Genomic DNA, 44061 nt, shown 5'->3' with positions numbered 1-44061 from the left:
AACACGCTCTCCGCAGTCTTGAAGCCAAGCATCCGCACCGCTGCAGTTGAGTGCCCCCAACCGACAACCCAAAACTAACCCAGGCCTACTCGCCAAGCGCCCCTCAATACAAATCCACCGGATCCACATCCAGCGACCAGCGCACTTTGCGTGCTTCCAGTAGTGCCGGGATCCGGGGCAGGGCTTCATCGAGGCGGCGATGCAGGTCGCGGCGCTGGGGGGCGCTGAGTAGTAGTTGGGCGCGGTGGAAGCCGGCGCGGCGGGGCATGGGGGCGGGCAGGGGGCCCTGGATTTCCAGGGTGGTGTCGGACTGGCCCAGTGCATGGCGCGCGGCCTGCAGGAATTCGCGGGCGGTGTCGATATGTTTGGCTTCGGCGCGCATCAGTGCCAGGTGTCCGAACGGCGGAAAACCCGCCAGCTCGCGTTGCTGCTTTTCCTGCCGTGCAAAGGCGTGATAACCACCGTTGATCAGCGTTGTCAGCAACGGGTGATCCGGGTGGTGGGTCTGCAGCCAGACCTGGCCGGGTTTGAGTGCGCGACCGGCGCGACCGGCGACCTGGATCAATAATTGCGCGAGTTTCTCGCCGGCACGGAAATCGGCGGAAAACAATCCTTCATCGACACCGACCACCACCACCAGTGTCAGCTGTGGCAGGTCGTGGCCTTTGGCCAGTATCTGGGTACCGATCAGAATACCGGGCTGATCACCGATCGCCTGCAATTGTTTGGCCAACGCATCGCGACGCTGGGTGGTACTGCGGTCGATGCGGAAAATCGGTATGTCGCTGAATTTCTCGCCCAGCACTTCTTCCAGCCGTTCGGTGCCGATGCCCTGCGGTTGCAGCGCCAGGCCACCGCAATCCGGGCAGGCCGGCGGGGTCGGCTGGCGGGCGCCGCAATGGTGGCATTGCAGGCGTCGGCCGCCGGCATGCACGGTCATCGGGGTCAGCTGCTGCTCGGTGCTGCAGCGCTTGCAGTGCGCGCTCCAGCCGCAGTCATGGCACAGCAGCACCGGCGCGTAGCCGCGGCGGTTCTTGAACACCAGCACCTGGCCGCCGGCATCGACGGTGCGGCGGATCTGCTGCAGGGTTTCCGGCAGCAGGCCGCCTTCCAGCAGCCGCTTGCGCGCATCGATCACACGCACGCTGGGCGGCTGTGCGTTGCCGGCCCGCTGCGGCAGGCGCAGGGTCAGGTAACGGCCGCTGTCGGCGTTGTGCAGGGTTTCCAGCGACGGTGTGGCGCTGCCCAGCAGCACCGGGATGTCCAGGGCCTTGGCGCGGACCAGGGCGAAATCGCGGGCGTGGTAGCGGATGCCGTCCTGCTGCTTGTAGCTGCCGTCATGTTCTTCGTCGACGACAATCAGACCCGGCTCAGGCAATGGGCAGAAGATCGCCGAGCGGGTGCCGACCACCACCCGCGCCTCGCCGCGCAGGCATGCGGCCCAGGTGCGCGCACGTTCGCCGTCGTTGAGGCCCGAATGCAAGGCATGCACCGGCACCCCCAGGCGCGCGCTGAAGCGGCCCAGCGTCTGCGGTGTCAGGCCGATTTCCGGCACCAGCACCAGCGCCTGTTTGCCGCGTTGCAGGCAGTCGGCGATCAGTTGCAGGTAGACCTCGGTCTTGCCGCTGCCGGTTACCCCGTCGAGCAGGAACGGGGAGAAGCCGTCGCTGGCCAGCACCGCATCGACGGCGCGGCGCTGGTCCTCGTTCAATGCCGGTCCCGGCTGCGGCGCCGGCACGCTGGCGTCGGCGGCCAGTTCGATGCGCTCGGCCAGATCGCGCTTGGCCAGGCTGCGGGCGGCGCTCCGCCAGCCCGGATGCAGGACGTCCAGCAGCTCCTCGTCAACCGCGTCGGCCTGCAGCGCATCGGCCAGCTGCCGCGGCTTGCTGCCTTCACGCAGTCGGCTGCGCTGCTGCTGGCCCAGCTCGGTCAGCCGCCAGCCCCAGCTGGCGGTGGATGGCAACGGCTCGCCCTGTCGCAGCAGGGTCGGCAGCGCGGTGGCGATGACCTCGCCCAGCGGCGCGTGGGTGTAGCGGGCCAGCCAGCGCAGCGAGGCCAGCAGCTCGCCCTGCAACAGCGGCGTCTGGTCCAGCCAGGCGTGGGCATGGCGCAGCGCGCTGCTGTCGACCGCGTCGGCCGCATCCGCGGCGTCGGCAACCGCGACCACCACCCCGACCAGGTCCCGCGGGCCGAACGGCACCCGCAGCCGGCGGCCGACGTCGGCGGCGACCGGCGTCGGCGTACCCGGCGGCGGGGCGTAGTCGAAGGCCTGCGGCAGCGGCACGGGGAGGGCGACTTTCAGGCGCAAGGGGCGATCGCGGCAGACAAAGTGGGGTGCAGTTTAGCGGGCCGGGCAAGCGGCGTCGGCGCCCGCCCAAGTTGCGCACTGTTGCTAGCGGGGGCCGTGACGAAGATCACGCAAATGGTTGTGCCACAAAGGGATTCGGGTTTATCCACACTTGCTGTGGATAAATCTGTGCATGGCGGTCGTGCTTCACGGCATATGCACACCAATACAAGCCTCCGAGTCAGGTTGGCGAAAAAAACGCCACGCTGATATTTGTCAGCAATATCAACAAGATAAGCGTGAAACACGATTGCAACAGAGACCCCGGCGGGGGTGTTGCCTGAAGACATGACGATCCGGTGACCGCTGTGCACAACATATTTTGGCGTAAACCCTTGTGGCGATTGGGAGAGCAGATTTGACGGCGCTGTCAAGCTGCTAAAGGTGACTCCGGGAAGGCTATGATTTGGGCCATGAGCAGTAAATTCCATGGCTGAAAAGTCCACCGGTTCGCCACCGGCCGTCAGTGCGTTCCTGCGCGGGGTCGAACGCCGCGCCAGCCTGCTTGCCGGGCTGCAGGTGGGCAACCAGGCTGGCGGTGACCAGGCCGTGTCGGCGGCCATGCGTGCCTTCAGCCGCCAGGCTGGCGAGCAACCGCTGGCCGACTGGCCGCAGCGCTTCTGGCGGCTGCTGGCGGCGGTGCCGGGCCTGCGCCAGGAGGTGCCGGCCAAGCCGCCCGCCCCGTTGTGGACCCAGCCACCGGCCACCCATCTGGCCGGGCTGCACGCCAGCGACCGGCTGGCGCTGTTGCTGCGGCTGGTGGCCGGACTGGACGAAGCACAGGCGGCGCAGGCACTGGGGCTCGCTGCCGCTGACTACCAGCAGGCGCTGGCCGCGGCGTGTCCGCGTCTGCCGGACGGGCAACCGGATGCGAGCGGCTGGCGGCAACTGGCCGAAACCCTGCAACAGCAACTGCGCGAGCTGCCGCCCGAGCGGCTGGCGGCGCTGGCACGGCTGCGCGAGAGCGCACTGGCCGGCCAGCCGGTCGAACGTGGCCCGGCGTTGAAGGCGCGGGCCGATGAGCGCCGGCGACCTGCCGCCGCTACTGCTCGCGGTCATCGCCGGCGCTGGTGGGCGGCGGCGGTGTTGCTGCTGTGCGCGGCCGGTCTGGTCGCTACCTTTTACTGGCCATCGCGATCGGCGCCGCCAGCGCCGCCGCCACCGGCGCTGGCCGATGCCTGGGAAAACGGCACCGCCGCGCTGGCGCCGACCCCGGCAATCGACATCGAAGATCTGCCCCCGGCGGACGAGCCGGCAGTGCGCGCAGCGACCGCCGCCGGCGCGGCCGACGACGGCGACTGGCGGCTGCCGCCGGATCAGGCGGCACTGGCCCGCCAGGCCGACTTCCTGGCCTGGTATCGGTCCACGCATGGGCAGCAGCCATCGGACCCCAACCATCAGGAGCAGGCCAATGCGGCGCGTTGATGCCCGTCTGGGCGCCTTGCTGTGCGTGATCGCCGGCAGCGTCGCCGCGTTGATGCTGTCGAGCATGGTCGGCGCGCAGTCCTCCAGTGCGCCGTCGGGCACCGTGCCGGCGATGCCGGCGGCGCTGGACGAATCGACGCCGGCACCGGCGGCCGGTACCGGCGTCGCCCAGAGCGACGGCGCCTGGTCGGCGCTGCCGCTGGCCGAGCGCGAAGACCTGCGTGCGCGTTACCGCGCCTGGCAGCAACTGAGCGCGAGCGAACGCAGCCAGTTGGCCGAAGCCGCCAATGAGGTCGCGGCACTGCCGACGGAAGAACAGATGGCGCTGCGAACGCAGTTCCAGATGCAGGATCAGATGCACAAGCGTGGCTGGCGGCTGGGGCCGACGCTGGGCGCGGATTATCCGCGCCTGCATGCCCTGTTCGGCTACGTGCCGGCGGCGCAACGCGAGGCCTGTTTGACCCTGTTGCGGCAACTGGGGCCGGAAGCGCGCGATGACCTGGCGGTGTTGGCGCAGCGGATTCCGCCGCAGCAACGCGATGCTTTCCGCACGGAACTGTTGCAGGTGGCGCCGGCCAACCGCGCCGCCTGGTTGCAGCAGCGGCGCCAGCAGTGATCAGCGGGCGCCATTCCAACGCGCATTGAGCGAGCGCCGCTCAACCGGCGCCGCGTCGCCGGTGCCGGCAGTGGATCAGAAGTGCGAGCCCAGGGTGTTGATCATCACCAGCGACACCACCAGCATCAGCAGCACGCAGTAGATGTAGCCGACGATGAGGTATTTGACCAGCGTCATCGGCCAGCCCTGCTGGTAGACCCGCTTCTGCATCAGCAGCAGATAGACCGGAATCCATAGCGACAGGCCGATGATCACGAGCGTCGACAGCGTGCTGACCCACGGCGCATGCACGGCCAGCAGCGAGCCCAGCCCGGCGGTCGCGAATATCAGCGCCAGCACCATCAATATGTAGCAATGGCTGTACAGCGCGATGACCAGGTGTTCCAGGTAACCGCGGCGCTTGAACACATACGCCAGCTTCAGCAACAGCGCGAACACCGGCACCAGCACGAACAACGCAGTCGGGATCGAGGTCATGATCCACTTCACCAGCATCGCCGGATCGTTCTGCATGCGCTGCAGATTCTCGTGGCCGACGCGCGTCTTGTCCTTCAGCCACTGGTTGATGAAGCCCGGTGCGCCGTCAATCTTCGGCGCGGAGGTCTCGGGATCCCAGACCTGCGAATCGGTGGAGAACAGCTGCCCGCGCGTGGCGACCGGATCGGTGGCATGGCTTTCCGCACTACCGGCAGCTGCCTCACCACCACGCGCCTTGCGCAGTTCGGTGATGCGATTGTTGGCTTCGCCGCGTATCCGCACCTGCGCCGCGATCAATGCTGGATCCACGCCGGGCACGGCGGTACCGCTGCGCGCGTCCTCGCGGGCCTTGTCCAGTTCGGCCAGCAGGCGGTCACGCTCGCGCTCGACCTGCTCGATGGTCTGCATGTTGCCGAACGTGTTCTGCGCATTGCCCGGCAGCGTGCTGTCAGCGTGCACGCCCAGCTTGCCGATGAAGAACGTCAACAGGCTGAGGATCACGAACATCCGCAACGGTGGGATGTAACGCACGCGATGGCCGGCGAGGTAATTGATGGCGGCACGTCCGGGCGACAGCAGATCGCGCAGGGTGCGGAATACCCGCCCATCCAGATGCCAGAACGATTCGAACACTTCTTCCAGCGCATGGCCGGTGTGGCGCAGCGGATTGTGCGCGGATTGTCCGCAGCGGTAGCAGTAATCGCCTTGCAATGGGGTCTGGCAGTTTTCGCAAGCAACGGGATGGTCGGCGTGGGTGCGGGTCATCTGCGGTTGGGGCTCGGGCCAATGTGAACGGGTAAGATACCCGCCTGCTTAGACCCGGTGCCAGCGCGAATCCGCGCGACCGTAGTCCGCATCGTGAAATCCATGTCTTCCATCCTGTCGTCGCCCCCGCGCTTCGTCGACGAAGTGCGCGCCACGGGCACGCTGGCATTGCCGTTGGTGCTGGGCCATGTCTCGGCCGGCCTGATCGGCTTTGTCGACAATGTCATCGCCGGTCACCACAGCACCCAGACGCTGGCCTCGGTCACCGTTGGCACCGCGTTGTTGTGGTTGCCGATGATGGTGCCGATCGGCACCCTGATCTCGCTGACCGCCTCGGTGTCGCAGCTCGATGGCGCGCGCCGCCAAAGCGAAATCGCGCCACTGTTCCGGCAGGCGCTGTGGCTGTCGCTGGGCATCGGTGCGTTGATGTTCCTGTTCCTGACGCTGGCGCCGTATCTGTTGCCGTCTTTCGGCGTGGCCGCCGACATCATTCCCGGCGCGCGCGAGTTCCTGCATGCGATCCGCTGGGGCGTACCGGCGCTGACGTTGTACTTCTGCATGCGCTACCTGAGCGAAGGTACGCACTGGACGCTGCCGGCGATGGTGCTGGGCTTCGGCGGCCTGCTGGTGCTGGCACCGGTCGGCTATGTACTGACCTTCGGCAAGCTGGGCTTCCCGGAAATGGGCGCGGCCGGACTGGGCGTGGCCTCGGCGATCACCATGTGGCTGCAGGCGCTGAGCTTTGCGCTGTATCTGTGGCGGGCCAGGCGCTTTGCCGCGCTCGGCCTGTTTTCGCATTTCGAGCCGCCGCGCTGGGCGCCGATCAGGCAGCTGCTGAAGACCGGCCTGCCGATCGGCATCACCGTGTTCATGGAAGGCAGTCTGTTCATCGTCACCGCGTTGCTGATTTCGCGGCTCGGCGTGGTGCCGGCGGCCGCCCACCAGATTGCGGTCAACGTGTCGGCGCTGTGCTTCATGGTGCCGATGGGGATGGCCGAAGCGACCACCGTGCGTGTCGGCCGCGCGGTCGGCCAGCGCGATACCCAGGCAATCCGCCGGGCCGCCTATGCCGGTTACCTGATCGTACTCGGCACCCAACTGGTGTCGGCCACCGCGCTGGTGCTGGGCCACGAGGCGGTGGTGTCGTTGTATACCGATGATGTCGCGGTGGCGACGCTGGCCGGCAGCCTGCTGTTGTTCGCGGCGGTGTTCCAGTTGCCCGACGGCATCCAGGTGCTTTCCGCCGGCGCGCTGCGCGGGCTGAAGGACACGCGGGTGCCGATGTGGCTGGCGGCGCTGTCCTACTGGGGCCTGGGCATGCCGCTGGGCGCCGGTCTCGGACTGGGCCTGGGCTGGGGACCGAAAGGCATGTGGATGGGGCTGATCCTGGGCCTGACCACCGCCTCGATCCTGCTGGCGATCCGCTTCCAGCGCAGCAGCCGGCGCTGGCAGCAGTTCGCCCCGGACGACACCCGCGTCGCCGAACTGGCGGCCGACATCCCACGATAAAAACCCGGCGCAATGACTTAAGGGGCATGAAAATGTGCTCCACGGCCGCTAAGCTGGGCGCAGACTTGGAGGTCACCCATGAATCAACCTGTACGTCGCGGCCCGATTGCCGCTTTTTTCGTCGGCCTTTGGGACGTGATGAATTTCACGCGCAGGCTGATCCTCAATATCCTGTTTTTCGGCCTGTTGCTGGTCGCGCTGCTGATCCTGGTGGCGGTGGTCGGCAGCAGTGGCGCCGGCACCAAGCCGCTGCTGGATCGGACCACGCTGGTGATCGCGCCGGAAGCGCGCCTGGTCGAACAGTACACATCGGATCCGGCGCTGCGTTCGCTGGCCAAGGCGGTGGGTGACCGCAGTGCCGCCGAACTGCAATTGCGGGACCTGCTGCGCGCGCTGGATGCGGCCGGCAAGGACAAGCACGTCGAACGCGTGCTGCTGCGCCTGGACCGCCTGCAACCCAGTGGCTACGCCTCGCTGCGCGAAATCGGCGCGGCCATCGCCAAACTGCGCGCCTCCGGCAAGCAGGTGGTCGCGTTTGGTGAAAACCTCAACCAGAGCCAGTACCTGATGGCCTCGCAGGCCAACGAGGTGTATCTGGATCCGATGGGCAGCCTGGTCCTGGAAGGCCTCGGCCGTTACCACCAGTTCTTCCGCGAAGGCCTGCAGGACAAGCTCGGCGTCGACGTGCACGTGTTCAAGGTCGGCGAGTACAAGTCGGCGGTCGAACCATACGTGCTCGACGCCGCCTCGCCGGAAGCCAAGGAAGCCGACCTGTACTGGATGGGTGATGTCTGGCAGCGCTTCCTGGCCGACATCGCCAAGGCCCGCAAGCTGAGCCCGGAACAACTGGCTGCCGGCATCGACACCATGCCCGAAGGCGTGGCCGCCGCCGGTGGCGATCTGGCCAAGTACGCCCTGCAGCAGAAGCTGGTCGACGGGCTGAAGACCGAAGAACAGGTCGACCAGCTGCTGGCCGAACGCGGGGTCAAGGACGAGGATTCGGATTACGGTTTCCGCGCCATCTCGCTGGATGACTACCTGCTGCACCTGGACAGCAAGTTGCTGCCGATCGACAACCGTCCGCAGGTCGCGGTGGTGGTGGCCGAAGGCGAGATCACCGATGGCGAACAGCCGCCTGGCAAGATTGGTGGCGTGTCGACCGCGGCGCTGTTGCGCGAAGCGCGCGACGACGACGACGTCAAGGCCGTGGTGCTGCGGGTGGATTCACCCGGCGGCGCGGTGTTTGCGTCCGAGCAGATCCGCCGCGAAGTCGCCGCGCTCAAGCAGGCCGGCAAGCCGGTGGTGGTGTCGATGGGCGATCTGGCGGCCTCCGGTGGTTACTGGATTTCGATGAATGCGGATCGGATCTACGCCGACCCGTCGACCATCACGGGTTCGATTGGCATCTTCGGCATGATTCCGACCATCGATCGCACCCTGGACAAGATCGGCGTGCATACCGATGGCGTCGGCACCACCCGTTTTGCCGGTGCCTTCGACATCACCCGGCCGCTGGATCCGGCGGTGGGCCAGATCATCCAGTCGGTGATCAACAAAGGCTATGCCGATTTCACCGGCAAGGTCGCGCAGGCGCGCAACAAGTCGGTCGAAGCGATCGATGAAGTCGCCCGTGGCCGGGTCTGGAGCGGTGCCCAGGCCAAGGACCGCGGTCTGGTCGATGAGCTGGGCGGCATGCAGGAGGCGCTGGCCGATGCGGCCCGCCGGGCCAAGCTGGGCAGCCCGGACAAATACCGGGTGCGTTATGTCGAACCGGTGGTGTCACCGTTCGAGCAGTTCATGCGTGGCTTTGCCAGCAGTCGCGTCGGCAGCCTGATGCTGAAGGACTCGGATCTGGCGCGGGCGCTGGTCGCGCAGCGCCTGCCGCAGGTCGAGCAGCAGCTGAAGTTCGTCGAGGACGCGACCAGGACCGGCAACGGCGCCCCGGTCAAGACCCTGGCCTACTGCATGTGCGGTTGGTAAACACGGCAGCCGGTCACCGCGCTGTCGCTGGATGAGCAAAGCCACCTCGGCGACGAGGTGGCTTTTTCATGCCGGGTGTTCGCCCCCCGGCGCTGGGCGCGCGCGGCACCAAAGGCTCTGGCTTACAGCTGCTGTTCCTGTTGATCGATGGCGGCGCGCTGCTGATCGGCGCTTTCCTGCAGCGTGGTCTGCACCGCGCGTGCCTTGTCCAGCGGTGCCTGGATCGCATCGCGCATCTGGGTGTTGGCCTGCGTGGTGCTGGCTGGCTGCGCGGCGGCGGCGCTGGCCTGTGGTTCGGGCGGCTGTTCGGTCGGTGGTGGCTTCGGCTGGCAGGCACTGGCGGCCAACAGCAACGGCAGGGACAGGCGCGGCAACAGATTCATCGGATCCACCTCATGCACGGGTTGCGGCTATCCTAAACGTTACAGGAAGGAGGCAGTGACGTGAGCAACCAACGTTGGCGACTGGACGGACAGGTGGCGCTGGTGACCGGCGCCAGTGCCGGCATCGGCCTGGCCATCGCCCGCGAGCTGCTCGGGCTGGGCGCCGATACCCTGCTGGTGGCGCGCGGCGCCGATGCGCTGGAGCAGGCCAGCGAGGAACTGCGCGAGCAGTTCCCGGATCGCGAAGTCGCCACCCTGGCTGCCGATGTCGCCAGCGACGAGGACCGGCGCGCGATCCTCGACTGGGCCGAGGATCATGCCGACGGGCTCAACATCCTGGTCAACAACGCCGGTGGCAACATCACCCGCGCCGCCATCGAATATGCCGAAGCCGAGTGGCGCGATATTTTCGAGACCAATCTGTTTTCGGCCTTCGAACTGTCGCGCTACGCGTATCCGCTGTTGACCCGGCATGCAGCGTCCAGCGTGGTCAACGTTGGCAGCGTGTCCGGGCTGACCGCGGTGCGCAGTGGCGCGCCGTATGGCATGACCAAGGCGGCGCTGCACCAGCTGACCCGCAACCTGGCGGCCGAATGGGCCGAGGACGGGATCCGGGTCAATTCGGTGGCGCCGTGGTACATCCGCACCCGCCGCACCTCGGGCCCGTTGTCGGATCCGGACTACTACGATGAAGTGATCGCGCGCACGCCGATGGGCCGCATCGGCGAGCCGGAAGAAGTCGCCGGCGCGGTCGCTTTCCTGTGCCTGCCGGCGGCCAGTTACGTCACCGGCGAATGCATCGCCGTTGACGGCGGGTTCCTGCGTTACGGCTTCTGATCACGGTCGCGCCGTGGCGCAAGGCGTCGCTCAGGGCGTAGCGGGTGCGGCCATGCCGCAGGTGCTCAGGGTGACGATGCGGTTGACCCGGTCGAACTCTTCCTGGTTCTTCTGCTTGTGCTCGGGGCGGGCGAAACGCCAGGCCACTTCAGTCTCGTCACGGCGCTTTTTCCAGGCATCGCACAACGCGCCGTCGGGTACCCGTGCGCAGGTATCGCGGCGGACTTCGCAGGCCTGGCCGGCGCCGCCCTGCGGATTGCCATCCAGGCCGACGGTCTGCAACGGCACGCAGCGCGATGCCGGCTCGCCATCCTCGCTGAGGTAGCTGTCGCGGTCGTAAGTGGTGCACTGGTACAGCAGCGGCGGCGGCAGGCGATCGGCATCGGCGATCGCGGGCAGTGCCGGTTGCGCTGGCGTGGTCGGCGCGCTTGCCGCCGCCGCCGGCGGCACGGGGTCAGGCGAGGCTGCGGCCACCGTGGCGGGCGCTGCGGGAGCGCTGGGGGTGCTCGCCATCGGTACCGTCATCACTCCTTCCATGACCCGCTTTTCCTCGCGCGCGCCTTTCGGGCACGGCATGTTCTGCAGGGTCAGCGCGCCACTGGCGTCGGTACAGCGATAGAACACCACGTCTTCGGCCACTGCCTGGGCCGACAGGCACAGCAGGCAGGGCAGCAACATCCGGGCCAGCGTCATCAGGGTCCACCACAATCGTTGTTCATGCGGGCGTCGATGCCGCGTTGTTCCAGCTCAAGCTGGCGTCGTTCGCTGGGCATCACGCTGTTGTACCGGCGCAGGATTTCGTAACGCCGGTCGGCCAGCCGCGCGCACACTTCGGCTTGCGGCAGGGCATGGCATTCGTCGCGCACCCAGCTGCCACCGGTCGGCACCACCAGCCCGGCCGTGCCGCCGCTGTACCCGCCGTGGCCGCCGCCCGGTGCGGGTGGCCGGCCACCGCCGCCGCCACGTCCGCCGCCGCCACCGCGCCAGCCGTAGGGGTAGCCGAGGGTCCACAGGGGCACCCAGCGCGGATTGCCTTCGCCGCTGTCACTGGTATACAGCTCGCCGTCGGGGGTGGCGCATTCGTACATCGGTCGCGGCGGGGTGGCCTGGACCACCCGCACCGCCGGCGCCGGTGCCGGCGGCGCGGTGGTTGCCGCTGGCTCGATGGGGGCGATGACGGGGGGTGGGTCCTGCGGTCGCTGCATCGCCCGCGCCTGTTGTCGCTGGCCGGGATCGCAGGGCGCGTCCTGCAGGCTGATGCGGCCCTCGGAGCCGATGCAGCGGTAGATGGTGACCTGATCACTGTCAGGCGCCTGCGCCGCCAGCGGCCATGACGACAGCGCTGCGCACGCCAGCAGCGCGCATGGGAGCAGCGCGGATGACAGCAGGCAGGGCCGTGACAAACGTGACATGGCTGCATGATGCGCGGGATCGGCCGGGCAGACAATGCCCGCTCCCGCGCCGGCGCCGATCAGCGGATGCGGGTGAACTCGATGCGCATGACGTGGACCTCCTTGCCGGCGCGGGTTTCATGCATGTCCAACACGTGGTGGTCGGCATCGACGACGCGCAGGGTTTCGCGCACCTGGACCAGCGTGCCGGCCTGCAGCGGGTCCGGCCACTGGCCGCGGTACTGATAGCTGCGGCTGGCCGGGTCGTAGTCGCCCTCGGTCAGGTAGCTGCCGGTCGACATGTTGTCCTGCCAGACGGATGTGTACTGGCGGCTGACGTTGTCATAGCCGCTCAGGCTGATGCCTTCGAACGGCGCGCCCATCATGCTGCCGGTGTAGACGGTACGGATCTGGCGGCCGCCGAGAATGGCCTCGCCGGTGGCGTTGAGGGTGGCCTGCCATTGGCCGACGAAGTGTTCGGCCAGTTGCCGGTGCTGCGCACCCGCTGTCGCCGCGGCCTGCCAGGCGTCCATCGCCGCCTGGCGGGCGGGGTCGGCGGGTGAGGGCAGGGCCTGGGCCTGGCCGGCCTTCGCCAGCAGCAGGCTGGCGGTCACCGCAGACAACAGGGAATACAGCACGACGGCGCGCAGGCGCCGCATCGTAATGCGTTTCATGATGCCTCCAGTTGGTCGAACCACGGCAGGCGGGGGTAGCGCGATGCTATGCCTGTGGCGGCCGCGATGCACGCGAAACGTTTACTCGCGCAGTTGCAGTCCGCTGAGCGCGTCGCGGATCGGCGTCGGCCGGGTCAGTTCGCCGGTGTGGCCGGGCACGATGCCATCCAGCAATGACTGCAGTTGCGGATCCAGCAGCTCGCGCGAGGCCACCGCCGGCTGGCCGCTGAGGTTGGCGCTGGTCGAAACCAGGGGCGCGCCAAAGGCCTGGCACAGGGCCACCACGGTCGGATGGGCGCTGACCCGGACCGCGACGCTGGCATGCTGGCCGGTGATCCAGCCGGGGGTCTGGCGGCTGGCCGGCACCACCCAGGTGTGCGGCCCCGGCCAGCTGGCGCGCACTTCGCTCAGGCGCGGCGCCGGCAGGGCGTCAAAATCGACCAGTTCACGCAGTTGGCTGTGGCTGGCGGCAATCAGGATCAGGCCTTTTTCCACCGGCCGTTGCTTGATTGCCAGCAGACGCTCGACCGAGCGTTGGTTGAGCGGGTCGCAACCCAGTCCCCAGACCGCTTCGGTCGGGTAGGCCAGCACGCCGCCGCCGTGCAGCAGGGCGGCGGCGGAGGCGATGTCCAGTTCGGTTTTCATCGCATCCCCCTGTCCGGATCACTCAGAACGGTGCGTCGTCACCGTCAGCCGACTTCTTGGCCACCCGCTTCTTGCCGAGCTGGGCATTGGGCTTGGGGGTCAGCAGCGACTGCGCGGGTTCGGCGACGGTGGCCGTGGTTTTAGTGCTGGTCTTCTTGACTGCTTTTTTGGCGACCTTCTTGCTGGCTTTCTTCGCGGTCTTCTTGGCGGCTTTCCTGGCCGCGGTTTTCTTCGGCGCCGCTTCCTTCTTGACCGTGCTGCTCTTGGCAGTGGTTTTCTTGGCTGCCTTCTTGCCAAAGCCCTTGCGCACCGGCTTGCCGGTTTCTTCCAGCAGCTGGGTCACTTCGGCCAGGGTCAGCGAGGCCGGTTCGCGATCCTTGGGAATCTTGCCGTTGAGCTTGCCATCGCTGATGTAGGGACCGAAGCGGCCGTTCAACACCTGGATGTCGCTGCCGTCGAATTCCTTGATGATGCGGTTGCGGGCGATTTCTTCCTTTTCCTCGATCAGGAACACCGCCCGCGCCAGATCAATCTTGTACGGGTCGTCTTCTTTCTTCAGGCTGGCGTAGGTGCTGCCACGCTTGGCGAACGGGCCAAAACGGCCGATGCCGACACTGACGTCCTCGCCCTTGTCCTGACCCAGCGCACGCGGCATCAGGAACAGCTCCAGCGCGTCTTCCAGGCTGATCGTGTGCATGCTCTGGCCCGGTCGCAGCGAGGCGAACTTGGGCTTGTCCTCGGCGTCCTCGGCGGTGCTGCCGATGGCCGCGTAGGGCCCGAACCGGCCTAGTCGCACGCTGACCGGCTTGCCGGTCTTGGGGTCGGTACCGAGTTCGCGCGCGCCGGTGGCTTCGGAGCGATCGACCGATTCCTTCTTGTCCTCGACCAGTTCCTTGAACGGGCCCCAGAACTTCTCCATCAACGGCACCCATTCCTCTTCGCCACGGCTGACCGCATCCAGCTCGTCTTCCATCCGGGCGGTGAAGTCGTAATCGACGTACTGGGTGAAGTGGCTGGACAGGAACTTGGACACCGCGCGGCCGACATCGCTGGGCTTGAATGCGCGGCCTTCCATTTCCACGTATTTGCGGAACAGCAGGGTCTGGATGATCGAGGCGTAGGTCGACGGCCGGCCGATGCCATATTCTTCCAGCGCCTTGACCAGTGCCGCTTCGGTAAAGCGCGGTGGCGGCTGGGTGAAGTGCTGGTCGGCGTGGACGCGGTCCAGCGGGATGCGGTCGCCGACCTTCATCGCCGGCAGCTTGCGGCCTTCGTCTTCGTCATCGGCGGTCTTGGTGTCCTTGCCTTCCTCGTAGACCGCCAGGAAGCCGGCGAACACCACCGTGGTGCCGCTGGCGCGGAAGCTGTGCTCGCTGCCGGCGGCCAGATCGACGCTGACCGTGTTGAGCGTGGCCGGCACCATCTGGCTGGCCACGGCGCGCTTCCAGATCAGGTCGTACAGCTTGCGGCTGTCGTCTTCCAGGTACCTGGCGACCTGCGCCGGCGTGCGCAGCGCACTGGTCGGGCGCACTGCTTCGTGGGCTTCCTGGGCGTTCTTGGACTTGGTCTGGTAGACATTGGGCTTGTCAGGCACCGATGCGGTGCCGTAGTCGCGGGCGATCACGTCACGGATTTCACCCAGCGCATCCTGCGACAGGCTGACCGAGTCGGTACGCATGTAGGTGATCAGGCCGACCGTGCCTTCGTCGCCGATGGCCACGCCTTCATACAGTTTCTGCGCCAGCTGCATGGTCTTGCGGGTGGTGAAGCCGAGCTTGCGCGAGGCTTCCTGCTGCAGCGTGGAGGTGGTGAACGGTGGCGCGGGGCGGCGCTTGCGTTCCTTGCTGGCGACGTCGGTGACATGCAGGCTGCCCTGCGCGGCCTGCTGGATGCGCAGGCGCGCGGCCTCGGCGGACTCGCCGTCGGTGATGGTGAACTGTTCGAACTTGGCCCCGTCCAGCTTGTTGAGCTTGGCCGCGAACGGCTGCGAGGGATGCGCCACGGCGGCGCCGATGGACCAGTATTCGCGGGCGATGAAGGCTTCGATTTCTTCCTCGCGCTCGACGATCATGCGCAGTGCCGGTGACTGCACGCGGCCGGCCGACAGCCCGCGCTGGACCTTGCGCCACAACACCGGCGACAGATTGAAGCCGACCAGGTAATCCAGTGCCCGTCGCGCCTGCTGGGCGTCGACCAGGTCGCCGGCAATCTGCCGCGGCTGGGTCATTGCCTCCTTGATCGCACGCGGGGTGATTTCGGTGAACACCACCCGGTGCAGCGGTTTGTCCTTCAGCAGTCCACGTTCGCGCAGGATTTCCGCAATATGCCAGCTGATCGCCTCGCCTTCGCGATCCGGGTCGGTGGCCAGGAAGATGTCATCGGAGGCCTTGGCCGCCTTGGCGATGGCTTCGACGTGCTTTTCGTTCTTCTCGATCAGCGCGTAGGACATGGCAAAACCCTGCTCGGGGTCGACCGCGCCTTCCTTGGGTATCAAATCACGGACATGGCCATAGGAAGCCAGGACGTGGAAATCCTTGCCGAGGTATTTATTGATCGTCTTGGCCTTGGCGGGCGACTCGACGATAAGCAGGTGCTTGGGCATGTCAGATTCTGAAAGGGCGACAACGCGGCCCGGGGGCCGGCTAGGGTGACGCAAAAGGCAATGGCAGAGAAGCCGACGCCCAGGGTCGCGGCCCCGGGCGTTCAGCTTTGCTATTTATAGTGGAATCACGCCGCTGCCCCGCTGTCAAGCGCCGGCGGCGGCGGCGAGGGCTAACTGTAGGCGCCGAGCAGGGCGAAAATCACCGCGCCGAACAGGATAATCGAGCCCACCACCAGCAGCGCGCCCAGTACCAGAATTACCACCGTCACCGTGCCCAGCTCGTGGCGCTGGCGCTCCGGATAGCGCGTGAAGGCCCATTTATCGACCACCACCGTGTCGCACAGCATGTCGTGCAGGGCACGCTTGCGCTCGGTCAGCCCGGCCATGATCACGCCGATGTAGAACACCAGGCAGCTGAGCAGATAACCGAAGTAGCGACCGATGCCACGCAGGAAACTGATCGGTTCGCCATTGCTGCGCACCACCTTGATGCCGATCGCCATCTTGCCCAGGGTGGCCAGGTTGGCCGAGGAGTGGAACCAGGCGTAGTACAGCGCCGCCATGCTGATCGATACCAGGTTGGAGACGATCTGGATGATGCCGATGCCGGTACTGCCGAGGCCGCCATTGAAGCCGAAGCCGGCGCCGATCAGGCCACCAATGATGGCGCCGACAACCCCGCCGGCGACTGTGATGACGATCGAGTCGATCAGGCAGGCCGCCACCCGCTTCCAGAAGCCGGCATAGACGACTTCACCATCGCTGACCACTGCCGTGGTGGCGGCGATCGACGCACGCGGCGGCGCGTATGGGGTATCCAGTGTGGCCGCGGCATCGACCAGGGTCGGTGGCACGTATTGCTGGCTGGGTTCGCGGGCGGTGAACACCGCGCGACCGTGGCCGCTGGCCGCCGCGACCGGGGCCGGAGCGGGAGCGTGGGCCGGTTCGCCTGACCGGCTGGCCGTTGCCTCGGCCGCCGCGGTGAGCGCCGGCTCCAGCGCCAGCGCGGTCTCCACTTCGGATTCTATTGCGGTCACCGATTCGGCTGCCGGTGCTGCCGGCTGCACCGGCGGCGCCGGGGTCAGGATCGCCGCGGCCGGCAAGCCGCTGGCGTCGGCGCTGCCGAGCAGATCCAGTTCGTCGGCGAAATCACCCAGCCGCTGCCATTGCGGCATGCCATCGCGCCACACCAGCGTGTCCAGCGTTACCCGTCCGTCGCGGAAATGCCGCGGCAACACCGATTGATCGATCGGGCCTTGCCGCTGGCGTAGTTCGTCTGCAAAAAACCATTGCGTCATGTCGGGCTTCCTTGATTATCTGAAGGATGAAAGCGTGGCGGCGGCGATGATCAGGCCGATGTAGCCGAGCGCCATCAGCACGCAGAGGGCGATCATCGCGATGGTGACCTTGTCCAGCGACCGCTGTTGCCGTTCCGGATGCGGGCTGAACGCCCATTTGTCCACCACCAGGGTGTCGACGATCATGTCGTGCACGCCCTGCTTGCGCGTGCTGAGGCCGGCACTGAATGCCGATACCAGGCTGGTGATGCCGCAGCTGGCCAGGTTGAGGAAAAAATAGGCGCTCCAGCGGCCGATGCTGCGCCCCAGGGTCATCGCCTGGCCGTCGCTGCGGCAGACTTTGATGCCGACCGCCATCTTGCCCAGGGTGGCCTGCCGCGGCCCGGCCTGCATCCAGCTGAAGTAGGCGAACTGGAGGATGATCGGCAGCACGTAGAAGGTCAGCAGGAACACTCCGAGCATCCCGGCCCTCATGCTCTCCAGCGCCTGTGGCCGCAGCGCGGCGCTACCGCCGATCACCAGCAGGGCGACCAGTACCACCGCCAGCATCAGTGCCGACATCAGCAGGCCATCAATGCTGGCGGCGGCAAAGCGGCGCCAGAAGCCGGCCATCACCACGTCGCCGCTGATGACCAGCGGCTGGCTGACGGCCGAGGACAGCGGTGGCGCGTAGGGCGAACCCGGTTCGCTGGCCACTTCCGCGCTGGCAATCGCCTGTGCCGACGGCGGTGACGACAGGTCCAGCTCGTGCAGGCACTGCTGCAACGGCAGCCATTCGGCCATGCCATCGCGCCAGACCAGGGTGTCGGCCAGCAACTGCCGCAGCTGGAAGGCACTGGCCAGCTCGCCGCCGTCGAGCGGACCGTTCTGCTGGCCACGTGCATCAACGTAATACCAAAGCGACATTCAAATCCCCATTGAGCGTGGTGGTTGCCGGGTCATCGCGACAGCGGCGGATGCGATCACGGCGTGCGGCACCTGGCAGGCAGATAGCGGTTCTCGATTTCCGAACTACAGGTCCACTGGCCGCTGGCATGATCAAGGTCGAACCACAGCGCCTTGCCATCCAGGTGCTCGCTGCGCTGCTCGCCAAGCCGCAGTTCGAAACCGCAATGGCCGTTGTCGAAGCGACCGATCTGGACACTGGCGACCGATCCGAGCGCGGTATCCGCTGCCGGGAAGCCGGGCGACTCGTTGCCGGGGCAGCGCTGGTGCTGGCGGTAGTAGGATTCGACCCGGCTCTGCAGTGCCGGTGCCACGGTGATGGCGGCGGCGGTCCTGGCGCGCAGGGTGTACTCCTGGTACGCCGGCAGTGCAATTGCGGCCAGGATGCCGAGCAGCATCAACAGTCCCAGCGCACAGGCGATGCCGACGATCACCCAGAGCAGGGTCCGGTTTTCGGCATGCATGGCGGGGTGGTGGCCGGCGGCGGCCGGTCGGGTAGGCGGGGCGGCGCGCAGCTGCGCCGATGCGCGGGCACCGATACCTGACGGCAACGGCGGCGGCGTGCCGGGTAGCGGCGGCGGCCGGTTGGCCACGGCCTCGGGCAGGCCCAGTTCGCCCAGGCGTTGGCGCAGTGGCTGCCAGTGCGGCATGCCGTCGCGCCAGACCGGGCTGTCCAGGTTCAGTGCGCGGGCATGGAACTCGCGCACAAGCGCCAGCGCGGTGACGGGACCGCACTGGCGTTGTTGTTGATCAAGGTAGTACCACTCGGTCGCGCTTGCCGACGACATGCTCCCCCCTGGAGCGTCCATGCATGCGCGTTAGTGTACCGACTCCGGCTCGTCGGAAAACATCTGGGTTTCCATCCAGGCGTAGGCCGCCTCGGAACCGGGTTGGTTGAACAGGACCATCAGCACAACCCATTTCAGGTCGTCCAGATCCAGTTCTTCCTGGTCCAGGGCCATGGTCCGATCGACAACCACTTCGCGCTGGTCCGCATCGAGGATGCCGTGCTGTTCCAGGAACAGCAGGAAGCCACGGCATTCCACGTCCAGCTTTTCCAGCTCCGGGCCGTGGTAGACGCGGATGGCGCCGCCCACGCGCGGCGATTCGGCGCTGGGCCGTTTTTCGGCAAGCGCGTCCAGCCAATCGAAGGCCTTGCTGATTTCCGCTGGGCTGAAACCGGCCTGGATCAGGCCGTTCTGGAGGGAATCGCGGTCGCGGACCGGGTCCGCATCTTCGGTGAAATAGTGTTCAAACAGGTAAAGCAGTACGTCCAGGATGCTCTCTTTCATTGCCCCTCGGCCTGCGTGCGTGACGCTGTGGAGGAAAGAAACTTGGTGTTGCGTGAGTAGCGTCCGTGTTCGACCGCAATGCGTCCATCCAGTTCCATCGCGAGCAGCATGGAGGACAGTTGGGCAGCCGTCAATCCGGTGCGTGGCACCAGTTCATCCATACAGGTGGGGTCGTGACCCAGTGCCAGCCACAACTTCTGGTAGTCAGGGTCGGTTGCCGGGACGTTCGCAGGTTGCGCTGCGATTGCCCCCTGTTCAGTTTCGTCGATGCGCTGCCGCAGGGCGTGGCCCAGCTCCCATGCCAGCGGTTTGACCGCGGCGATGACTTCGGCGGCCGATTCGATCAGCCCGGCGCCCTCGCGGATCAGCCGGTGGCAGCCACGCGCCATCGGGTTGTGGATGGAGCCGGGCACCGCGAACACCTCCCGGCCCAGGTCGCCGGCCAGGCGCGCGGTGATCAGGGCGCCGGAGCGCTCGGCGGCTTCCACCACCAGCGTGGCCAGCGCCAGCCCGGCCAGGATCCGGTTGCGGCTGGGGAAATGACTGCGCAGCGGCCGCGTGCCCGGTGGGTGTTCGCTGACGATGGCGCCGCGGGCGGCGATGCGATCACGCAGTTCGGCATGCTGGCGCGGATAGGCGATGTCCGGGCCGGTGCCAACCACCGCCACGGTGATGCCGCCGTCGAGCTGCAACGCGGCCAAATGCGCACGGGCGTCGATGCCGGCGGCCATGCCACTGATGACTGCAATCCCGGCCCGGGCCAGCGCGCTGGCGAAGTCGCGCGCATTGTCGCCGCCGCCGGCACTGGGCGAGCGGCTGCCGACCACCGCCACCCCGGGATGCCAGAGCGATTGCGGACAGCCATCGACGTACAACGCCAGCGGCGCACTCGGACTGCGCCTGAGTAGCGGCGGATAGTCGGCATCGTGCAGGCCGAGCAGGTGGTGCTGATCCTGATCCAGCCAGGCCCACACCGGCCGCAGGATCGCCTCATCCGGCCGCGCCAGCCATTGCTGCTGGGCTTCGTCCAGGCCGGCCCGGCGCCACATCGGCCGGCCGCCAGCCAGCACCGCCAGCGGACAGCGGCAGTGTTCCAGCAATGCCCGCCGCGGGCCCAGCCGGCCCGGCGCCATCGCCAGTAGCGCCAGTGCATGGGAAGGCGTGTCGGGACAGGGCCGTTGCATCGGCTCAGCCTAGACAGCAAACAACAACGGCGCCCTAGGGCGCCGTCGCAGGTGCGGGTAGGAAAATCCCGCGTTCGATGCTGGCCAGGCTCAGTAGGTGGCGTCCGGATGCTTCAGCTCGTAACCGACCCGGGCCGGCTTGACCGCTTCCATCACCAGACCGTAGCTGACCTTCTCGAAGGTGCGGAACACCATCACGTGGCCGGCGTACTCGTCGGGCAACGCGACCCGGCCGGCGCCATCACGCTTGGCATCGTCGATGCGCGAGGAGTTGGGCCAGCGCACGTCGTTGTTGGGATAGCTGCCCGGGCGCCAGATCGACAGCACGGTGCCGTTGTCGATGCCTTCGCGGCTGCCACCGGAGATGGCGACCACGTCGCGCGGACCACCGGAAGTGAACGCGTTGGCGACCGAGGCAATCTGCAGCTTGCCTTCCGGCGCCGGCACCGCCGGTGCGTGCGGGAAGAACTGCAGGTCATACGGTTGCGCTTCCACCGGCACGATGCGGTCGCCGATGCGGACTTCGTTGCCGCCCAGTTCCAGCTTCAGGCTGATGGTGTCGCTGCCCGGGGTACGCCCCTGGACCACGGTACCGACCGCCATCTGCTGCAGTTCGTTGCCGAGCAGCTCGACCGGACCCTTGCCGGTGAGTTCGGAGGTCGACCACATCCGATCCCAGTCGGCGGTGGCGCCCTTGACCCGGTCACCACGGAAATCGAGGTTTTCCTGGAAGGTCGGGTACTGGCCACTGGAGACGACCCGGGTCTGGGTGTAGCGCATGCTCGGCCGGACCACCGCGTAGCGTTGCCCCGGTTGCGCGTTGTCCAGGCCCAGCACGTAGGCGCGCTGGCCGGACACCGCATGCATGCGATCGTCTTCCAGGCCGGCCACGTAGGGCAGGTCCTCGAAGTCCTCGGTGATGCGCAGGTCCTTCAGGAACGGCTCGACATCGGCCAGCGGAATGGCGTTGATCGGCGCTTCCTGGCGCGGGCCCTGCTCGACCGCCACGCGATCCAGGTAGGCCAGGCTGATGACATCGCCCGGGTAAATCAGGTGAGGATTGCGGATCTGCGGGTTGGCCTGCCAGATTTCCGGCCACAGCCACGGCTTCTTCAGGAAGCGTGCCGAGATGTCCCACAGCGTATCGCCACGTTTCACGACGTAGGTGTCCGGATGCCCCTCGGCCATTTCGGCCGCCGCGGCATAGGTCCCAACAGTCATGATCGCGACGGCCAAAACCGTACGAAAACTTTTAAACATGGCGATATGTACCTGATTCCCCGACAGGTGGTCGGCACTATAGTCCAGAAATCCCGGCGCAAAGCAAGCGCCCTTGTTAGAATTCGTGAGGCCTTGCCGGATTCCACTGGCGCCCATACGTGAGACATCATGGCTCTACTCCCCATTCTCGAATTCCCAGACCCCCGTCTGCGCACCAAGGCCGTGCCGCTGGCCGCCGAGCAGATTGCGCAGCCGGCCTTCCAGCAGCTGCTGGATGACATGTTCGAAACCATGTACGAGGCGCCCGGCATCGGCCTGGCTGCCAGCCAGGTCGACGTGCACCAGCGGTTCGTGGTGATTGACGTCAGCGAGGAGAAAAACACCCCGCTGGTCTTCATCAACCCGGAAATCCTCGACAGGACCGGCGAGCAGGTCTACCAGGAGGGCTGCCTGTCGGTCCCGGGCATCTTTGCCGACGTCACCCGCGCCGACGAAATCACCGTGCGCTTCCTCGACCGCCAGGGCGAGGCCCGGGAAATCCGTGCCGACGGCCTGCTGGCCGTGTGCATCCAGCACGAAATGGATCACCTGGACGGCAAACTGTTCGTCGACTACCTGTCTCCGCTGAAGCGCGAGATGGTGCGCAAGAAGCTGGCCAAACAGCGCAAGCACGTGGCCTGAGCCAGCGACGGCAGGGCGCCCCGCGCCGGCGTCACCGTCATCCTTTCACGCGTGGCGTCGGCACTGGCCGGCGTTGCGCGCTTCGCAACGGGTCCCCGTCGATATGAAGATTGTCTTTGCCGGCACGCCGGCGTTTGCCGTCCCCAGCCTGCGCGCGGCCAATGCGCGCCATGAAGTGGTGGCGGTGTATACCCAGCCCGACCGGCCGGCCGGCCGCGGTCGCGGCCTGACCCCTTCGGCGGTCAAGCAGGAAGCCATCGCCCAGGGTATCGACGTCCATCAGCCGCCTTCACTGCGCAGCCGTGAGGCCAAGCAGGCGCTGCGCGCGCTGCAGCCGGACCTGATGATCGTGGTCGCCTACGGCCTGATCCTGCCGCAATCGGTGCTCGACATCCCGCGCTTTGGCTGCTGGAACGTGCACGCCTCGCTGCTGCCACGCTGGCGCGGCGCGGCGCCGATCCAGCGCGCGATCGAAGCCGGCGACCCGCAGACCGGGGTCTGCCTGATGCAGATGCAGGCTGGGCTGGACACCGGCCCGGTGCTGCTGCGCCAGGCGACTGCCATTGGCGACAACGAAACCGGCGGCCAGCTGCACGACCGCCTCGCCGAGATCGGCGCGCAGGTGCTCAGCGATGGCCTGGGCCTGCTGCGTGCCGGCATCCGCCCGGTTGCCGAGGCGCAGCCCGAATCCGGTGTCGAATACGCACACAAGCTGGAAAAGAGCGAAGCACGGCTGGACTGGGCGCTGCCTGCATCGCAACTGGCGCGCAAGGTGCGCGCCTTCAATCCGTGGCCCATTGCCGAGGTCGCACTGGGCGGCGAACGCCTGCGCATCCATGCCGCCACCGCCATCGACATCGACATCGATCACCAGCAAGCCCCGGGCACTGCGCTGGGGATGAGCCGCGAGGGGCTGGATATCGCCTGCGGCCAAGGCGCTCTGCGCCTGCAGACCGTCCAGCGCGAGGGCGGCAAGCCGATCAGCATCGGCGATTATCTCAACGCCCAGCGGGCCAAGGCCGGGGCATGAGCGACACGCCTGCCCAGGGTTCGCCCGGCAAAGCCACGCCGTTGGCCGGTGTTGCCATCCGGGCGATTGCCGCCCGCATCCTGGATGCCGTGCTGCACAAGGGACGCTCGCTGAAAGGCGAATTTGCCGCACAGCTGCCCGCAGTGGCCGATGTCCGCGATCGCGCCTTGATTGAAGCGATGTGCTTTGCCGCGTTGCGCCAGCGCGGGCGCTACGAAGCGGCATTGGCGAGCTGGTTGCAGAAACCACTGGGCCCGCGCGAAAGCGATCTGCGTGCGCTGCTGTACATCGGCCTGGCGCAACTGGACGCAATGCAGTTGCCGAGCCACGCCGCGGTATCGGCCACGGTCGAAGCGGCGCGCAGCATGGGCCGCCAGCACCAGGCCGGGATGGTCAATGCGCTGCTGCGCCGTGCCCAGCGCGAAGGGGTACCGTCCGCGGATCCGGCCGCGGTCTGGCCGCAATGGCTGCGCCAGCAGATCATCGGCGATTGGCCGGCTCATGCGCAGGCGATATTCGCCGCCAGCGCGCTGGCCGCGCCGACCTGGCTGCGGGTCAATCGCCAACGCAACGATGTCGATGGCTACCAGACCCTGTTGCGGGAAGCCGGCATCGAATCGCAACGCAGCGGGTTGCTGTCCGATGCGCTGCAACTGCAGGCCAGCATTGCCGTGGCCAGTCTACCCGGCTTCGCCGAGGGCGAGGTGTCGGTCCAGGATGGTTCGGCGCAGCAGGCTGCCGATGCGGTGCAGCCACCCGCCGCTGCACGGGTACTGGATGCGTGCGCGGCGCCCGGTGGCAAATCGGCGCATCTGCTCGAGCGTGATCCCGGCTTGCAGCTGCTGGCACTGGATGTCGACAAGCGCCGGCTCAACCGGGTCCAGGACACCTGGCAGCGACTCGGCGTGCAGGGCAGGATGCAGGCCGCCGACGCCAGCCAGCCGCAGAGCTGGTGGGACGGCGAAGCATTCCAGCTGATCCTGCTCGACGCGCCGTGTTCGGCCACTGGCGTGGTCCGCCGGCAGCCGGACGTGTTGTTGCACCGGCGCGCCGATGACATCGTCACGCTGGTGGCACTGCAGGCGCGGCTGCTGGATGGCTTGTGGACGACGTTGGCGCCGGGCGGCACCCTGCTGTACACCACCTGTTCGATCCTCAAGCAGGAGAACGAGCAGCAGATCGCAGCGTTCCTGCAACGCACGCCGGATGCCCACGCGCAACCGCTGGACGAACAGTTCGGCCATGCCTCGGGTGCCGGTCGCCAGCGGCTGCCGGGTGAGGGCGACATGGACGGCTTTTACTATGCGGCGATACGTAAGCAGTCCGTGACCTGAAACTGAACTTCTTTCACAAACAGCCAATGCGCGCTGCGCATATGATTTGCCCGACAAGCAAATGACCAGCTGATCGTACCGAGGGGGTGTGTCGGTTGTTGCCGAGGGCCCTGTCGTGAGTGTTTCGCTGGAAACCGTTTCTTCGCAACATGTCGCCCCGGACAGTGCCGGTTGGCGGGCCGCTTCCTCGATACGCGAACCGAGTACGGCTGGCAGGCTGTTCTTCCTCGCCACCATTGCCGCGCCGGCCTTGATCCTGATCCCCAAGGGGCTGGCCGTGTTCGCGCTGTTGCTGCTGCTGGCGACCCTGCTGTCATGGAAATCTTCGAACAGGCCATCGATGGCGCTGCCGGCGACCTGGGTCCGGGCTGCCTGGTTGCTGGCGGTGTTGCCACTGGCCATTGCCGCCTTGTCGGTGAGCTGGTTCAACCTGCCCTGGAGCGAGCTGGGCAAGATTGCGCGCCTGTTGCTGCTGCCATGGTGTGCCTGGCTGGCCTGGCGTACGGCCAGCAGCCGTAACGGCCTGTGGTGGGGCGCGCTGGCGGGGGTGCTGGTGGCGTTCTGCGTGGCGCTGCTGCAGACCGCCAGTGGCATCGAGCGCGCCAATGCCGGCGGCAACCCGATCACCTTTGCCAACCTGGTGCTGATGCTGCTGGTACTGGCGGTGTTCTGCCGGCCCCGCACCCGCGACGGCAGAACCTTGACGTTGCTGCTGGCGGTCCTGGCGATGGGCATCGCCAGCATCGTCATGAGTGGCAGTCGCGGCGTGTTGCCGGGGCTGGCGCTGGTGCTGCTGCTGGGGCTGGTCGGCAAGCAGGGCCGCCGCTTCTGGATCCGGATGGGGGTTTCACTGGCGGCTTTGTCGCTGCTGTGTGCCTGCCTGCTGTGGGTGCCGTCACTGTCCAGCCAATCGCGTCTGGCCAACATCGCCCCGGAACTGGCGCGTTACGAGCGTGGTGATGGCAACTCCTCGGTCGGCGCCCGCCTGGAGCTGTGGTCACGCGCCTGGGAGGCGCTGCGGCAACATCCATTGACCGGCACCGGCCTGCGCCAGTTCGACCGCGCGGTGGTGCTGGCGCCGGAATGCGCCAGCAGCGCACCACCGCACTGGTGCCGGCTGCGGCACGCGCACAATGATCTGTTCGAATGGGCGGCGACGATGGGCGTGCCGGGCGGATTGGCGCTGATCCTGATCTACCTGCTGCCGGCGTTGTTCTTCCTGCGTTGCATCGGCCGGGCGCCGCCCGGGCGGATGTACGGTGCGGCCTGGGCCGGGTTGGTGATGGTGCTGGCGTTTGCCAGCGCGGGCCTGAGCCAGTCGATGTTCGCGCACGCCGCCAGCGCCACCGCGTATGCGCTGTTTATCGGCTGCCTGGCCGGGATCGCGCTGAACGAGCAGCGGCAGCCAGCCTCGACGATGGATGCCACGCGAGCCGGCCGCTAGCCAGCCGGCAAGCCATCGCCTTGCGCACTGTGTAGGATCATCGCCTGGCTGGTTGTGGCGATGAACGAATGCACGAGTGGCGGTCCGAAGGAATGATGGGCGAAGCGGCGCGGGAGCGTCGCCAGTTCTGGTGGTTCATGCTGTTCGCGCTGCTGGTGATTGGCGCCGGCATCGGCCTGCGTGCACCGTGGCCGGCCGACGAGCCGCGCTTCGTGCTGGTCGCGCGGCAGATGTGGGAGTCGGGCCAGTGGCTGTTCCCGCACCGGGGCAGTGAGCTGTATTCGGACAAGCCGCCGCTGTACTTCTGGCTGCTGGGTGCCAGTTATGCGCTGGTGCGGCAATGGAACATCGCCTTCCTGTTGCCGTCGCTGCTGGCCGCACTCGGCACCCTGACCCTGACCTATGACTTCGCCCGCCGCAGCTGGAACCATCGGGTCGGCCTGTGGGCGGCCGCGGCGGTGCTGTTTTCGTTCCAGTTCGTGTACCAGGCCAAGCGCGCGCAGATTGATCCGACCGTGGTGTTCTTCATCACCGTGGGCGTCTACGGCATTGGCCGCCATGTGCTGCTGGGGCCGAACTGGCGCTGGTACTGGCTGGGGTGTTTCGCTGCTGGCCTGGGAGTCATCAGCAAGGGCGTCGGCTTCATCGCGCTGCTGGCGTTGCTGCCGTATGCGCTGATGCGCTGGCGCGGCTGGAACGGGCTCAGCGAGCCGGCACCGCGCGGTGCCGGCAAATGGTGGCTGGGCGGCGCCAGTTTCCTGCTGGCGATCGCGCTGTGGTTCGTGCCGATGCTGGTGACTGCGCTGGTCAGTGGCGATCCCGAGCATCGCGCTTACTTGAATGATCTGCTCTATCGACAGACCGCCACCCGCTACGTCAGTGCCTGGCACCATCACGCACCGTGGTGGTATTTCATCAAGGTCATCCTGACCCAATGGTTGCCATTCGTGGTGTTCCTGCCCTGGTTGCTGGGACCGTGGCGGCAGGCCTGGCGCCAACGCGATGCGCGGGTGTGGTGGCCGCTGGCGTGGCTGCTGCTGGTGCTGTTGTTCTTCAGTGCCAGTCCGGGCAAGCGCGACATGTACATCCTGCCGGCATTGCCGGCATTGGCATGGGCGGCGGCGTCGTTCATGCCCGCGCTGGTGCAGCGGCGTGGATTGCGCTGGGCGTTGTGGGTGTTCTCGATGCTGCTGGGTGTCGGTCTGCTGGCCGTGGGCCTGGCGGCCTTGTTCGGCAATCCCGGTTACGAAGCCAGGCTGGTCGCCGAACGCGGGCTGGAAGTGGGCTCGGGCGCACTCTGGCTGTGGCGGGTGTTGGCCCTGATGGGCGCGTTGATCGTCATCGCCGGCATTGTCTGCCGCCTGCGCCATGTGCTGCTGTTCACTGCGCTGGGGGTGGCGGTGACCTGGCTCGGCTATGGTTTCGGCATCGCGCCGTTGCTCGATGGCGAAAGCTCTTCGCGTGACCTGATGCATGAGGCGCGCGAGCAGGCCGGTGCCGATACCGTGATCGGACTGGTCAACTGGCGTGAGCAGCAGTTGCTGCAGGCGGTCGGACCGGTGACCGAGTTCGGCTTCAAGCAGCCGGAAGACGAGCAGTGGCGGCGTGGCATTGCCTGGTTGCAGGCCGAGCCGACGCAACGGGTGCTGTTGAGCCAGGACGTGGCGATGCCCGACTGTGTCGATCGCGGCCAGATACATCCATTGGGCGCCGCCAATCGACGCAGCTGGTTGCTGGTGGACGCGCAGGCGGTGGCGGGCTGCCGCTGAAGTTGGCCTTCAGGTGATGGCAGCTGCGCTGATCCGCTGGTACAGCTGCTCGGTCTGGCGGACGAACTGCGGCACGCCGAAATCGCGTTCGGCATGCAGGCGCGCCGCATCGCCCATTGCCTGCAGTCGAGCGCGGTTGGCCAGCAGCCAGCGCAGGGTCTCGGCGATGGCGGCGGGATCGCGGGCGGGTACCACCCAGCCATCGCGTCCTGGTTCGATGTTCTCCGGCAACCCGGCGTAGTCGGTGACCAGCACTGGCTTGCCCATCGCCATCATCTCGCGGCAGGCGAAGGAAATGGTTTCGACCGCGTGCGACAGCACGAAGCCGACATCCAGTGCTGCCACCAGTGGCCGGGTATCGGCCAGCAGACCGGGGAAGCAGAACAGATCCTGCACGCCCAGATCGGCCAGCTGCCGCAGCTGCGAAGCATCCGGCGGCTTGCCGGCAATCAGGACCCGGAACCGGGCGCGTTCGCTGGTATCCAGCAGCGCCAGGCCGGCGGCCAGGTCGGTCCAGCCCTTGTAGTCGGCGGTGCCGGCATTGCTGCCTAACACCAGGCAGTTATCCGACGGCAGCCATTGCCGTCGTGCCTGCGCGGCGTCCTGCGCAGCCCAGGGCCGGAAATGATCGACATCGACGCCGTTGTGGATGGTGGTGATGGGCAGCTGCCGGTAAGGACTGGCCAACAGTTCGCGGCGGGTGTAGTCGCAGACCGCAATCAGCTGGTCGGTCGCCAGCCGTGCGCGCAGCCAATGGCCGAAGCCGGTCCAGGGTTTCGAATTGTGTTTGGTCAGCACGATCCGCGGCCGGTGGTGCATTCCACGCACTGCTGCCATCAGCAAGCGATGGTCGGCCGAACCATTGACATGGACCAGGTCAAATCCATGCGTGATCAGGTAGCTGCGCAGTTGCAGCAGTGCTTGCCGCTGTTGCCGAAGTTCGCGCAGGCCGTTGGGAAACGGCTGCGCCAGCACATGCACGCCGGGCAGTGCCGCGGCCTGTTCCAGCAATGAGCTGCCGGCCGGCGCGGCGACATGGATCTCGTGTTCGGCACTCAATGCCGATGCCAGCGTACGCACGTAAGTGGTGTGGCCACCACCGCTGCCGCGATGGAAATTGGTGAACAGGAGTTTCATCGATGGATCATTGGCTGGTCGCGGTGGTACACGCGGACCCGATGGCCGCCGATGCGAGGAACGCATCGAGGCGGACGGGGGACGGGTGGCGCATCCGTATGCAGTGCGTCGTCGGTTTGCGTCGCCGGTACCGGCCATGTCCCCCGTGGTGGTGCGAATACAACCATCATAACGGCTGCCGCTGGCCACTGCCTGTCACAGATGGCGGACATCGCATCGCCAGCCGCCGGACCGTTCCCGCAAGGTGGCAGGCAAATTCCGGTTCGGCTGCGCCGGGGCATGATCGGAGGCCCAGCAGGCAAGGACCAGGCGCATGCCGGGCGGCGCGGGCAACTGGTTAGAATGGCGCCATGGACCGACTGCCGATTACCCTCATCGTCATTACCTACAACGAGGCTGGCAACATCGGCCGGTGCCTGGACAGCGTGCCGTTCGCCGCCGAGAAGCTGGTCATCGACAGCAACAGCACCGACGCCACCGTCGCCATCGCACAGGCGCACGGAGCACGGGTGGTGCAGCAGCCTTGGCTGGGGTTCGGGCCACAGCGCAACTTCGCCAGCACCCAGTCCGGCCATGACTGGATCATCGTGCTGGACGCGGACGAGTTCCTGTCCGATGAGTTGATCGCCGAATGCGCGCAGAAGCTGCCGGCACTGCTGGCATCGGCGCAGAGCGGTGCCTGGTTGCGCCGGCGGACCTGGTTCATGGGCGGCCCGATGCGCTGGTACAAGCCGATGGTCGGCGAGCGCATGGCACGCATCTACCACCGTGGCCGCGCGCGCTGGAAGGACGTTCCCGTGCATGAATCACTGGACTTCGACCGCGGCAGCGAGGAGTTCAGGCAGCCGTTCAATCATCTGCACAATCCGACCATCCTGCACAAGGAACTCAAGGTCCTGCGCTATGCCGAGCTGAAAGCGCGTGGCTGGCAGGCCAAGCGCAAGTCGCAGTCGATGTGGCAGACGCCGCTGGTGTTCGTGGCATCTTTCGTCAAGGAATACCTGTTGCGGCTGGCGCTGCTGGATGGCTGGCGTGGTTTCATCATCGCCCAGCTGTCGGCCAGCTACGCGGTCTACAAGCGCATGCGCTATTACGAAATGCAGGTCAATCCAGCATCGGTGGAGCTGGCCCGACAGGAAATGATCAAGCACGGTCTTGAACGCGAATGAGCGCGCATCGTTACCTGCTTTACGGTTCCGAACGTTACGCGCTGCCAATCCTGCAGCCATTGGCCGACAGCCTGCGCCGACAAGGCCATGACGTGGCCAGCTGCCTGGTCGAAGGCGCGCACGGATTGGCGCTGGCATCGGTGCCGGCACTGGATGTGCGCCAGGCGGTGGCGTTCAAACCGCGCGCGGTGTTCAGTGCCTCCAACGTCGTGCCCGGTTTCATCAGCGGCGCGAAAGTGCAGCTGTTCCATGGTTTCAACGTGCAGAAGCGCGATGACGCACGCGGCCATTTCCGTATCCGCGGCCTGTTTGATCTCTACTGCACGCAGGGCCCGGCAACGACCTTGCCGTTCCAGAAGCTGCAGCAGCAGCATGGTCACTTCGCGGTGGTGGAAACCGGCTGGCCGAAGCTGGACCCCCTGTTCCGTGATGACGGCGGCATCGCCCAGCGCTTGCGACAGCCTGCGGGCGGGCGCCAGGTGGTGCTGTTTGGTTCCACCTTCACCGAGCGCCTGTCGGCGGCACCGCATCTGTTGCCGGCGGTGGCCGCGCAGATCGCCGGGGGCGACCGTTACTGGCTGCTGACCCTGCATCCGAAATGCGCGCCGGATCTGGTCGCGCGCTATCGCGCCTTGCAGGGCGCCAATGCCGCATTTGTCGAACCCGAGCAACTGGTGCATGCCGAGCGCGCCGCCGATGTACTGGTCGCCGACACCAGCTCGATCGTTTCGGAAATGCTGGTCCAGCGCAAACCGGTAGTGACTTTCCGCAATCGCGCACCGAAACCGCACATGCTGGACTTCGATGATCCGGCGCGGCTGGCGGAGATGCTGCAACAGGCCTTCAATCCGGACCCGGTGCTACAGGCGGCGATTGCCGGATATGCCGATGCGATCCACCCGTACCGTGACGGGCAATCGTCCGAGCGGGTGCTGGCCGCGACCGAAGCGTTGCTTGAGGGCCAGTTGGGTAGCCTGAAGGCCAAGCCTCTGTCGGCGTTATGGCGGCGCTGGCAGGTACGCAAGTCGCTGGGTTACTGGGGCGTGTAACTGCTGCTGGCCGCAATTCTGCTTGCGGCGCCAGCCAACGTCGCGCTTTGCTACCAGCGTAGCCGGCGCGCGGCCAATGCTGCGGACAATTGCCGGTACAGCGCTTGTGCCTGTACTTCGGGCATGAAGCGGATCCGCAACGGTGGCTGCATGTTGCTGGCGCCGGCGGTATCCAGCCACAGGCTGGCGGTGCCGCAGCGTCGATCCAGCGGCGAATGACTCAGCCGCAATGCCTGCAATTTGTCGATTTCGGCAAAGCGCCAATAGCGCGCCCACCAGCCTCCACGCACCGCCACCAGTGCGGTATCGACCGCATAACCGGCGCGCCGGGTTTGCTGCCAGGCGCCGTAGATCGCCCACGGCAGCCACAGCCAGATGCACAGTCCCCAGGGCCCGGCCTGCAGCCACGCCGGTACCGACAGCACGAGCAACACCAGCACCGTCGGCAGCAGCAGGCGCCAGCGCATCGACGCAGATAGCGGGGACCATGCCGGCATCGGCCATTGCGCATGCGGTAACAAGTGCTGGATCAGCGCATCGCAGGCATCCGGGGTAGCGATGGGCGCCAGTTCCTTCAATGCACGCGCGTCGGAGCGGTTGCCGGTTTCGGCTACCGCGGTATCGATGCGCAGGTTGCGCCGCCGCAGGCAACGCTGCAGCCAGCCTTCCTGCAAGGTCCACGACTGGATGCGGCGGCGGCTGACGCTGGTGCGCAGGCGTGCCAGCAGGCCGCGTTCGACGGTCAGCCGCTGCGGTTGCTCGTGCAGGCGGAAGCCATGGAACTGGGTCAGCGCCAGCAGCATCGACAGTACCCGAGTCAGCAACAAGCCGAAGGTGATCAAGCTGCCAACGGCGGCCACGGTGCTCAACACACCCAGGTGCATCGAGGTCGCGTAGCCGAGCAGTTGCTGGGCATGCTGTTCCACCCAGCGACTGGCGACACGCTCGGGAAATATCTGCCATAGCGCACTGAATGCCACCGCCACCACGATCATGCCGCGATTGGAGATGAAGCCCAGTCGCAGCACGTCGGCCGTATCCAGCGCCAGCAGTGGCACGTCGGCAGGCTCGGCCGCATCGGGCGTGCGGCCGGCGCGGTCGCTGCCGCCGTGGCGGATGACATCTTCCAATGCCTGTGCGGCCGCCAGTCCCAGCACTCGCATCTGCGCCTCGGGCTTGTTGCCGCCGGCTGATTCCAGGCGCACTTCCGCCACGCCGAACACGCGGTGCAGCAGCGACTGGTGCAGGGTGACGTTGTGGATGCGATTGAACGGAATCTCGCGCAGGTTGCGCTGCAGCCAGCCACTGCGGATGGTCACGCCGTCGGCACCGACCCGGTAGCGATAGGTGAAGAACTGCAGCAGCGACACCGCCACCAGCACGACCATGGCGATAGCCGCGGCCAGCGCCTGCCATTGCGCCTCGCGTCCACCACCACCGCCGAACACCAGCAGCGCCACCAGCGGCAGCACGAACTGCCTGAGCTGCTGCAACAGCACGAACAACCACGACCACGGATGCAGTCGTTGTTCGCCGTCCATGGCGGCTGCTGCCGGCGCCTCCGCCGAGGGCATCTCGCTCACAGTGCGTCGTCGTCCAGTTGCCGGGCCAGGTGGTTGCGCAGTTCCTCGGCGTCGCCCTCGGCCAGTCCCGACACGCTGACCGCGGCCATCCGGGTGCCGGCGGTATGCACTACCAGCGTAGCCAGGCCCAGCATCCGCTGCAGCGGTCCGCGCTTCAGATCCAGGTGCTGTACCCGCGAAATCGGCAGCCGGGTTTCGCTTTGCCACCAGTTGCCGCGGCGAACCGAAAACCCCTGCGTGTCCAGCTGCCAGAACGTGCGCCGGTGACGCCGGAATGAAATCCAGGCACCGATCAGTGCCGCCAGCAGCGCGACCACGGGCGCCGCCAGCCACGGATCCAGCACGGTGCCATTACTGGCCAGCAACAGCGTCGAAGGCACGCAGACCACCATCCAGCCGATGGCGCCAGCCAGCGCCGCGACCCAGCCACCACGTTGCGGCAACTGTTGCCAGCCACTGTTGCCCGGCCAGGCCGGCGTGGCGTTGTCGATCGGCGGCAACATGGCCGTTGCCGGGTCGGGTGGTGGTGCTTGCATCACTGTATGTCCCCTGTGCATCCAGGCCTATCCGTGCTCACAGATAGGGATTGTCCTCGCCGCTTGCCGGCGGTCGCAGCGTATAGCGTTTGTAGGTCCACTGGTACTGGGCGGGATCACGGCGGGCAATCCGCTCCACGCATTCGTTGAGCACGGCGGTCGCGTGCTGTGGATCCGGATCGGCGATGGCCGCCGGCGCCGGTTGCACATGCAAGGCGAAATCCGGCCCCGGGCCAATCCGTTCGCACCAGGCGAACAACACGGTCGCGCCGGTGCGTTCGGCCAGCCGCGACACCAGCGTCATGGTCAATGCCTGCACGCCAAAGAACGGCACGAACTCGCCATCGCCAGCCTTGGGTTGTTGATCCGGCAGGATGCCGACCGCGCCGCCCTCCTTCAGCACCTTCCACAGCTGACGCACCGCCGGGCCTTCGGCGCGGACCTGGCGGATGTTGTCAGCGCCGCGCACCTTGAGCAGGAAGGCATCGCCGACCGCCGACTCCGGTGGCCGGTAGACGATGGCCAACGGCCCGCGGCTGGCCAGCCACTGGTTCAACAGTTCCCAGTTACCGAAGTGCGGCGCGGCCACGATCACGCCCTTGCCCGAGGCCAGCGCCTGGTCGTACAGGGCTTCGCCGTGGCGCTCGCGCAGCAGGGACAGGTTGTCGGCCGGCGGCCGGGTCCAGAAGCGCAGGGTTTCCAGTGCCTGGCGGGCGGTGGTACGCAGCACGTCGCGGTGCAGTGCCTCGCGCTGGCTCGGCAACAGATCCGGGTAGGCCAGTTGCAGGTTGCGTCTGGCCACCCGGCTTTCGCGCGCATCGCGGCGTATCCACATCGTCGCCATCGCATCGCCCAGCGCGTGCAGCCACGACCAGGGCAGGCGGCCGACCAGGGCGGCCAGGCGATACAGCAGGCTTGCGGTGGTGTCGGGCTTCATCGGTACAGTCTAGCGTTTGCCCCGGCCCACGTTGCCCAGGCTTGACCTCGGCCCTGGCGATGCCCAGCATTCACCCATGCTTTGCCTCATCCAGCGCGTCAGCCGCGCCCAGGTCGACATCGATGGCCAGACCGTCGGCGCCATCGGTGCGGGGTTGCTGGCGCTGGTCGCGATGGAGCCCGGCGACAGCGACGCGCAGCTGGCGCGGATGGCCGACCGGCTGTTGGGTTACCGGGTATTCGCCGACGATGCCGGGCGCATGAATCGTTCGCTCGCCGACACCGGTGGCGGCCTGTTGCTGGTCAGCCAGTTCACCCTGGCCGCCGATACCCGCTCGGGCATGCGCCCCAGCTTCACCACGGCGGCGCCGCCGGCCGAGGCTGAACGCAATTTCAACGAATTCGTGCGGATCTGCCGGGATCGGCACCCGCCGGGGGTGGAAACCGGGCGCTTCGGTGCCCATATGGTAGTCAGCCTGAGCAACGACGGCCCGGTGACCTTCCTGCTGCGACCCTGAACAGGGCCCCGGCAACCCCGCAATCCCACGCGATTCCGGGACTTGGGACCCCCCGGGCTGGTATAATGCTAGGTTCCTTCCTCCTTTCTGCCGGTGGCGCTTACCCCATGGCGAACGAACGTCCTGCCCAACAATCCGACATCAAGCTACTGATCAGCAAGGGCCTTGAGCAGGGCTATCTGACGTATGCCGAAGTCAACGATCACCTGCCCGACGACATCGTCGATCCGGAGCAGATCGAAGACATCATCGGCATGATCAATGGCATGGGCATCGACGTGCACGAAGTTGCACCCGATGCCGAGACCCTGCTGCTGGCCGGTACCAGCGACGGTGGCCGCGAGGTCGATGAAACCGCCGCCGAGGAAGCCGCCGCGGCGCTGACCTCGCTGGATACCGAAGGTGGTCGCACCACCGACCCGGTGCGCATGTACATGCGCGAGATGGGGACGGTCGAGCTGCTGACCCGCGAAGGCGAAATCGCCATCGCCAAGCGCATCGAGGAAGGCCTGGGCCAGGTCCAGGCGGCGCTGGGCGTGTTCCCGGTCGCGGTGGAAATGCTGCTGGAAGAATTCGAGCTGCACAAGGCTGGCAAGAAGCGCTTGGCCGAAGTCATCGTCGGTTTCAACGATCCGGAAGAAGAAGTGCCGGAAGCCGCTGCCGCCAACGACGCTGACGCCAGCGACGACAGTGACAGCGACAGCGACAGCGACGATGACAGCGATGATGACGACGATGACGGTGATGCCGAGGAAGCAGGCCCCACCGGTCCGGATCCGGAAGAAGTCGCCCGCCGCATGCAGGTGCTGGCCGACGGCTACGCCAAGTTCAAGAAGGCCTATGCCAAGAACGGTGCCGACAACAAGGCCACCACCAAGCTGCGCGAGGAACTGGCCGAAACCTTCGTCACCCTGAAGTTCCCGTTGCCGCTGACCGACGTGCTGGTGCGCAAGCTGCGCGAAGTGGTCGCCCAGCTGAAGGATCACGAGCGTCGCGTGCTGTTCCTGTCGGCCAACGTCGCCAAGATGCCGCGCAAGGACTTCATCCGTTCGTGGGAAGGCAACCAGACCAACCTGGGTTGGGTCGATGACGTGCTCAAGCGCAAGCAGAAGTGGTCATCGGCGCTGCGCGAAGTGAAGGACCAGATTGTCAGCGAGCAGGAAGCCACCATCGCCATCGAAAAAGCGATGCACCTGAGCCTGGCCGAGATCAAGGAAATCAGCCGCGCGATGGCCTACGGCGAAGCCAAGGCACGCAAGGCCAAGAAGGAAATGGTCGAGGCCAACCTGCGCCTGGTCATCTCCATCGCCAAGAAGTACACCAACCGCGGCCTGCAGTTCCTGGATCTGATCCAGGAAGGCAACATCGGCCTGATGAAGGCAGTCGACAAGTTCGAATACCGCCGCGGCTACAAGTTCTCGACCTACGCCACCTGGTGGATCCGCCAGGCGATCACCCGTTCGATTGCGGATCAGGCGCGCACCATCCGTATCCCGGTGCACATGATCGAAACCATCAACAAGCTCAACCGCATTTCCCGCCAGATGCTCCAGCAGTACGGCCGCGAGGCCACGCCGGAAGAACTGGCCAAGGAAATGGAGATGCCGGAAGACAAGATCCGCAAGGTGATGAAAATCGCCAAGGAGCCGATCTCGATGGAAACCCCGATCGGTGATGACGAGGATTCCCACCTGGGTGATTTCATCGAAGACACCAATGTCGAGTCGCCGATCGAGAACACCACCAACATCAACCTGTCCGAAACCGTCCGCGACGTGCTGGCCGGTTTGACCCCGCGCGAAGCTAAGGTGCTGCGCATGCGCTTCGGCATCGACATGAATACCGACCACACCCTCGAGGAAGTCGGCAAGCAGTTCGATGTCACCCGCGAGCGCATCCGCCAGATAGAGGCCAAGGCGTTGCGCAAGCTGCGTCACCCGAGCCGGTCGGAGCAGCTGCGCAGCTTCCTCGACATCGAGTAAGCCGGCTGCCGGAAACCGACGCGATACCAACGCGGTCCGCCATGTGCGGGCCGCGTTTTTTTGTAGCCGTGATGGAACGACATGTCCCGGTTCGCCGGTGCCGGCTGCCCAACGCAGTCGCTGGGCGCGGGTAGGGTGGAGTGGGGCGGGGCGGAATGTAAAGGGCCCTCCTGCCAGCTGAATGACCGTCGCACGGCGCCGCCTGCGTATGCATCATCGTCACAAGCCTCTCACTAAGCTGACCCCGCTATTGTCAAGGGATACCGCGTGCAACGACGTGATCTGATCAAGGCGGGCCTGGCCCTGCCGCTGCTGCGCGGACTGTCCGCGCTCTCGCTGAGCGGCGCGCCGCTGGCCGCGGGCGCGTTGCCTGCGCGTGGCACACCCTTTGACGAGCAGACGGTGCCAGCGTTGGCGCGCAGACTGGCCGCCGCGGCCTACCAGCCACCGGTGACCGCACTGACACCATCGCTGCAACGAATCAGTTACGACCAGTACCGCGATATCCGCTTCGACCCCCGCAAAGCCATCTGGCGCGACACGCCGCTGCCGTTCCAGTTGCAGTTCTTCCATCGCGGTTTCCTGTTCAAGGAACGGGTCGACATCGCGCTGGTCGCCGATGGCATCGCCACGCCGCTGGTGTATTCGCCCAGTCAATTCAGTTTTGGCGCGGCGCCGGTGCCCAGCGATCAGGATGTCGGTTACGCCGGCATGCGCATCCACGCGCCGATCAACCGGCCGGACTACTTCGACGAGATCTGCACGTTCCTCGGTGCCAGCTATTTCCGTGCCGTTGCCAAGGGCCAGAACTACGGATTGTCGGCGCGCGGCCTGGCATTGAAGACCGGCGACCCGGGGCCGGAGGAGTTCCCGGTGTTCAAGCAGTTCTGGGTCGAACAGCCGGGCAAGGACGCCAGCGCCATCACCGTCCATGCATTGCTCGACAGCCCCAGCGCCGCGGCGGCGATGCGCTTTGTCATCAGCCCCGGTGACGAAACCGTATTCGACACCCAGATGCGCCTGTATCCGCGCGTGGATCTGGATCGCGCCGGCATCGCGCCACTGACCAGCATGTACGAGTTCGACGCTGGCGATCGCATTGGCGTCGATGACTATCGTCCGGCGGTGCACGATTCCGATGGGCTGGCGATGTTGAACGGCCGCGGCGAACAGATCTGGCGGCCATTGCGCAACCCGGCGCAGCTGCAGGTCAGTGCATTCGAGGACGCAAATCCCAAGGGCTTCGGCCTGATGCAGCGCAAGCGCGCATATGCGGAATTCGCCGATATCGAAGCCAATTACCAGCGCCGGCCCAGCCTCTGGGTCGAGCCGGTCGGCGACTGGGGCAAGGGCGCGGTGACGCTGGTCGAGATTCCGACTGGCGACGAATACCACGACAACATCGTCGCCTTCTGGCGTCCCGCCCAGCCACTGCGCGCGGGCAGCGAACACCGCTTCGATTACCGCCTGCACTGGTGCACCGAACACGCCTGGCAACCGGAACTGGCGACCGTGGTGATGACCCGCATCGGTGCCGCACCGCAGCCGGGCACCCGCTTGATCGTGATCGATCTGGCAGGCGGCCGGTTGTCGCGTCTGAATGCCGATGCACGGGTGGACGCCGATGTCTGGGCTTCTTCCGGCAGCATCGCCAATGCGGTCGCCCACGCCAACCCGCAGACCGGCGGCTGGCGGATCAGTTTCGAACTCACCCCCCAGCACGGCAAGGACGTGGAACTGCATGCGCGCGCGCATGACGATCGCGGCCCGTTGTCGGAAACCTGGCTGTATCGGTGGACCCCATGAATGTCGTACTTGAAGATGCCCCGCCGATGAGCCACGCCAACGCCAACCTGCAGGACGCACCGATGCTGCCACCGCCGGCGCCCTTGCCGATGCCGGTGCAGGCCTTGAGCCAGCCAGGAAAAGCCGATGTCGCCCCGCCCAGCAGCCCGGGCTCGATGGGCCTGCGGCGCGCGGTCGTGTTCGGTGGCACCGCACTGTTGACGCTGCTGGCCACTTACCAGATCTGGTGGGTACTGCGCAGCCACGGCACGGATCTGCTGGAGGGCTTGCTGCTGGTATTGTTCGTCGCTCTGTTCGCATGGATTGCGTTGTCCTTCATCAGCGCGCTGGCTGGCTTCGTGCTGGTGCTGACACGGCGACCGCAGCGACTGGGGCTGGACGACAATGGCGCATTGCCAACACTCGCCAGCCGCACCGCGCTGTTGATGCCTACCTACAACGAAGATCCGGATCGGCTGTTGGCTGGCCTGCAGGCGATCTACGAATCAGTGGCGGCCACCGGTCAGTTGCAGCAGTTCGATTTCTTCGTGCTCAGCGATACCACCCGCGAGGACATCGGCCAGGCCGAGCAGGCGGCCTTCCAGGCGCTGCGCCAGCGGGTCGGCAACGACAGCCAGTTGTTCTACCGCCGTCGCGACGACAACAGCGAGCGCAAGGCCGGCAACATCGCCGAGTGGGTACGCCGTTTCGGTGGTGCTTATCCGCAGATGCTGATTCTGGACGCCGACAGCCTGATGACCGGCGACAGCATCGTGCGCCTGGCTGCGGCGATGGAGTCGAACCCGGATGTGGCCCTGATCCAGACCCTGCCGACCATCGTCAACGGACAGACGTTCTTCGCCCGCATGCAGCAATTCGCCGGTCGTGTATATGGCCCGGTGGTCGCCCATGGCGTGGCCTGGTGGCACGGCGCCGAGAGCAACTACTGGGGCCACAACGCGATCATCCGTACCCAGGCCTTTGCCGCCCATGCCGGCCTGCCGACGCTGGCCGGTCGCAAGCCATTTGCCGGCACCGTGCTCAGCCATGATTTCGTCGAGGCCGCGTTGCTGCGCCGTGGCGGTTGGGCGCTGCACATGGTGCCGGGCTTGTCCGGCAGCTACGAAGAAGGGCCGCCATCGCTGACCGATATGCTGGTGCGCGACCGTCGCTGGTGCCAGGGCAACCTGCAACACGGCGGCGTGGTCCATGCCAAGGGCCTGCACTGGATCAACCGGGTGCATCTGATGATTGGCATCGGCCATTACTTCACCGCGCCGATGTGGGCGATGCTGATGCTGCTGGGGCTGGCGATACCGCTGTACCAGCGCGCCAGTGCCGGCGAGCAGGCGCAGGCCGCGTTCTCGCCGATGCAGTACTGGCAGGGAGATGATCCGCAGCGCTTCCTGTGGGTATTCGTGTTCACCATGTCGGTGCTGTTGGCACCCAAGCTGATGGGCTACCTGGCGACGATGACCCAGGCGCAGACCCGCCGCGGTTGCGGTGGCGCGGTGCGCGCTTTGATCAGCATGTTGATGGAAACCCTGCTTGCCGCGTTGATGGCGCCGGTGACCATGTACCGGCAATCACGCAGCGTCGCCGAAGTGCTGGCTGGCAAGGATTCCGGCTGGGAAACCCAGCGCCGCGACGACGGCACGCTGCCGTTGTCCAGCCTGATCCGTGGCTACGGCGGCCTCACCCTGTGCGGCGTGCTCGCCGCTGGCATGGCCTACGCCGTCTCGCCGATGCTGGCGGCGTGGATGGCCCCGGTGATCCTGGGCCTGCTGCTGGCCATCCCGCTGCACATGCTGACCTCATCGGTCCGTGTCGGCCGTGCGTTGCAACGCGCCGGTCTGCTGCGCACCCCGGAAGAGGTCAACCCACCGGACGTCATCGCCCGCGCCAGTCAATTGCGGCTGCGTGCAGCCAATCGTCCGAGCATCGACTGAACGCCCTGCTGTCCGGCGGTCGCCGGGCAGCATCCCGTCGCGGGCAGGCATCCATCACGCCAGTGTCCGCCTCAGGGCTGCCGCTGCCCTCGCGCCGTGGATTGATAACCAACTCGCATCCGCCGTCAACACCTGCCCGACGTCGCGTTTGATGGCACAATTGCCACCCCGGCCAGCGCCCGCGCCACCGGCACCCTTCACGGGCCTATAGCTCAATGGTTAGAGCAGAGGACTCATAATCCTTTGGTTCCAGGTTCGAGTCCTGGTGGGCCCACCATCGTTGCAAAGATGGATCAGAGAGGGGTGCAGCAGTTCCGTCAGTCAATGCTGCAAGTCTGATCGTGTGCGGGGCGGCAAGCCGATCACGTCAGACTGCCACCGGAACAAAGATGCGGTAAGCAAATCCTGCCGTACCTAGACCCCAGAAGACAACCCTAAACCAATAACTATAGGGCTGAGTTTTGCGGTCGATGCGTGCAACCCACCAGTTGTCCAGGGCTACTCCTGAGCCAGTTTGAAGAATGAAGAGCGGCGCAAAGAGCAAAAATCCAACAATCGCCCATGTGACGTCATACATGGCTGGGGCGAAAGAAATAAAGAACACGCTAACGATGCCGAACAGAAGACATGGCCAGAGGAAGGATTTGCCCTTTATGCGATTTGCGAGTGAGTTCATTTGCTGCCTAACGCCTGAATTAAGCCGCGCCGCGAAGCGGCATCGGCTTGAATGAATTGTTAGAGGTCACTCCCCGGGATCAAACGTTTCTTCCGGGTAGAAATTCAAGATGGTTGCGACGCGAGGTTGCCCATTAATTGTTTGCACCTGCACATCTACGATGTAGGCCAGCTGGTGCCAAGGCTTTGAGAACGCTATGCCTTGCTCAAACATTTGCGCCTTTACGGCGTTGTTGTCGAAGACGACACGCAGAGGCTTGGGGCTAATGCTCTCAATGGTGGCTTTGTTGCCAGTCTGTGAATCATTGTCGAACTTTGCTTGATACCAGGTCATGACCCGCTTGGTATGGACGGAGTCACTCGGCTCATCCAGAAGACCGAGCTCTCGCTTGATCCGGTTCTGTGCGGAGTTAGCCTCTGCGGAGTTAACGAAGAACTGATTGATAACCTTGCCACCGTCTGCAACCGTGAAGTTGAGTTGCGAGCCTTGGTCTTTTGCAACCGGCTCCAAGATGCTGTGCCATTGCTTCAGATCGTTCTTTGTCAGATTTCTTGGCTGTTGGTTGAGCTTGCCGTTTAGCCAAAGAATCGTGTCCTTGGCGTAGCTGGCCCACTCTAGTAGTGCCCCGCCTTGCCAGAAGAGCGGAACAAGGGGCAGTGCTTGTGCCACCAATTCAAAGACGATTGAGCCAGACCGAACCTTCTTGACCAACAACTCGCTAGCAACAGGTACGTCCGCGGGAAACTCTGCCTCGATGAACTTCTCAAACTGATGCCCGATAGACAGCAGCGAAAGCGTTAAGTCGGTCAGTGCGACTGGACGAGTGTTGTTGATCGTTATTTCAAGACGATCATTGGACTCAACATGGATCGCGGATATCGCCATAGTGACCTCTAACGCCTGAATTAAGCCGAGCCGCGAAGCGGGTGGCAGTTCCTACGAAAAAGTGGACACCGATTCTCTAGCAGCACTGCTCGAACTCCAGCGGCGAACGATAACCCAACGCCGAGTGCAGGCGCTGGTGGTTGTAGAACTGGATGTAGTCGCTGACCGCCGAGCGAAGCGAGCGTTCACTGTCGAAGCGATAGCGGTGATACATGTCCGACTTCATCGACTTGTTCCATGACTCCATATGCGCGTTGTGGTTCATGCGGCGCGGCCGGTTGACCGACTGCGCCAGCCCGGCCCGCTCCAATCCCTGCCTGAAGCCATTGGCCATGAACTCGATGCCCCGGTCACTGTGGAACAGGGTATCGCAGGCGGGCGTGCGTGTCCGCAAGGCGGCGGCCAGGGCGCGACGGGTCAGTGAGGCCGTGCGCTCGGAGCCCAGCGCCCAGCCCAGCAGGCGCCGGGAGTAGCGGTCCATCACGGTCGCCAGGTAGCGCCACTGGCCGGCGAGCTTGAGGTAGGTGACGTCGCCGACCCAGATCTGATCGGGTCGATGGCAAGGGTGCTCGTGGGCACGGCTGGGGACGCTGTCCAGGAACCGCGCCAGGCCTGGACGTCTCCGATACAGGCGGGCCGGACAGGCGCGTACGCCTTCCTGCCGCATCAGCCGCTCCACGCGGCGGCGGCCCACGGCCTCGCCCCGGCGCCTGAGGGCGGCATGCACGCGCGGGCTGCCATAGGTGTGCCGGCTGGCCTCATGCACCTGACGGATCTTCTCCACCAGCAAGGCATCTTCGAACTGGCGTTCACTGCACGGTCGCCGTGCCCATGCGTAGTAGCCGGCGGCGCTGACCCGATAGAGGCGGCACATCGTCCTCACCGGACAGGTTTCCTTGTGGTGCTCGATGAAGGCGAAGATTTCGCTTTTCGAACGGAAGTGAACGCGATCGCTTTTTTTAAAAGGTCATGCTCGAGCTTGAGTTGCTCGTACTGCCGCTTGATCTTGCGCAGCGCCTTCAGCTCGGCCGCGGTCGACGGATCCATCGGTGCACCCTTGGTCACGATAACACCCTCCCGTGCGAGTCGTCGCCAACGAGACAACATATAGGGATGGATGTAAAGCGACTGGGCGACATCGCCAACCCGAACGCCGGGCTGCTGGCTCAAGCGAACGGCAGCGGCCTTGAAGGCGTCACTGTAGCGATGGATGGTTCTGGGGCCTGGCTTTGGCATTGGGACACTCCTGAGGGTTAGGTCAGGGTGTCCACTAAACCGTAGGAACTACCGCGTCGGCTTGAAGGAATTGTTAGGCGTCTGCGGCCGCCACGAAAGGCAGGGCAATGCCATGCTCGCTTAGTACCGTCTTGTAGTGACCGAGCAGCGAATAAAGCGCATCTCTCAGCCCTTCGAGCTCTTCCCGAGCGTCGGAGCCGGCACCGAGAGCATCCGAGGCTTGAACGCACAGGGCATTCAATGTGTCTCCTTGAATCAGGACGCCCGGAAACTTCCGGCCAGGGTGCCGTATCACTGCGGCATTAGATTGATCTGAGTAGATCTCAACGTTCTCGTTTCGCATGATCTGATGCCTAACGGCTGAATTAAGCCGAGCCGCGAAGCGGGTTCGGCTTGAATGAACTGTTATGTGGTGGTGCCCCAAGTCTGGCCGGTGTTGGCTGGCACTGACGGAACCCCACCGCCAGCCGTGAAGATATCAGAAGCGGGGCCGGGGCATCACTGGGAACGCTGGCTGCGCGGACAGGCCGAAGAGCGTGCAGTGAAGGGCAAGCCAACCAGCAGCGGTGAGGCGAAATCCGGAGCGGACAGGGCGGCGCAGGAAGGCTGGGTTGGGCATCCGGAGCCGATGCTCAACGATGACGCACGCTTGCCGAAGCAGGAACTGCCAACCCAGCATCGCAACACGACATAACACCTGAATTAAGCCGACCCGCGAAGCGGGTTCGGCTTGAATGAATTGTTAGGCCGCGCAGGTTAACAAAGTAAGTG

General features: G+C 65.9%; 40 protein-coding genes and 1 tRNA gene. 18 read left to right on the top strand and 23 right to left on the bottom strand.

Annotation, left to right across the window (positions count from 1 at the left end; genetic code table 11):
• Nucleotides 1–103: 103 nt before the first annotated feature.
• Nucleotides 104–2308 (bottom strand): primosomal protein N', encoded by a 2205-nt coding sequence (locus ABB29_RS09695; RefSeq protein ID WP_057658540.1) that lies wholly within the window; start codon nt 2306–2308, stop codon nt 104–106.
• A 468-nt stretch (nt 2309–2776) separates the two neighbouring features.
• On the opposite strand from ABB29_RS09695, the gene ABB29_RS16370 reads away from it, so the two are divergent.
• Nucleotides 2777–3772, top strand: a complete 996-nt coding sequence (locus ABB29_RS16370) for a hypothetical protein (RefSeq protein WP_057658538.1) — start codon at nt 2777–2779, stop codon at nt 3770–3772.
• Nucleotides 3759–4388 (top strand): DUF3106 domain-containing protein, encoded by a 630-nt coding sequence (locus tag ABB29_RS16130; protein ID WP_057658536.1) that lies wholly within the window; start codon nt 3759–3761, stop codon nt 4386–4388. The genes ABB29_RS16370 and ABB29_RS16130 overlap by 14 nt, the downstream gene beginning before the upstream one ends.
• 75 nt (nt 4389–4463) lie before the next feature.
• On the opposite strand, the gene ABB29_RS09680 is transcribed toward ABB29_RS16130, so the two are convergent.
• Nucleotides 4464–5630 carry a DUF3667 domain-containing protein gene (locus ABB29_RS09680; RefSeq protein WP_057658535.1) on the bottom strand — a complete coding sequence of 389 codons (1167 nt, stop codon included), beginning with the start codon at nt 5628–5630 and terminating at the stop codon, nt 4464–4466.
• Between the two features lie 102 nt (nt 5631–5732).
• Between ABB29_RS09680 and ABB29_RS09675 the strand changes: the two genes are divergently transcribed.
• On the top strand, nt 5733–7139 hold the full coding sequence (locus ABB29_RS09675; protein ID WP_083487746.1) for an MATE family efflux transporter: 1407 nt from the start codon (nt 5733–5735) through the stop codon (nt 7137–7139).
• Between the two features lie 78 nt (nt 7140–7217).
• Nucleotides 7218–9119, top strand: a complete 1902-nt coding sequence (gene sppA, locus ABB29_RS09670; protein ID WP_057658532.1) for a signal peptide peptidase SppA — start codon at nt 7218–7220, stop codon at nt 9117–9119.
• Nucleotides 9120–9241: 122 nt separating this feature from the next.
• Here sppA and ABB29_RS09665 read toward each other — a convergent pair whose 3' ends face one another.
• Nucleotides 9242–9502 (bottom strand): hypothetical protein, encoded by a 261-nt coding sequence (locus ABB29_RS09665; protein WP_057658530.1) that lies wholly within the window; start codon nt 9500–9502, stop codon nt 9242–9244.
• A gap of 60 nt (nt 9503–9562) precedes the next feature.
• On the opposite strand from ABB29_RS09665, the gene ABB29_RS09660 reads away from it, so the two are divergent.
• A complete protein-coding gene (locus ABB29_RS09660) occupies nt 9563–10339 on the top strand; it encodes an SDR family oxidoreductase (protein ID WP_057658528.1) in 777 nt (258 codons plus the stop codon).
• Nucleotides 10340–10369: 30 nt separating this feature from the next.
• On the opposite strand, the gene ABB29_RS09655 is transcribed toward ABB29_RS09660, so the two are convergent.
• The 11 genes from ABB29_RS09655 to ABB29_RS09605 all read right to left on the bottom strand — a co-directional run bounded on the left by ABB29_RS09655 (nt 10370) and on the right by ABB29_RS09605 (nt 21630).
• On the bottom strand, nt 10370–11047 hold the full coding sequence (locus ABB29_RS09655) for a DUF4124 domain-containing protein (RefSeq protein ID WP_245622595.1): 678 nt from the start codon (nt 11045–11047) through the stop codon (nt 10370–10372).
• Nucleotides 11032–11751, bottom strand: a complete 720-nt coding sequence (locus tag ABB29_RS09650) for a hypothetical protein (protein WP_057658524.1) — start codon at nt 11749–11751, stop codon at nt 11032–11034. The genes ABB29_RS09655 and ABB29_RS09650 overlap by 16 nt, the downstream gene beginning before the upstream one ends.
• A 59-nt stretch (nt 11752–11810) precedes the next feature.
• The gene (locus tag ABB29_RS09645; RefSeq protein ID WP_083487744.1) at nt 11811–12404 is read right to left on the bottom strand and encodes a DUF1579 family protein; all 594 of its coding nucleotides are present in this window, start codon (nt 12402–12404) and stop codon (nt 11811–11813) included.
• Between the two features lie 81 nt (nt 12405–12485).
• Nucleotides 12486–13049 (bottom strand): L-threonylcarbamoyladenylate synthase type 1 TsaC, encoded by a 564-nt coding sequence (gene tsaC / locus ABB29_RS09640; RefSeq protein WP_057658521.1) that lies wholly within the window; start codon nt 13047–13049, stop codon nt 12486–12488.
• A 22-nt stretch (nt 13050–13071) separates the two neighbouring features.
• Complete coding sequence (locus tag ABB29_RS09635; RefSeq protein WP_083487742.1) at nt 13072–15651, bottom strand: DNA topoisomerase I; 2580 nt, start codon at nt 15649–15651, stop codon at nt 13072–13074.
• Nucleotides 15652–15821: 170 nt separating this feature from the next.
• Entirely contained in the window at nt 15822–16949 is a 1128-nt protein-coding gene (locus ABB29_RS09630; RefSeq protein WP_057658519.1) for an RDD family protein, read from the bottom strand.
• A gap of 15 nt (nt 16950–16964) precedes the next feature.
• The gene (locus tag ABB29_RS09625; protein ID WP_057658518.1) at nt 16965–17855 is read right to left on the bottom strand and encodes an RDD family protein; all 891 of its coding nucleotides are present in this window, start codon (nt 17853–17855) and stop codon (nt 16965–16967) included.
• Nucleotides 17856–17911: 56 nt separating this feature from the next.
• On the bottom strand, nt 17912–18682 hold the full coding sequence (locus ABB29_RS09620) for a pilin (protein ID WP_057658516.1): 771 nt from the start codon (nt 18680–18682) through the stop codon (nt 17912–17914).
• 30 nt (nt 18683–18712) lie between these two features.
• On the bottom strand, nt 18713–19186 hold the full coding sequence (locus tag ABB29_RS09615; RefSeq protein WP_057658514.1) for a DUF494 family protein: 474 nt from the start codon (nt 19184–19186) through the stop codon (nt 18713–18715).
• Entirely contained in the window at nt 19183–20370 is a 1188-nt protein-coding gene (gene dprA / locus ABB29_RS09610) for a DNA-processing protein DprA (RefSeq protein ID WP_057658512.1), read from the bottom strand. The genes ABB29_RS09615 and dprA overlap by 4 nt, the downstream gene beginning before the upstream one ends.
• A 90-nt stretch (nt 20371–20460) precedes the next feature.
• The gene (locus ABB29_RS09605) at nt 20461–21630 is read right to left on the bottom strand and encodes a LysM peptidoglycan-binding domain-containing protein (protein WP_057658509.1); all 1170 of its coding nucleotides are present in this window, start codon (nt 21628–21630) and stop codon (nt 20461–20463) included.
• Between the two features lie 129 nt (nt 21631–21759).
• Here ABB29_RS09605 and def point away from each other — a divergent pair, with 129 nt between their 5' ends.
• The 5 genes from def to ABB29_RS09580 all read left to right on the top strand — a co-directional run bounded on the left by def (nt 21760) and on the right by ABB29_RS09580 (nt 27849).
• Nucleotides 21760–22272, top strand: coding sequence for a peptide deformylase (gene def, locus ABB29_RS09600; protein WP_057658507.1), 513 nt, complete (start codon nt 21760–21762; stop codon nt 22270–22272).
• A gap of 103 nt (nt 22273–22375) precedes the next feature.
• Nucleotides 22376–23302, top strand: a complete 927-nt coding sequence (gene fmt, locus ABB29_RS09595) for a methionyl-tRNA formyltransferase (protein ID WP_057658505.1) — start codon at nt 22376–22378, stop codon at nt 23300–23302.
• Nucleotides 23299–24636, top strand: coding sequence for a 16S rRNA (cytosine(967)-C(5))-methyltransferase RsmB (gene rsmB / locus ABB29_RS09590; RefSeq protein WP_057658503.1), 1338 nt, complete (start codon nt 23299–23301; stop codon nt 24634–24636). Before fmt ends, rsmB begins: the two co-directional genes overlap by 4 nt.
• 115 nt (nt 24637–24751) lie before the next feature.
• On the top strand, nt 24752–26080 hold the full coding sequence (locus ABB29_RS09585; RefSeq protein ID WP_157062594.1) for an O-antigen ligase family protein: 1329 nt from the start codon (nt 24752–24754) through the stop codon (nt 26078–26080).
• A gap of 68 nt (nt 26081–26148) precedes the next feature.
• Nucleotides 26149–27849 (top strand): ArnT family glycosyltransferase, encoded by a 1701-nt coding sequence (locus tag ABB29_RS09580; RefSeq protein WP_245622594.1) that lies wholly within the window; start codon nt 26149–26151, stop codon nt 27847–27849.
• A 9-nt stretch (nt 27850–27858) separates the two neighbouring features.
• Here the strand turns inward: ABB29_RS09580 and ABB29_RS09575 are convergent, their stop codons facing one another.
• Nucleotides 27859–28986, bottom strand: a complete 1128-nt coding sequence (locus ABB29_RS09575; protein WP_057658497.1) for a glycosyltransferase family 4 protein — start codon at nt 28984–28986, stop codon at nt 27859–27861.
• 350 nt (nt 28987–29336) lie between these two features.
• Between ABB29_RS09575 and ABB29_RS09570 the strand changes: the two genes are divergently transcribed.
• Nucleotides 29337–30155, top strand: coding sequence for a glycosyltransferase family 2 protein (locus ABB29_RS09570; RefSeq protein WP_057658495.1), 819 nt, complete (start codon nt 29337–29339; stop codon nt 30153–30155).
• Nucleotides 30152–31204, top strand: a complete 1053-nt coding sequence (locus tag ABB29_RS09565; RefSeq protein WP_057658494.1) for a CDP-glycerol glycerophosphotransferase family protein — start codon at nt 30152–30154, stop codon at nt 31202–31204. The genes ABB29_RS09570 and ABB29_RS09565 overlap by 4 nt, the downstream gene beginning before the upstream one ends.
• Before the next feature lie 50 nt (nt 31205–31254).
• On the opposite strand, the gene ABB29_RS09560 is transcribed toward ABB29_RS09565, so the two are convergent.
• Genes ABB29_RS09560 through ABB29_RS09550 form a run of 3 tightly spaced genes read right to left on the bottom strand, consistent with a single transcriptional unit; the run spans nt 31255 to nt 34260 of the window.
• Nucleotides 31255–32778, bottom strand: coding sequence for a PH domain-containing protein (locus tag ABB29_RS09560; protein ID WP_057658492.1), 1524 nt, complete (start codon nt 32776–32778; stop codon nt 31255–31257).
• Nucleotides 32779–32783: 5 nt separating this feature from the next.
• The gene (locus tag ABB29_RS09555) at nt 32784–33323 is read right to left on the bottom strand and encodes a PH domain-containing protein (protein ID WP_083487738.1); all 540 of its coding nucleotides are present in this window, start codon (nt 33321–33323) and stop codon (nt 32784–32786) included.
• Between the two features lie 37 nt (nt 33324–33360).
• The gene (locus ABB29_RS09550) at nt 33361–34260 is read right to left on the bottom strand and encodes a lauroyl acyltransferase (protein WP_057658487.1); all 900 of its coding nucleotides are present in this window, start codon (nt 34258–34260) and stop codon (nt 33361–33363) included.
• A 76-nt stretch (nt 34261–34336) separates the two neighbouring features.
• Here ABB29_RS09550 and dtd point away from each other — a divergent pair, with 76 nt between their 5' ends.
• From dtd to ABB29_RS09525, 5 genes are all read left to right on the top strand, one after another.
• Nucleotides 34337–34777 carry a D-aminoacyl-tRNA deacylase gene (dtd, locus tag ABB29_RS09545; RefSeq protein ID WP_057658485.1) on the top strand — a complete coding sequence of 147 codons (441 nt, stop codon included), beginning with the start codon at nt 34337–34339 and terminating at the stop codon, nt 34775–34777.
• Nucleotides 34778–34884: 107 nt separating this feature from the next.
• Nucleotides 34885–36759, top strand: coding sequence for an RNA polymerase sigma factor RpoD (gene rpoD / locus ABB29_RS09540; protein ID WP_057658483.1), 1875 nt, complete (start codon nt 34885–34887; stop codon nt 36757–36759).
• A 267-nt stretch (nt 36760–37026) separates the two neighbouring features.
• On the top strand, nt 37027–38565 hold the full coding sequence (locus tag ABB29_RS09535; protein WP_157062592.1) for an OpgD/OpgG family glucan biosynthesis protein: 1539 nt from the start codon (nt 37027–37029) through the stop codon (nt 38563–38565).
• A gap of 26 nt (nt 38566–38591) precedes the next feature.
• On the top strand, nt 38592–40493 hold the full coding sequence (mdoH, locus tag ABB29_RS09530) for a glucans biosynthesis glucosyltransferase MdoH (protein ID WP_057658482.1): 1902 nt from the start codon (nt 38592–38594) through the stop codon (nt 40491–40493).
• Nucleotides 40494–40694: 201 nt separating this feature from the next.
• Nucleotides 40695–40770 (top strand) — tRNA-Ile (locus ABB29_RS09525).
• Nucleotides 40771–40860: 90 nt separating this feature from the next.
• On the opposite strand, the gene ABB29_RS09520 is transcribed toward ABB29_RS09525, so the two are convergent.
• The 5 genes from ABB29_RS09520 to ABB29_RS09500 all read right to left on the bottom strand — a co-directional run bounded on the left by ABB29_RS09520 (nt 40861) and on the right by ABB29_RS09500 (nt 43633).
• Nucleotides 40861–41169: a hypothetical protein gene (locus ABB29_RS09520; RefSeq protein WP_057658480.1), complete on the bottom strand. Its 309-nt coding sequence runs from the start codon at nt 41167–41169 to the stop codon at nt 40861–40863.
• A 66-nt stretch (nt 41170–41235) separates the two neighbouring features.
• Nucleotides 41236–42054 carry a hypothetical protein gene (locus ABB29_RS09515; RefSeq protein WP_057658478.1) on the bottom strand — a complete coding sequence of 273 codons (819 nt, stop codon included), beginning with the start codon at nt 42052–42054 and terminating at the stop codon, nt 41236–41238.
• A 76-nt stretch (nt 42055–42130) separates the two neighbouring features.
• On the bottom strand, nt 42131–42964 hold the full coding sequence (locus tag ABB29_RS09510; protein WP_245622596.1) for an IS3 family transposase: 834 nt from the start codon (nt 42962–42964) through the stop codon (nt 42131–42133).
• Nucleotides 42934–43290 carry a transposase gene (locus ABB29_RS09505; RefSeq protein ID WP_057658474.1) on the bottom strand — a complete coding sequence of 119 codons (357 nt, stop codon included), beginning with the start codon at nt 43288–43290 and terminating at the stop codon, nt 42934–42936. The genes ABB29_RS09510 and ABB29_RS09505 overlap by 31 nt, the downstream gene beginning before the upstream one ends.
• 73 nt (nt 43291–43363) lie before the next feature.
• Entirely contained in the window at nt 43364–43633 is a 270-nt protein-coding gene (locus tag ABB29_RS09500; protein WP_057658472.1) for a DUF6959 family protein, read from the bottom strand.
• Between the two features lie 54 nt (nt 43634–43687).
• Here ABB29_RS09500 and ABB29_RS09495 point away from each other — a divergent pair, with 54 nt between their 5' ends.
• The gene (locus ABB29_RS09495; protein WP_057658470.1) at nt 43688–43984 is read left to right on the top strand and encodes a hypothetical protein; all 297 of its coding nucleotides are present in this window, start codon (nt 43688–43690) and stop codon (nt 43982–43984) included.
• Nucleotides 43985–44061 lie beyond the last annotated feature (77 nt).

The sequence above is a fragment of the Pseudoxanthomonas dokdonensis genome (assembly GCF_001431405.1).
In the GTDB taxonomy this organism is placed as follows: domain Bacteria; phylum Pseudomonadota; class Gammaproteobacteria; order Xanthomonadales; family Xanthomonadaceae; genus Pseudoxanthomonas_A; species Pseudoxanthomonas_A dokdonensis.
This window is presented reverse-complemented; position numbering and strand designations above follow the sequence as displayed.

What these genes read in the sequence shown, in the direction of transcription:
- ABB29_RS16370 (WP_057658538.1), top strand. Translation starts at nt 2,777, where the DNA reads ATGGCTGAAAAGTCCACCGGTTCGCCACCGGCCGTCAGTGCGTTCCTG.
- ABB29_RS16130 (WP_057658536.1), top strand. Translation starts at nt 3,759, where the DNA reads ATGCGGCGCGTTGATGCCCGTCTGGGCGCCTTGCTGTGCGTGATCGCC.
- ABB29_RS09680 (WP_057658535.1), bottom strand. Translation starts at nt 5,630, where the DNA reads ATGACCCGCACCCACGCCGACCATCCCGTTGCTTGCGAAAACTGCCAG.
- ABB29_RS09675 (WP_083487746.1), top strand. Translation starts at nt 5,733, where the DNA reads ATGTCTTCCATCCTGTCGTCGCCCCCGCGCTTCGTCGACGAAGTGCGC.
- sppA (WP_057658532.1), top strand. Translation starts at nt 7,218, where the DNA reads ATGAATCAACCTGTACGTCGCGGCCCGATTGCCGCTTTTTTCGTCGGC.
- ABB29_RS09665 (WP_057658530.1), bottom strand. Translation starts at nt 9,502, where the DNA reads ATGAATCTGTTGCCGCGCCTGTCCCTGCCGTTGCTGTTGGCCGCCAGT.
- ABB29_RS09650 (WP_057658524.1), bottom strand. Translation starts at nt 11,751, where the DNA reads ATGTCACGTTTGTCACGGCCCTGCCTGCTGTCATCCGCGCTGCTCCCA.
- ABB29_RS09645 (WP_083487744.1), bottom strand. Translation starts at nt 12,404, where the DNA reads ATGAAACGCATTACGATGCGGCGCCTGCGCGCCGTCGTGCTGTATTCC.
- tsaC (WP_057658521.1), bottom strand. Translation starts at nt 13,049, where the DNA reads ATGAAAACCGAACTGGACATCGCCTCCGCCGCCGCCCTGCTGCACGGC.
- ABB29_RS09635 (WP_083487742.1), bottom strand. Translation starts at nt 15,651, where the DNA reads ATGCCCAAGCACCTGCTTATCGTCGAGTCGCCCGCCAAGGCCAAGACG.
- ABB29_RS09630 (WP_057658519.1), bottom strand. Translation starts at nt 16,949, where the DNA reads ATGACGCAATGGTTTTTTGCAGACGAACTACGCCAGCGGCAAGGCCCG.
- ABB29_RS09625 (WP_057658518.1), bottom strand. Translation starts at nt 17,855, where the DNA reads ATGTCGCTTTGGTATTACGTTGATGCACGTGGCCAGCAGAACGGTCCG.
- ABB29_RS09620 (WP_057658516.1), bottom strand. Translation starts at nt 18,682, where the DNA reads ATGTCGTCGGCAAGCGCGACCGAGTGGTACTACCTTGATCAACAACAA.
- ABB29_RS09615 (WP_057658514.1), bottom strand. Translation starts at nt 19,186, where the DNA reads ATGAAAGAGAGCATCCTGGACGTACTGCTTTACCTGTTTGAACACTAT.
- dprA (WP_057658512.1), bottom strand. Translation starts at nt 20,370, where the DNA reads ATGCAACGGCCCTGTCCCGACACGCCTTCCCATGCACTGGCGCTACTG.
- ABB29_RS09605 (WP_057658509.1), bottom strand. Translation starts at nt 21,630, where the DNA reads ATGTTTAAAAGTTTTCGTACGGTTTTGGCCGTCGCGATCATGACTGTT.
- def (WP_057658507.1), top strand. Translation starts at nt 21,760, where the DNA reads ATGGCTCTACTCCCCATTCTCGAATTCCCAGACCCCCGTCTGCGCACC.
- fmt (WP_057658505.1), top strand. Translation starts at nt 22,376, where the DNA reads ATGAAGATTGTCTTTGCCGGCACGCCGGCGTTTGCCGTCCCCAGCCTG.
- rsmB (WP_057658503.1), top strand. Translation starts at nt 23,299, where the DNA reads ATGAGCGACACGCCTGCCCAGGGTTCGCCCGGCAAAGCCACGCCGTTG.
- ABB29_RS09580 (WP_245622594.1), top strand. Translation starts at nt 26,149, where the DNA reads ATGCACGAGTGGCGGTCCGAAGGAATGATGGGCGAAGCGGCGCGGGAG.
- ABB29_RS09575 (WP_057658497.1), bottom strand. Translation starts at nt 28,986, where the DNA reads ATGAAACTCCTGTTCACCAATTTCCATCGCGGCAGCGGTGGTGGCCAC.
- ABB29_RS09570 (WP_057658495.1), top strand. Translation starts at nt 29,337, where the DNA reads ATGGACCGACTGCCGATTACCCTCATCGTCATTACCTACAACGAGGCT.
- ABB29_RS09565 (WP_057658494.1), top strand. Translation starts at nt 30,152, where the DNA reads ATGAGCGCGCATCGTTACCTGCTTTACGGTTCCGAACGTTACGCGCTG.
- ABB29_RS09560 (WP_057658492.1), bottom strand. Translation starts at nt 32,778, where the DNA reads ATGCCCTCGGCGGAGGCGCCGGCAGCAGCCGCCATGGACGGCGAACAA.
- ABB29_RS09555 (WP_083487738.1), bottom strand. Translation starts at nt 33,323, where the DNA reads ATGCAAGCACCACCACCCGACCCGGCAACGGCCATGTTGCCGCCGATC.
- ABB29_RS09550 (WP_057658487.1), bottom strand. Translation starts at nt 34,260, where the DNA reads ATGAAGCCCGACACCACCGCAAGCCTGCTGTATCGCCTGGCCGCCCTG.
- dtd (WP_057658485.1), top strand. Translation starts at nt 34,337, where the DNA reads ATGCTTTGCCTCATCCAGCGCGTCAGCCGCGCCCAGGTCGACATCGAT.
- rpoD (WP_057658483.1), top strand. Translation starts at nt 34,885, where the DNA reads ATGGCGAACGAACGTCCTGCCCAACAATCCGACATCAAGCTACTGATC.
- mdoH (WP_057658482.1), top strand. Translation starts at nt 38,592, where the DNA reads ATGAGCCACGCCAACGCCAACCTGCAGGACGCACCGATGCTGCCACCG.
- ABB29_RS09520 (WP_057658480.1), bottom strand. Translation starts at nt 41,169, where the DNA reads ATGAACTCACTCGCAAATCGCATAAAGGGCAAATCCTTCCTCTGGCCA.
- ABB29_RS09515 (WP_057658478.1), bottom strand. Translation starts at nt 42,054, where the DNA reads ATGGCGATATCCGCGATCCATGTTGAGTCCAATGATCGTCTTGAAATA.
- ABB29_RS09505 (WP_057658474.1), bottom strand. Translation starts at nt 43,290, where the DNA reads ATGCCAAAGCCAGGCCCCAGAACCATCCATCGCTACAGTGACGCCTTC.
- ABB29_RS09500 (WP_057658472.1), bottom strand. Translation starts at nt 43,633, where the DNA reads ATGCGAAACGAGAACGTTGAGATCTACTCAGATCAATCTAATGCCGCA.
- ABB29_RS09495 (WP_057658470.1), top strand. Translation starts at nt 43,688, where the DNA reads ATGAACTGTTATGTGGTGGTGCCCCAAGTCTGGCCGGTGTTGGCTGGC.